This window comes from Luteolibacter sp. (assembly GCF_039920825.1).
GTDB lineage: Bacteria > Verrucomicrobiota > Verrucomicrobiia > Verrucomicrobiales > Akkermansiaceae > Luteolibacter.
This window is the reverse complement of sequence record NZ_JBDSCX010000084.1, coordinates 56,997-114,667: the sequence shown is the minus strand read 5'-3', so window position 1 is coordinate 114,667 and position 57,671 is coordinate 56,997. Positions and strand designations below refer to the sequence as shown.

Annotated in this window: 38 protein-coding genes and 1 tRNA gene (2 of these 39 cut by a window edge); 19 read left to right on the top strand and 20 right to left on the bottom strand. The window is 60.0% G+C overall.

From position 1 onward, the window contains the following. Nucleotides 1–1,698: the 5' portion of an immunoglobulin domain-containing protein gene (locus ABIQ96_RS24430; protein WP_348217276.1), read on the bottom strand. The gene continues 108 nt to the left of window position 1, outside the view; 1,698 of the gene's 1,806 nt are visible here — the first part of the coding sequence; the start codon lies at nucleotides 1,696–1,698; its stop codon lies beyond the left edge, outside the window. A 173-nt stretch (nucleotides 1,699–1,871) separates the two neighbouring features. On the opposite strand from ABIQ96_RS24430, the gene ABIQ96_RS24425 reads away from it, so the two are divergent. After that, nucleotides 1,872–3,134, top strand: coding sequence for an outer membrane protein transport protein (locus ABIQ96_RS24425; protein WP_348217275.1), 1,263 nt, complete (start codon nucleotides 1,872–1,874; stop codon nucleotides 3,132–3,134). On the opposite strand, the gene ABIQ96_RS24420 is transcribed toward ABIQ96_RS24425, so the two are convergent. Beyond that, nucleotides 3,135–5,900 (bottom strand): phosphoenolpyruvate carboxylase, encoded by a 2,766-nt coding sequence (locus tag ABIQ96_RS24420; protein WP_348217274.1) that lies wholly within the window; start codon nucleotides 5,898–5,900, stop codon nucleotides 3,135–3,137. Between the two features lie 1,155 nt (nucleotides 5,901–7,055). Between ABIQ96_RS24420 and ABIQ96_RS24415 the strand changes: the two genes are divergently transcribed. From ABIQ96_RS24415 to ABIQ96_RS24405, 3 genes are all read left to right on the top strand, one after another. Then, nucleotides 7,056–7,439, top strand: a complete 384-nt coding sequence (locus tag ABIQ96_RS24415) for a hypothetical protein (RefSeq protein WP_348217273.1) — start codon at nucleotides 7,056–7,058, stop codon at nucleotides 7,437–7,439. 123 nt (nucleotides 7,440–7,562) lie between these two features. Beyond that, nucleotides 7,563–9,128 carry a thiamine pyrophosphate-binding protein gene (locus ABIQ96_RS24410; protein ID WP_348217272.1) on the top strand — a complete coding sequence of 522 codons (1,566 nt, stop codon included), beginning with the start codon at nucleotides 7,563–7,565 and terminating at the stop codon, nucleotides 9,126–9,128. Between the two features lie 70 nt (nucleotides 9,129–9,198). Continuing rightward, nucleotides 9,199–9,273, top strand: a tRNA-Arg gene (locus ABIQ96_RS24405). A gap of 250 nt (nucleotides 9,274–9,523) precedes the next feature. On the opposite strand, the gene ABIQ96_RS24400 is transcribed toward ABIQ96_RS24405, so the two are convergent. Continuing rightward, nucleotides 9,524–12,454, bottom strand: coding sequence for a LamG domain-containing protein (locus tag ABIQ96_RS24400; RefSeq protein ID WP_348217271.1), 2,931 nt, complete (start codon nucleotides 12,452–12,454; stop codon nucleotides 9,524–9,526). A 313-nt stretch (nucleotides 12,455–12,767) separates the two neighbouring features. Here ABIQ96_RS24400 and ABIQ96_RS24395 point away from each other — a divergent pair, with 313 nt between their 5' ends. Both ABIQ96_RS24395 and ABIQ96_RS24390 read left to right on the top strand, forming a co-directional pair. Beyond that, complete coding sequence (locus tag ABIQ96_RS24395; protein WP_348217270.1) at nucleotides 12,768–15,389, top strand: histidine kinase; 2,622 nt, start codon at nucleotides 12,768–12,770, stop codon at nucleotides 15,387–15,389. Beyond that, nucleotides 15,386–16,045: a response regulator transcription factor gene (locus tag ABIQ96_RS24390; RefSeq protein ID WP_348217269.1), complete on the top strand. Its 660-nt coding sequence runs from the start codon at nucleotides 15,386–15,388 to the stop codon at nucleotides 16,043–16,045. The genes ABIQ96_RS24395 and ABIQ96_RS24390 overlap by 4 nt, the downstream gene beginning before the upstream one ends. A gap of 358 nt (nucleotides 16,046–16,403) precedes the next feature. Here the strand turns inward: ABIQ96_RS24390 and uxuA are convergent, their stop codons facing one another. The 4 genes from uxuA to ABIQ96_RS24370 form a co-directional block, all read right to left on the bottom strand. Next, complete coding sequence (gene uxuA, locus ABIQ96_RS24385) at nucleotides 16,404–17,618, bottom strand: mannonate dehydratase (RefSeq protein ID WP_348217268.1); 1,215 nt, start codon at nucleotides 17,616–17,618, stop codon at nucleotides 16,404–16,406. 2 nt (nucleotides 17,619–17,620) lie between these two features. Continuing rightward, complete coding sequence (locus ABIQ96_RS24380; RefSeq protein WP_348217267.1) at nucleotides 17,621–18,442, bottom strand: SDR family oxidoreductase; 822 nt, start codon at nucleotides 18,440–18,442, stop codon at nucleotides 17,621–17,623. A gap of 179 nt (nucleotides 18,443–18,621) precedes the next feature. Beyond that, nucleotides 18,622–20,274 (bottom strand): arylsulfatase, encoded by a 1,653-nt coding sequence (locus ABIQ96_RS24375; protein WP_348217266.1) that lies wholly within the window; start codon nucleotides 20,272–20,274, stop codon nucleotides 18,622–18,624. A gap of 97 nt (nucleotides 20,275–20,371) precedes the next feature. Further along, entirely contained in the window at nucleotides 20,372–21,538 is a 1,167-nt protein-coding gene (locus ABIQ96_RS24370) for a VCBS repeat-containing protein (protein ID WP_348217265.1), read from the bottom strand. A gap of 84 nt (nucleotides 21,539–21,622) precedes the next feature. Between ABIQ96_RS24370 and ABIQ96_RS24365 the strand changes: the two genes are divergently transcribed. From ABIQ96_RS24365 to ABIQ96_RS24350, 4 genes are all read left to right on the top strand, one after another. Beyond that, the gene (locus ABIQ96_RS24365; protein WP_348217264.1) at nucleotides 21,623–22,771 is read left to right on the top strand and encodes a redoxin family protein; all 1,149 of its coding nucleotides are present in this window, start codon (nucleotides 21,623–21,625) and stop codon (nucleotides 22,769–22,771) included. Nucleotides 22,772–23,217: 446 nt separating this feature from the next. Then, complete coding sequence (locus ABIQ96_RS24360; protein WP_348217263.1) at nucleotides 23,218–23,925, top strand: DNA-binding domain-containing protein; 708 nt, start codon at nucleotides 23,218–23,220, stop codon at nucleotides 23,923–23,925. A gap of 374 nt (nucleotides 23,926–24,299) precedes the next feature. Then, nucleotides 24,300–25,766: a metallophosphoesterase gene (locus ABIQ96_RS24355; RefSeq protein ID WP_348217262.1), complete on the top strand. Its 1,467-nt coding sequence runs from the start codon at nucleotides 24,300–24,302 to the stop codon at nucleotides 25,764–25,766. A gap of 21 nt (nucleotides 25,767–25,787) precedes the next feature. Continuing rightward, complete coding sequence (locus ABIQ96_RS24350; protein WP_348217261.1) at nucleotides 25,788–27,842, top strand: CHAT domain-containing protein; 2,055 nt, start codon at nucleotides 25,788–25,790, stop codon at nucleotides 27,840–27,842. Nucleotides 27,843–27,959: 117 nt separating this feature from the next. Here the strand turns inward: ABIQ96_RS24350 and ABIQ96_RS24345 are convergent, their stop codons facing one another. The 4 genes from ABIQ96_RS24345 to secG all read right to left on the bottom strand — a co-directional run bounded on the left by ABIQ96_RS24345 (nucleotide 27,960) and on the right by secG (nucleotide 34,982). Next, nucleotides 27,960–32,456, bottom strand: coding sequence for a c-type cytochrome (locus ABIQ96_RS24345; protein ID WP_348217260.1), 4,497 nt, complete (start codon nucleotides 32,454–32,456; stop codon nucleotides 27,960–27,962). 70 nt (nucleotides 32,457–32,526) lie between these two features. Continuing rightward, nucleotides 32,527–33,057: a hypothetical protein gene (locus tag ABIQ96_RS24340; protein ID WP_348217259.1), complete on the bottom strand. Its 531-nt coding sequence runs from the start codon at nucleotides 33,055–33,057 to the stop codon at nucleotides 32,527–32,529. Between the two features lie 38 nt (nucleotides 33,058–33,095). Then, nucleotides 33,096–34,391 (bottom strand): rhomboid family intramembrane serine protease, encoded by a 1,296-nt coding sequence (locus ABIQ96_RS24335; protein ID WP_348217258.1) that lies wholly within the window; start codon nucleotides 34,389–34,391, stop codon nucleotides 33,096–33,098. Between the two features lie 12 nt (nucleotides 34,392–34,403). Then, nucleotides 34,404–34,982, bottom strand: coding sequence for a preprotein translocase subunit SecG (gene secG, locus ABIQ96_RS24330; RefSeq protein WP_348217257.1), 579 nt, complete (start codon nucleotides 34,980–34,982; stop codon nucleotides 34,404–34,406). Nucleotides 34,983–35,135: 153 nt separating this feature from the next. Between secG and ABIQ96_RS24325 the strand changes: the two genes are divergently transcribed. The 3 genes from ABIQ96_RS24325 (at nucleotide 35,136) to ABIQ96_RS24315 (ending at nucleotide 37,580) form a co-directional block, all read left to right on the top strand. After that, complete coding sequence (locus ABIQ96_RS24325; RefSeq protein WP_348217256.1) at nucleotides 35,136–36,269, top strand: HupE/UreJ family protein; 1,134 nt, start codon at nucleotides 35,136–35,138, stop codon at nucleotides 36,267–36,269. 94 nt (nucleotides 36,270–36,363) lie between these two features. After that, nucleotides 36,364–36,969 carry a HupE/UreJ family protein gene (locus tag ABIQ96_RS24320; protein ID WP_348217255.1) on the top strand — a complete coding sequence of 202 codons (606 nt, stop codon included), beginning with the start codon at nucleotides 36,364–36,366 and terminating at the stop codon, nucleotides 36,967–36,969. 2 nt (nucleotides 36,970–36,971) lie between these two features. After that, nucleotides 36,972–37,580, top strand: coding sequence for a HupE/UreJ family protein (locus ABIQ96_RS24315; RefSeq protein WP_348217254.1), 609 nt, complete (start codon nucleotides 36,972–36,974; stop codon nucleotides 37,578–37,580). A gap of 158 nt (nucleotides 37,581–37,738) precedes the next feature. Here ABIQ96_RS24315 and ABIQ96_RS24310 read toward each other — a convergent pair whose 3' ends face one another. From ABIQ96_RS24310 to rpsU, 6 genes are all read right to left on the bottom strand, one after another. Then, the gene (locus ABIQ96_RS24310) at nucleotides 37,739–43,348 is read right to left on the bottom strand and encodes a lamin tail domain-containing protein (RefSeq protein ID WP_348217253.1); all 5,610 of its coding nucleotides are present in this window, start codon (nucleotides 43,346–43,348) and stop codon (nucleotides 37,739–37,741) included. Between the two features lie 78 nt (nucleotides 43,349–43,426). Next, on the bottom strand, nucleotides 43,427–46,162 hold the full coding sequence (locus tag ABIQ96_RS24305; RefSeq protein WP_348217344.1) for a PD-(D/E)XK nuclease family protein: 2,736 nt from the start codon (nucleotides 46,160–46,162) through the stop codon (nucleotides 43,427–43,429). Nucleotides 46,163–46,199: 37 nt separating this feature from the next. Beyond that, nucleotides 46,200–46,958, bottom strand: coding sequence for an exodeoxyribonuclease III (locus ABIQ96_RS24300; protein WP_348217252.1), 759 nt, complete (start codon nucleotides 46,956–46,958; stop codon nucleotides 46,200–46,202). 18 nt (nucleotides 46,959–46,976) lie between these two features. Beyond that, nucleotides 46,977–47,942: a tRNA preQ1(34) S-adenosylmethionine ribosyltransferase-isomerase QueA gene (queA, locus tag ABIQ96_RS24295; protein ID WP_348217343.1), complete on the bottom strand. Its 966-nt coding sequence runs from the start codon at nucleotides 47,940–47,942 to the stop codon at nucleotides 46,977–46,979. Nucleotides 47,943–48,000: 58 nt separating this feature from the next. Continuing rightward, nucleotides 48,001–49,416: a hypothetical protein gene (locus ABIQ96_RS24290; protein ID WP_348217251.1), complete on the bottom strand. Its 1,416-nt coding sequence runs from the start codon at nucleotides 49,414–49,416 to the stop codon at nucleotides 48,001–48,003. 231 nt (nucleotides 49,417–49,647) lie between these two features. Then, nucleotides 49,648–49,872 carry a 30S ribosomal protein S21 gene (rpsU, locus tag ABIQ96_RS24285; protein ID WP_348217250.1) on the bottom strand — a complete coding sequence of 75 codons (225 nt, stop codon included), beginning with the start codon at nucleotides 49,870–49,872 and terminating at the stop codon, nucleotides 49,648–49,650. Between the two features lie 228 nt (nucleotides 49,873–50,100). Here rpsU and ABIQ96_RS24280 point away from each other — a divergent pair, with 228 nt between their 5' ends. The 4 genes from ABIQ96_RS24280 to ABIQ96_RS24265 all read left to right on the top strand — a co-directional run bounded on the left by ABIQ96_RS24280 (nucleotide 50,101) and on the right by ABIQ96_RS24265 (nucleotide 54,843). After that, on the top strand, nucleotides 50,101–51,219 hold the full coding sequence (locus ABIQ96_RS24280; protein WP_348217249.1) for a fatty acid desaturase: 1,119 nt from the start codon (nucleotides 50,101–50,103) through the stop codon (nucleotides 51,217–51,219). A 137-nt stretch (nucleotides 51,220–51,356) separates the two neighbouring features. Next, the gene (locus ABIQ96_RS24275; protein ID WP_348217248.1) at nucleotides 51,357–52,460 is read left to right on the top strand and encodes an LptF/LptG family permease; all 1,104 of its coding nucleotides are present in this window, start codon (nucleotides 51,357–51,359) and stop codon (nucleotides 52,458–52,460) included. A 14-nt stretch (nucleotides 52,461–52,474) separates the two neighbouring features. Next, the gene (locus tag ABIQ96_RS24270) at nucleotides 52,475–54,361 is read left to right on the top strand and encodes a SulP family inorganic anion transporter (RefSeq protein WP_348217247.1); all 1,887 of its coding nucleotides are present in this window, start codon (nucleotides 52,475–52,477) and stop codon (nucleotides 54,359–54,361) included. Then, nucleotides 54,358–54,843 carry a hypothetical protein gene (locus ABIQ96_RS24265; protein WP_348217246.1) on the top strand — a complete coding sequence of 162 codons (486 nt, stop codon included), beginning with the start codon at nucleotides 54,358–54,360 and terminating at the stop codon, nucleotides 54,841–54,843. Before ABIQ96_RS24270 ends, ABIQ96_RS24265 begins: the two co-directional genes overlap by 4 nt. On the opposite strand, the gene ABIQ96_RS24260 is transcribed toward ABIQ96_RS24265, so the two are convergent. After that, nucleotides 54,844–55,518, bottom strand: coding sequence for a hypothetical protein (locus ABIQ96_RS24260; RefSeq protein WP_348217245.1), 675 nt, complete (start codon nucleotides 55,516–55,518; stop codon nucleotides 54,844–54,846). A gap of 181 nt (nucleotides 55,519–55,699) precedes the next feature. Here ABIQ96_RS24260 and ABIQ96_RS24255 point away from each other — a divergent pair, with 181 nt between their 5' ends. Next, nucleotides 55,700–56,149 (top strand): septal ring lytic transglycosylase RlpA family protein, encoded by a 450-nt coding sequence (locus tag ABIQ96_RS24255; protein ID WP_348217244.1) that lies wholly within the window; start codon nucleotides 55,700–55,702, stop codon nucleotides 56,147–56,149. 73 nt (nucleotides 56,150–56,222) lie between these two features. Here the strand turns inward: ABIQ96_RS24255 and ABIQ96_RS24250 are convergent, their stop codons facing one another. Together ABIQ96_RS24250 and ABIQ96_RS24245 are read right to left on the bottom strand one after the other, a co-directional pair. Continuing rightward, nucleotides 56,223–56,888: an alpha/beta fold hydrolase gene (locus ABIQ96_RS24250; protein ID WP_348217243.1), complete on the bottom strand. Its 666-nt coding sequence runs from the start codon at nucleotides 56,886–56,888 to the stop codon at nucleotides 56,223–56,225. A 6-nt stretch (nucleotides 56,889–56,894) separates the two neighbouring features. Beyond that, nucleotides 56,895–57,242: a histidine triad nucleotide-binding protein gene (locus ABIQ96_RS24245; RefSeq protein WP_348217342.1), complete on the bottom strand. Its 348-nt coding sequence runs from the start codon at nucleotides 57,240–57,242 to the stop codon at nucleotides 56,895–56,897. A 99-nt stretch (nucleotides 57,243–57,341) separates the two neighbouring features. On the opposite strand from ABIQ96_RS24245, the gene ABIQ96_RS24240 reads away from it, so the two are divergent. Continuing rightward, nucleotides 57,342–57,671, top strand: the 5' portion of a protein-coding gene (locus ABIQ96_RS24240) for a tyrosine-protein phosphatase (RefSeq protein WP_348217242.1). The gene runs 243 nt beyond the window's last position; 330 of the gene's 573 nt are visible here — the first part of the coding sequence; it begins with the start codon at nucleotides 57,342–57,344; its stop codon lies off the right edge, out of view.

Below are 57,671 nucleotides of genomic sequence, written 5' to 3'. Positions count from 1 at the left end.
TGGAGTCCAAGCTGTCGCGTCGAGGCTGTCGGCGGAGGTGAGGGTGTAGCGGCGGGTGAGGCCGGAATAGCCGGCTCCGGTGGCCAGCTTGGCGATGAAAGTCAGGGAAATCTGATTTCCTGATAGAGCGGCGGTGGGCGAAGGCGACGGGTTACCGGCCAACGGGAGGAGCCCGAAAGTATATTCCTGATCATTGGTCAGTCCGTCGCCATCGGGATCGGCATCGGGTCCCGAAACGAGAGGATCAGCTTGTTGCCCAGGAGTGAACTGGTTGTTCTGCCAGAGAGTGAACGGGCTGGATGTGGTTACGGTGGCTGTGGCGGCGTTCGAGTCGGCGGTGCCCGCCGCATTGGTCGCGCGGACCCAGTAGGTGGTGCTGGAAGTCAGCGCCGATGTGGTGAGGGTGGTCCCGGTGGCTCCGGATACGGGGTTGGTGGTGACTCCAGCGGTTCCGCGGTACCACTGGAAGGTGGGCGAGGTGCCGTTGGCCGCGACGTTGAACGTCGCGGTGGAGCCGCTGCCGACGGTGACGGGAGACGGCTGGGTGGTGATGGTGGGAGCAATCCGGATGGTGATGGTGGCGGTGTTGGAATCATCCGATCCCAGCTCGTTGGTGCCGCGGGCCCAGTAGTTGGCATTTGCCGTTAGAGCCGGAGTGGTGAATGTGGCCGAGGTCGCACCAGACACCGGGTTGGTGGTGACGCCCGCCGACCCGCGATACCACTGGATGGATGGCGACGTACCGGAGAACGCAACAGTTAGAGTGGTTGTCGCCCCGCTGTTGATGGTTTTTGAAACCGGTTGGGTGGTGACGACGGGCGGCGTGCTTTCGATCAGGGTCTGGATCATATTCGCCAGTTGCGTCTGGAACTTTGCCGACGGATGCATGTTGTCCCAGAAGACGTATTTCGGTCCCGGACCGGAATTCAGGCTCGGCGTTACGAGGTCGGTGAGGGCATCGATGTTGTATCCATTGACGAGATGTTGGACGAGACCGTAGTTGGTCGGATTTGCCAGAACGTCCTCGAAGAAGGTGAACGTATCCGGCAGAAAAAGTGTTAGCCCGGTCTTGGTGGCGGCGTAAGCCTTCATTTCGGTTTTGAACGCCGCGTTGAACTGGACGGCTCTGCTACGGATGAAATTGCTGTCGGATGCGGGGAGGTTGTAATAGGGGACGACTGAGATATCCACGGCATTGGGCATCACCAGGGTTCGGACTCCCTTGTTATAAAGTTTGTTGATGGCATCCTTGTGCCGTGCGATGGAAGCATCGATGAATGCGGTCCATGCGGGCTTGTCGCTGTTATCGTAGGGCGGAGAGTTCGTTTGGGAGAACTCCACGAAATCCGCGTTGGCACACCACACGATGAACAACGCCGTCGCGACATTGCTGGGAGCGGTGAACGCGTCGATGTTATCCTTAAGCTCCCCGCTGTCTTGGCCGAAGTAGGATTTGTTCCGGGACGCGACATAGGTTAGTCCCTGCGAATCGGCGAGGTCCTCGATGAAAACAGGACCGTTGCAGTAGCGGTTGCCGTAATAATAGGGGGCGAGGGCGGGCGGGGGATTGTTGTCCGTCGTCGTGCAGACGCCATCGCCGAAGGCGTAAAGCGAGCTGTAAGCGACGGCTCGCGGAGCTGTTAAATTTAATAAAATAGCGGCCGCCAGCAGGGATATGCCTGATTGAATCGCGCTCATGGTCCAATTTTTTAAATTAAAGCCCTGCTTGACTATCGCGGGCCGCGGAATTATCAATTTTTATTTAGAATCCGCAACGGTTTATTGTCAGCGGGCCTCCCCAGGTTAGAAAAATCTCCGGCACAGCGGGGAGTTTTGTGTCCTTCCGGCAGAAAAATGTGTAGTTGAAGCCAATGACTTTCCTTAAGAAAACTTTAATTGTTCTGCTAACAGGGACGCCGTCAGTCCTGATGGCCAATGGTTTTCGGTTGGTGAGCCAGGACGCATTCGCCGCAGCACGCGGCGAGGCCTTCGTTGCCACGGCGGACAATGCGTCCGCCGTTCATTACAACCCCGCCGGCCTGACCCAGCTTGAGGGGGACAACGTCCGCTCGGGAATCTACGCGCTGCATTTCGAACCCACCTATCAGGCGCCCGCCGGATCGGTGAATGCCGGCAAGGAGTATGAAATTGAGAACCCGAATGCGTTCGCTCCCCAACTTTATTACGCTTATGGACTCGAGAATTCCCCCGTTACCCTGGGCCTCGGCGTCTATGCTCCTAACGGGGCCAGCGTTGCCTGGCCGCAGGGCACCGGTTTCCGGGCGGTGGCGATCGAGGGGGATCTGACCTATCTCCGCGTGAATCCGGTGGTCGCCGTGGAAATTCTTCCCGGGCTTTCGTTAGCAGGTGGGGTCATGATCGATTATGGAGACATCGCCTTGGAGCAAGGGTTGCTTCGCACGGAATCCCCGTTTGCGAATTCGTTCCGTTTCGAAGGCGATGACTATGCAGTGGGATACAATTTGGGACTGCTTTGGAAAATCAACGAGCAGTGGGCGTTCGGCGCCACCTACCGGAGTGCCGTCACCATGGGATTCAAGGGTGAAACGCAGATCGAACAGCAACCGGTCATCTCGCCCACCACAGTGCCGGCGGAGGTGGAATTCGAGTTTCCCTACACGGCGGTGTTCGGAGTTTCCTATCGGCCGACGAAGAAGTGGAACATCGAGGCGAATGCCGATTACTCAAACTGGAGTTGCATGGACACGGTGACGATCCGTCAGGCGCAGGTTCCGCCGTTTCCGGTTCAGCAGGACATCCCCGTGAACCTCGATTTCGAGGACAGCTGGATTTATAAATTCGGAGTCACCCGTTATTTTGATAATGGCTGGTACGGCAGCGCGGGCTATCTCTATAACGAAAATTCGGTGTCTTCGAAATACTACAGTCCGACCGTGGCGGATCTGGACCGTCAGTTTGTCACTCTCGGCATCGGCCGTGAGTGGGGGCGCTACAAGATGGATGCCGCCTTTCAGTTGGGATTCGCGGAGGACCGGAAAATTTCCGGCAGCACTCCCGGCTCGACTCCGGGCAAGTTCGTGGGGCAAACTGCCGACGGCACCTATGGTTTCAGCAGCCATGCCCTGCTGTTGTCATTGAGTGTGAAATTCTGATCAGCCCGTTGTCCGCAGGCCGGAGGCGATGGCGTTGATGGAGAGCAGGAGTTTCGGCAGCAACGCGTCGGCTTTTTCGGTTTGTTCGCTGGCGACGTGGCCGCGCCATTCGCGGAGTAGGGCGATTTGTTGCTGATGCAGCACGCGCAGAGGAGCCTCGCGGATCTCCAAGGTCTTGGCCATGCGCGGGCGGCGGGCTTTCATTTCGCCGTCGAAGAGTTCTGCTAACAGCAACCGGGTACGTTCGAATTCCGCAACGATCTGGCCGAGGAATTTGTCCCTCAGTTCCACATCTTCCACCAGCCCGGCATAGGCTTGCATTAGTTCCAGATTGGCCGAAGCCAGATTGGTTTCCACGTTGGTGAGGACATAGCTCATGAACGTCGATTTCGGCAGTGCCTCCTTGAATCTTGCGAAGCCCGCCGGATCTGCCTTCTTGAGTGCTTCGAGTCCGGATCCGACGCCGAACCAACCGGGCAGATAGAAACGGGCCTGGGTCCAGGAAAATACCCACGGGATGGCGCGGAGGTCGCTGATGGAGAATCCCTTCTTGCCGGTGCGGCGGGCGGGACGCGAGCCGATGCGCGAGTTTTCCAAGGCGTCGATGACGGTGGCCTGGCGGTAGAACTCGATGAATCCATCGGCCTTGAGAAATTTCTGGTAGGCCGTCTGACTGGATTCTCCGAGCCGCGCCATGAATTCCTGACACGGATCTTCCGCCGGTGGCAGATGGCGATGGTGTGCTGTAGTAACCGCCGCACCGGCTAACAGCAATTCGAGGTTATAAGTGGCGTTGGCGAGATTGGCGTATTTCTGGGCGATCGTTTCGCCCTGCTCGGTCATGCGGAAGCCGCCGCTCATCGCGCCGTTGGGGAGCGCGGCCATGAACCAATGTGTCGGACCCGCGCCACGGGAAATCGTGCCGCCGCGGCCGTGGAAAAAGCACAGGCTCACCTTGTTGTCCTTGCCGACCTTGGTGAGAGCGATTTGCGCCCGCTGCAGGGCGAACTGCGCGGCGAGGATGCCGCAGTCCTTGTTCGAATCCGAGTAACCCAGCATCACCTGCTGGCCGGCGGTTTTTCCTTCCGGTGTCCGCGCCGCGTGCGAGCGGCGGGTGAGGGGGTGTTCCAGATACGCTTGCAGGATTCCCGGCGAGCGGTCGAGGTCGTCCATCGTTTCGAACAACGGCACGACTTCAAGCGGGCAGACCAGTCCATCCGGCGTCAGGTCCATCAGCCCGGCCTCGCGGGCGAGCAGGAAGACTCCTAACAAATCCGAGAGCTGGCGGGTCATGGAGACGATCAGCGCTCCGAGTCCCTCGGTGCCCCAGTGACGGCGGTGACGGACCAGCACGCGATAGGTATCGAGCACGTCGTCCGCCTCGGTGCCGACGCGAACGTCGTCATGGAGAAACGGGCGGGTCGATTTCAATTCGGCGTTGAGCAAGGCGAGGCGTTTTTCCTCCGGCCAGTCTATGTAGTTCGCTCCATCCTCGATTCCCGCGGCGGCTAACAACTGACTGATCGCCTTGTCATGGAATTCCGAATTCTGGCGGACATCGAGCGTTGCAAGGTGGAATCCGAAAATCTCCAGCTTGTGGCGCAGCGGACGTATCGCATCCTCTTCGATCATGTGGCAACCGGCGGCGGCGAGCGTGCGGGAAAGCAGGTTCAGGTCGTCTGCGAGGCAGGCGGTGTTCCGATAGCCCGGCTTGCCCTTGATTTGTTCGCGAAGACGCAGCGCCATGAGCGCGGCCATTTGGCGCCACGGCTCTTCCTCGTGTCGGTCGAGAATCTTGAGAACACTATCAGGCGCATCCACGATTTTCGCCAAGTGGTCGATCCGGGCCTGGAGCTCGTCCGGCACTGGTGTTAGATAGCGGGAAAGCGTGAGCTGCGAGGAAAGATCCAGCAATTCCCGCTCCAGCAGCTTGAAAGCCGATTGGCGCAGTTCCTCCAGCGTCTTTTCTGTCACGTCCGGGGTGACCAACGGATGTCCGTCGCGGTCGCCGCCGATCCATGTGCCGAAAAGCAGACGCGGGATGTTTCCCGCCGAGCGGAGCAAATCCAACGGCAGCCCGGCATCGCGCCAGGCTTCGGTGAAATGCAGATCCAGCCGGTTGATGGCTGTTGGGAAAAGATCACGCAGATAGTGAGTGGCGTTGCGCAGCTCGCTGGAAATATCCGGCCGGACCAGATGAATCTCCGCCGTGCGCCAGAGCGTTTCCAAAGTCGTGACCACCCGCTCGCGGATGCGCCGGCGTTCGCGATCCGTGTATTTCGGATACTCGTTGCGGACCATTTCCGCGTAGAGTGCGCGGTGTCGCTCGCGGATGCTGGAGCGCTTCGCCTCCGTCGGGTGGGCGGTCAAGACCGGCTCGACCTTCACATCCTGCAGCACTTCCAAAATCTGTTCCGGCGTCAGCCCGATCGCCCGCAGATCGCGCAGCGCTTGCGGCCACAGCCCGCGGATCGACTCCGCGCCCAGCGCTTTTTCCCGCTCCCGCCGGATTTCCGCGGCCACGCGCTCCTCCACCATGTTCAGAAGCTGGAACCCGATCGAGTAAAGCTGCGGCAGCCCTTCCGGCGCGGCCCCGGCTTTCGGCTCGCGCCCGGACCATGGCAGATACGGCAGCAATTCCGTCGCGCCGGTGCTCACCAAAGCCTCTTCCAAACAACTCAGCAAATACTTGAGTTGCTCATCGATGAGATCAAATCCTTCCAGCCGAAGCTGCTCGCGGGTGGGGTGGGTGGCCGATTCTGTCATGCGTGCGTCTTTTTAAGCACGATCCAAGCCGAAACCGGAAGGGCAAATCACTTTCCCGCCGTCGTCCGCCGGATGCCGCATCTATAAGGTTTGCCGGAATCGTTTGCCGAAACTTGTTCCCGGTGATGAGCCTCGTTTCGCTGTCCGGAGTTCAATCTTTAGATTGCCTCTTCAAGAGCACGGTAAACCGTGAACTCCGGACCGCTGTCGGGTGGCCCACGTCCAAGTGGGTTCCGGCAATGACTTTTGGCAAAAGTCCTAGGGGAGATGCGGCCGGGAAAAACGCAATTTCGCGTGGAAATCCCGCCAAGCCGGTCGCGCGAGGCGGCCTACCGCGCCCCGATGGGTGAAATTGATCTCCGCGGCAAAATGGGAAGGGTAACTCCATTTCCGGATCATCCAGCCGGAGAAATCGTCACGCTCTCCATAACCCTTTCCAAATCAATCCTGTCCATCCTAGGACCGGTTTACCCGAAGTGCCGACCGGATGACCCGAAACCCCGACCGGACGGCTGCGCGGCCCGTCCGTTTCATCCGCCCGGCGCGCGCGGCGGAAACCGCGTGCCTGGCAGAAGTTGGGAAATAGCCCACCGCGCTGCCACCCTCTTCAAGTTCGACGATCTGGCGGCAGGCGGCCACGCGGATTTCCCAACCCGCCCGCCAAACACTCCGCCAAACACTCCGCCAACCGGCGTGATATCTGATATTACTCCGTCTCCCGACCTCTCGCGTATCCGATTCATCCAAGAAACCGGACGATTCTTGCAATCCACTCACCCGGAGATCCTCCGAGGTGCATTTTCCCCAAGCTTGCCTCATCCAACCTGACTCGATATCGTCCGCGACAGACAGAACTCACTGTTCGCTGAAGAAAATGAAGACTCGGGAGCCGCTGCTAGTGACGCTGAAGCGGGGTTCACGCGTGATTCCGGTTGGCATGATCCACCTACCACGGGCGGCAGCGTCGGCGGCGTTCGGGCACCCGCTGGGTTTAAGCCGTGATCGCTCCTCCGACCGGTTTGCGCCTTGCCCCGCGACGGATTCCCCGCTAATTCTCCGGTCCCCCGGTTCTGGAATCCCTAACGCGAACAAGTCGTGCGTGGCAATGGCGGATGACGTCCCTCGTTCGCTTCGCTCTGTGAGTCCTGCGCCGCCGTGCCACCACATCTAACGTTGCAGAAAAATCAGATGCTGAAGCTAGGAGAGATTGTTGAATTGCTCGTCACAACCGCAATGATCGTCGTACTCGGCGTCATCGTGTTTTTTTCCAGCGCCCACGGTGCCAGAGGGCTTGCTGAGATTTATGGAGATACCGCCCAGTTTCGCTTGGCTACCTTGCTTGCGATTACGGCGTTTCGTTGGACTCCATTCCTTTTCGGCGGGTTGCTGCTGGGCTACCTCTGGCTGCGCTTTCAGGCCTCGGAATGTCGTTGGGCGGCGTGTTGCGCCTTGAGCATCGCCGCACTTACCACGGCCTTGGTTCTCTACGGACTCGTGGTGCCATTTGCGAACACGACATTCAGAATGGGTAATCACTGAAACAAGACAGGAGACAGGGCTTTCGTCACGGGAGCATGTTTGCCGGCAAGGTTCCGCCCGGCCGGACTGGCGGGAGAAACTACAGGCTTGGACATTCCCGCCGGGGTGGGCTAGCACAGCCGCGTGAATGCATGGCAACCGGCGGTCGATGTGGTGAAAAGCTGTCTCAAGGCGGGTGTGGGCGAGTTCGTCGTCTGCGCCGGGGCCAGAAATGCGGCGCTTTTGGAAGCGCTTGCCCGTGCCGAAGCCGCCGGGCTCGTCCGGGTGTGGCGGCATTTTGAGGAGCGCAGCGCCGGATTTTTCGCCCTCGGCCGCACGATGGAAACCAACAGGCCCTGCGCGGTCATCACCACCAGCGGCACGGCGGCGGCGGAACTGTTGCCGGCAGTCATCGAGGCCTTTTACCAAGCCCGCCCGCTGGTCGCGATCACTGCGGACCGCCCCGCGGAATATCGCGGAACGGGAGCGCCGCAATCCATCGAGCAGCCGGGGATTTTCGGAAATCACGCGTGGCAGGGGACTTTCGCGGATTGGGATGGGAAACAACCGCTCCATCTGAATGTCGAGTTCGAGGAAGCGTTCGAGCCGGGCGATGAGAATTTTTCCCGCGAAAAACTCGGCGATTTCACCCCTGTGAAGGATCGTCTCGATGTCGCCGCGCTCGCCCGCTGGCTGCGTGAGGAGCACTACAAGGGCATCGTCGTCCTCGTCGGCGGACTGGAGCCGGACGAACGCGAGGACGTGTTCCACTTTTGCAGCGATCTCGGTGTGCCGCTTGTGGCCGAAGCGACCAGCGGCCTGCGCGAGGCACTTGAAGGTCTGGCGATTCACGATGCGGACCGGGTGTTGAAATCCCGCCCACCGGGAAAAATCCTCCGTCTCGGCGAAGTCCCGAGCGGTCGCTTCTGGCGGGATCTCGAAGACCTGCCGGAAATCTCCATCTGGTCGGTCTGCCGTAACGGCCTCCCGGGCCTCGCCCGCGAATCCAATGTCCTACCGGGCCGGCTGGATCGCGTGCTGCCGGCGCTCGGTGAAATCGCCCTCGCCGAGGATGCGCTCGATTACCTTCCCGGAGCCGCCAGTCGCGCAACCCGCATCGACGAACTGTTGGAAATTTACCCCGATAGCGAACCCGCCCTGCTCCGTACGCTTTCCCATTACGCCTCCATCGGCGGCGGGCTTTTTCTCGGCAACAGCATGCCCATCCGCGAGTGGAATCTCTTTGCTCAATGGAACCGCCCGGTCCCGTCCGTTCGCGCCAACCGCGGCGCCAACGGCATCGACGGCCAGGTCAGCACTTGGCTCGGCTGGTCCGCCGATGTCAGCGAAACCTGGGCCGTCCTCGGCGATCTCACCGCGCTCTACGACCTCGCCGCCCCATTTGTCCTCGAACAAATCACCTGCCAGGGCCGGGTCCTCGCCGTCATCAACAACGGTGGCGGAAAAATCTTCGAACGCCTTCCGCGCCTGCAAACCATGAGCCCGCGCGCCGCCGAGTGGATGACCAACCCGCAAACCGCGGACCTCTCCGGCCTAGCCACCCTCTGGAACATGAACCACCTCCGCATCCGCACCGTTGATGATTTCGACAAGTTCGAATCCGGCGAAAAAACCCAGCTGCTGGAAATCGTCCCCGACGCCGCCCAAACCACCGCCTTCTGGGCCGCTTGGGACCGCATCGCCCATTGAGAAAACGAAATCCTTCCCTTGCCAAGTCCGGCAAGGCCCGTTACGCATTCCGCCTCAGCGCAAGCGCACTGGTCCCGTGGTCCAATGGATAGGACGATGGCCTCCGAAGCCGTAGGTAGTGGTTCGATTCCACTCGGGACCACCAATTGTAACTAATTTGGAGCGCGGAATCCAGAGCCTGCGCTAGCAGGCATTTTAAAAATGGCGAAGCCCTGACCGGATGGCCCCTAGGCAATTTATTCCGCACGGTCAGGCATCGAGATTTCGCGCTCCAATTACAGAGTCACGTTGTTTCCGAGATCCGGGATGAGACGCTTTTTTGAAAATAGAAGGGGCCGGAGGAAACCCATTACCTCCGGCCCCAGCGAATTCTGCCGAATTCACCCAAGAAACTATCAAGGAGAGATCAATTCCACGCGGTAGAACGCCTTCTTGTCCGGAGGAACCGGTGTGCCATCGGTGTAGCTTGTCGAGGTGGCCGCCCCCGGCGACGCAGTCAGGGAATTGGCGATTTTGGTCCAACCCGCGAGGTCGTAGCTCCGCCACACGTTGAAACTCGTGCCTGCCAAGCTGGGCCAGGTGATCGTGAAGCCATCTCCCGGATTCGCATCGGTTGTCAGCGCGACGAAGCGCGAGCTTCCGCTGTTAGGAATCAGGCCGAGGCGGTATTCGGTCAGGTTGTTAGTGCCGTCATGATCGTAGTCATCGGTCGCGGTCTGGCTCAGATTGCCGAAGTAAGTAGTTTCCCAAATGTCAGGAAGACCGTCGCTATCGGTATCTCCGGAACCGCCGCTAAACAGAAACTGCCCCGGTGTGCGGGCGATGTCGCTGATGCGGATTTCATCGACCACTCCCGCGAAGCCGTCGGTGCTGCCATCTTTTCCTTCATTCCCGATGGTGAAGTCCGGGCTGCCAACGAGGAGGTCGTTGGTCAGCTGCCCGGAGAAGACCTCGTTGGCCTCGGTGCGCGACGAATCTAGCAGGGTCCAATACAATTTCAGGTTGTTCGCCGTGGCTTCGCTGCCGTTATAAGTTGCCGCCACATGATACCATCCGCCTTGGGCGATTGCATCGGGATCGCCGCTTGTTGGCAAAGCGACGGAAAGCGACTGGATGCCAGCTCCTCCGCCGTGGAGGTTGATGAACTCGAGCCTTGGCGTGGTGGCGCCGACATTGCCGGGGCCTCCGATCGGAACGAGCCGGAATTGCCAGACTCGTGTCGGCTCCGCATCAGATTCGCCGGTCACAATTTGCATCGCGTTCGCGGGTACCGCGGCAACAGTGGGATCGAAATCGATCCTCACGATCCCTTCGAACGTGAACGCACCGTCTCCCCCCGCATAGGTGATGGTGGTGTCATCTCCGGTACCGCTCACCAGGGTTTTTGCGGAGAGCGCGCCGCCCGTGTTCGTGTTGCGGCCCAAGGACGTGTTCAGTCCGGTGCCGAAGCCCGCGAGCGATGGCTGCCACAGCCTGCCGTTCGCATTGAGCACTGCCATGGGAACCGGTGCGGTCCCCACGTCACCGGCGGTCTGGTCCACTTCATTCAGGTGCCAGAGATGCAAGGTGTGGCTGTCTGGAGTGTAAGGCTTGAAGGCTTCGGAAATGTCGGGGATGCCGTCACCATCGATATCGGTCGGAGTCGATGCCGATAAGGTCGGATTCGAGCCGGCGTTCTGCTCCTGCAGGTTTGTGCTGCCGTCCAAGTCCGGGTTGCCCGAGGCCACTTCGTCGAGATCGTTGAAGTAAAACATTTCCCACGAATCGATCAGTCCGTCCGCATCCAGGTCCGTTGGTTTTTCCGCGGTAGCCGGATTCGTGCCTGCGGTTTCCTCCTGCTCGTTGGTGTAACCGTCGCCATCCGGGTCGCCCGTGCCGTCCTGTTTCGCGAGCACCGTGGCCCGGCTTTCTCCGCTCACGAAGAAGTAGTAGGCTTCCCAGCCGTCGATGAGGCCATCGGCGTCGCTATCGGGCGAGGAAAGGTATTGGCTTGGATTGGTCCCGAGGGCGTATTCCTCGGCGTTGGTATAGAGGTCGCCATCCGGATCGTCGCCGGCGGCGGAACTGAGGTCGCCCAGGAAGGTATATTCCCAGCCGTCACTCAGCGTGTCCGTATCGGTATCCGGGAAGCTCGTGTTGCTGTTAGGGTTGGTGCCCGCGGTTTCCTCTTCCTCGTTGGTATTGAAATCGGTGTCGGCATCTTCCGTGCCGGTATGGCTCAGGTTGCCGAAATTGGTCATTTCCCACGAGTCCGCCAACTGGTCACCATCGACGTCGCCGGGAACGGAGTCGATATTGTTAGGATTTGAACCGGCGTTGAATTCCGCCAGATTGGAGAACGTGTCCTGGTCGGGATCACCGGCAGCGGTCTCCGAAAGGTTGCCAAAATTCGCGTTTTCCCAATAGTCCGGCAGGCCGTCGGGTTCGGTGTCTAGCGACGGGTCGAAGAAGATGAATTGGCCGGCGGTGCGGGCGACCTTGCTGATGCGCACCTCGTCCAGCAGGCCTCCCAGCGGTTCTTGACCGAGGTTGCCGGTGGCGCGGCCCTCGTTGCCGAGCACCAGGACGGCGTCATCGTTGACGTCAACGGTTTCCACCGTGTTGGTGCCGATTTGATTCGCGGCCGTGACCGTTGGATCGACCTTGGTCCAATAGAAGCGGAGCGTGGTGCCGTCGTAGGTCAGTGCCGCATGGAACCATTGGTTGGCGACAAAGCCGTGGGTGCCGGTGGTGGGAATGGCGATGACCGCGCCGGCTGGGGTGGTGCCGATGGCATTGAACTCGAGCTGGCCAGCGGTATTGATGCGGAACTGGAATCCACGGTCGGCGGTGGCGCCGTTGTTGTCGGTGCAGATGATCTCACGGTTAGAGCCGGTGATGGCGGGCACGTTGACCATCGCTTCCAGAGTGAAGGCATTGCCAGTCCCATAGATGGTGGAGTGGTCGAGCATTTGGTCCGGCCCCACCGGAGCATAGTCGCCGGGACGGAAGGCACCGTTATTATCAGCGTCCACGCCGAGGCAGGAGTCGCTGGTGACGGAGGCCGCGTTGCCAAAGCCGCTGAAGCTGCCGCTGCCGAGCACGTTGGTGAGGACAGGTTGGTTGATGGTGTCACCCGCATAGGGATTACCCTTCACCGAGAGGGCGGCCCTGCCGGTCGAGCCTGCATTGGCGGCGGAGCTTCCGCCCGCGAGCTCGTTGAAATGGTAGAGGTAGCTGGTGTCGGCGTCGGCTGACACATAGGGAGCCACCCCCGCGTGGAGAGTGGGGACTAACAGGCCGGAGCTGAATGCCATGGCCAGGAAGGGGTTTTTTTGGATTTTCATTTCTTTAGGATTTTTGGGTCTTGGGTTTGAAGAGAAGCTGGTTCGTGGGAAAACCATCGGCTCGGGCGATTCCGGATTTTGTGTTAGATCCTGAATCGGAGCAAACTAGCGGTGTGGCTCCGGCACATTCAATGAAATGTGGCGTGCTCACACGAAACGGGGATGCGTGCCATTCCCCATTCGTGAGGTTAAACCGGAGGACGCGGCAGGCTTGAGGTCATCCCCCTTTCGTGTGATTCTTCGATTGCCGCCTTGCGTCGGTCTGCCGGTTGCACCCTAGAATCGGGACAAAGCTATCCCACGGCCACACGAGATGAGGAACTTCGATCAATCATTTCCCGGCCGCGATGAATCCATTCCCCCCGACGGGATCTGTCCGGCTTTCCGGATCCGTTCACTGATGTTATTGTTAGCGCTTACTATTTCGCCGCTCCTGAGTGGAATCCTCGTGGCGAATGCGGAACTCCGGCCCTACGAGGCTGACGAACACACCCTGCAACTCTGGCATCTCAATGAAGGCGCGCCGCCCTTCAAGAATGCCGTAAAAGACGGAATCTCACTCCGCAGCATGCACAACGGAGCGGTGGCCGGCGAACAGGGCTTTCCCGGACTTGGACGCGCGGTTTCCTTCAACCATCACACCGGGGGGATTCCGGGCACTCCATCCCTTGCGGGTGGGATTGTCACCTTGGCCTCTGGGCTAGCCAACGGGATCGAGGACAACGCGCCGAAAGGCTTCCGGTTCCAAGGAGAGGACGGCGCATTCACTTACGAAGCGATGCTGAAGTTCGACAAGCTCCCGTTGGAGGCGCCATCGATCGCGCTGGATATCGTGACTATGGACGGCGAGGCGAACGAGCGGGTTTTCAGTTTCCGTGTGGAGAGGGAGGGATTCCTGTCGTTTTCGCCTCTTCAGGACAGCGGTGCGGTGGGTGGTGCGATCGCCTCGATCCCCACGGACGGACCTAACGCCATCAACAAGAAAGATTGGTTCCATGTCGCCGTCTCCTACGACGGGCGCGCCGGAGTTCCCGGTGCCCTCCAGCTCTATTGGACCCGGCTCGATCGCGACAGGGAATCCGCCAATCGGATCGGTGTCGGCACGCTCTCGAAAAACCTCGGTCCGAAGACCGGTGATTTCGCGATCGGTAACGAGGCGCGAAATCATCTCCCTACCAATGCCGAGGCGGAGCCTTTTCCGGGATTGATCGACGAGATCCGCATCAGCTCGGTCGCCAGGCATCCTAACGACTTTCTCTTCGTGGCTCCAAGGGCGCGCGCCACGAACTATGCCAGTGAACGCCCGGCCCCTGGATCCGACGCCGGGTCTTTCCACCTGCGTCTAACCGGAATCGGAGTCGATGGGGAACCGGTTTCCGAAATACCTCCGGCCGGAACTCCACTGAGCCTCAGGCCGGGTCTGCACAGGTTGGATTTTGAAATCGGCGCCGGGTCTAACTTTTTCGAAAGGCCGGTCCAGTTGCGCTGCCAGTTGGCGGGATTCAACGAGCACTGGCAGGAGAGCGTCCTCGGCATGAGTTTGACATTCGAGTTCCTCGACGCGGAATCAAAGCCGATCTCCCAAGCCCAGTTCAACATGACCGGGAGCAGCCCCGGTTGGGGAACCGGCTTTACCGACTCCACCTTCACGCAGCGGCGCGAGGTTCTCTACTCGCCTGAAAAGGTGCGATATCTCCGCGTGACCTTGAGCTCCGGTGCCCCGGATACCAGCGGCTGCCTGGGGATTGACGATCTCAACCTGATCCGCCCGGACCAACCGGGAGTTTCGCTTTGGAAAAATGGCAACTTTGAAAAAGGCTCAAGCGGTATTTTCCCGATGCGGGCTCCGGAGGGATGGGTCCGGGGAGGTGCGGAGCCCGCCATCGCACTCACCGCCCGGCGCGAGGAATCATCGATCCTAAGCCTCATCGATGGAGATCAGTCAATGGGTGGCAAGTGGACCTGCGTCCAAGACCTCGACGCCGGAAAAGCCGGAGGACGGACCTTGATCGTGACATGGCGCGAGGCCTACAACGTGATCACGGGCAACCAGCAGCGCGCGACTTTCCTCAATGTTCCCCCGGGTCAATATACCTTCCGCGCCATCGGAATGACCGAGGATAAGAATCCGGAATCGTCGGACCTCTCGGCCAAGATCGTCGTGCGTCCCCACCTTTGGCAGATGGGGTGGTTCTGGCCCGCGGTCACGGGCTGCGTGATCTCGCTCATCGCCGTCGCCGTGGTTCGCGAACGCAACAGGCGCAACCGACGGCGTTTGCGCGAACTTGCATTTCAGACCGCTCTGGAACGCGACCGTACGCGCATCGCGCGCGACATGCACGACGATCTAGGCACCCGCATCACGGTCCTCAACGTCGCCGCATCGCTCGCCAGCGGCGCGATGGATCACGATCCCGACAAGGCCCGCAAGCAACTCGACAAGATGTCCGTCTCCGCCAGGGAGCTTGTGGTTGCGATGGACGAGCTGGTGTGGGCCGTGGATCCCTCACGGGACAATCTCGACGAACTTGCCCTGAGGCTCACCCGGCATGCCGAGGAATTTTTCGAAGAAAGCGACATCCGCTGCCGTTTCGACATCCCATCCTCGCTTCCGACCCGCCCTATCAGCTCGGATTTCCGGCACAATGTCTCGATGGCCGTGCGCGAGGCCATGCACAACATCCTGAAGCACGCCGGCCCGTGCGAGGTCACTTTGACGGTGCGCTTCGAGGGAGAAACACTAAGCATTGACGTCCGGGACAACGGCAGGGGGTTTGCCGGAGATTCCACTGGAGAAGGTCACGGGCTCGGAAACTTCAAAGGCCGGCTCGCCGACATTGGCGGAACCTGTGAAATCACATCCTCGTCCGGCGGCGGGACTCATGTTAGTTTTCGTTGTCCGGTGCCGAAAGACTCCAAACTCTATCTCTTATGATCGAAAATCCTATAACCATTGCCGTTGTGGAAGACGACGCCGCCCTCCGCGACAGTTTGGTCGATATCATCGAAACCTCTCAGCGTTGGAAATTCGTCGCCGCGTTTCCTGATGGAGAATCCGCATTTGAAGTGCTTGCCAAGTCGCCTACCCGCCTGGTCCTCATGGACATCCAGTTGCCGGGTATGTCAGGCATCGAGTGCGTCGAGAAACTAGCAGTCTGCCAACCCGACATGCAGATTTTAATGGTGACGGTCTATGACAACAACGACCGGATTTACGATGCCCTCGCTGCCGGTGCTTCCGGATATCTGCTCAAGCGCGACATCCCCACCAAGCTCCTTGCGGTACTCGAGGATCTCGTCGCAGGGGGATCCCCGATGTCCAGCGCCATCGCCCGCAAGGTGGTGCGGCACTTCAAGAAGGACTCGCAGCACAAGAACGAGGATCTGAATCTCACTGCCAGGGAAACACAGATCCTCGACCTGTTGGCGAAGGGTTCGCTTTACAAGGAGATCGCCTGGGACCTCGGAATCGGTGTCGAAACCGTGCGCACCCACCTCCACAAGATTTATGGCAAGCTTCACGTCCGCACCCGAACTGAAGCCGTCGTTAAATATCTCGGGCGTGGCCAAGGCGGAACTCACCAAAGCTGAGACTCGGATCCTCGTCGACGGTACCACGCTCTGCCTGAAAATGCGATTCGCGCCTCCCTGGAAGAACCTCCCCCCTTACTGGGCTTACTTCACAGGTGGCGCGAAAAGGATAGGGATCTATCGCAAATTACATCTGGGTTTACAGTCGGCAGCGACGGTTCCTACCACGGGCAAAGTCCAACGGATTTTATAAACTGCAAGTGATGTTTTTAGCCAAATCCCCGAAAATGGGGGTATTTCGGGCTATATTTCCAGTTCGGAGGTCGTGGCGAATGTCTTTTCGTTCGGATAGGTGATTAGGAAATCCGCAGGGGTGTAATGCAACCCTATGCAATAAGTATAACTGATCTCTTGCAGGTCAGTGCTTTCCAAGGCTCTCGGCATAACTCAGCCCGAGCATCAATCCGCGTAATTCCGCGAGCCCGCGCATCCGGCCGATGCAGGAGTAGCCGGGAGTGATACCGACGGGTTTCGGCAGGTCGTCCATCATCGTGTGACCGTGGTCGGGGCGCAGCGGGAGCTGCCAATCATTTCGTCCCGCGGCGTGGCGGCGATCCTGTTCATCGAGCAAATTTCTAACGACTGATGGCATGTCCACCGATCCGGCGAGGTGATCCGCTTCGTAAAACGATCCGTCGGGCAGCCGCTGCGTGCTGCGCAAGTGGACGGCGTGAATGCGCGGGGCGAAATTTGCAACCATCTCGGGCAGGTCGTTGTCCGCTCGCGCGCTGAACGAACCGGTGCAAAAGCAAAGCCCGTTTGCCGAGCTGTCCGCCATTTTGAAAATCGCCTCGACGTCATTCGCGGTTGAGACGATGCGCGGCAGACCGAGCACGGAGAAGGGCGGATCATCGGGATGAATCGCCATCCGCATTCCTAACTCATCCGCCACGGGAATGACGGCTTGGAGAAAACGCGCGAGGTTGGCTCTCAGTCCGTCGGTGTCCATGCCGTCGTAACGGGCCAGCATCGCCCGGATGTCATCGAGCGACAGCGCCCATTTCACGCCGGGAAACACATCGATGATCGATCTAACGAATGCATCCTGGGCAGCCTCATCCATGCTTTTCCACCAGACTGCGGCGCGTTCCAACTGCTCCGCCGTGTAATCCGCTTCGCCTCCGGCACGTTCCAGCGCGTGGATTTCAAACGCGGCAAAGCGCACCGGATCGTAGTGCATGCTCATCGAGCCGTCCGGCATCGGCCAGCGCATGTCGGTGCGCACCCAATCGAGCACCGGCATGAAATTGTAGATGACGGTGTGGATTCCCTCCGCCGCCAGATAGCGCAGCGTGTTGTTATAGTTTGCGAAAAGCCGCTGCAGATCGCCGCGCCCGGTCTTGATGTCCTCATGCACCGGCACCGATTCCACGGCGGTCCAGCGCAGTCCGGCGGCCTCGATCATTTCCTTCCGCTCGCGGATCGCCTCTCGCGGCCAGACCTCGCCGTAGGGAATCTGATGGAGAGCCGTAAAAACCGCAGTCGCTCCCGCCTGACGAATGAACGCCAGCGGCACCGGATCTTCCGGCCCGAACCAGCGGAAGCCTTCTTCTAGCAGGAGCGGATGATTCATATTCAGACTCCGGAAAACGCGACGAATCCGCCATCCACCGGGAGAATGGTGCCTGTCACGAACTGCGAGGCATCTGCGAGCAGATAGTGGAGCGCGCCGAACAGTTCATCCGCGTTCCCGAAGCGGCCGAATGGCGTGTTGGCGACGATGGTGTTGCCACGATCCGTTAGCGATCCGTCCTCGTTGGTGAGAAGGCGGCGGTTTTGCTCGCCAAGGAAAAACCCGGGCATGATCGCGTTCACCCGGACCTTGCCGCCGGTGCGGCGGGCCATGTCCACGGCGAGCCAGCGGGTGAAATTCTCCACGCCCGCCTTTGCCGCCGAGTAGCCGACGACGCGCGTCACCGCATTCGGCGCGGAGACCGAGGAGTAGTTGATGATGGAGCCACGGCCGCCTTCGATCATCGCGGGAGTGAAGACCAGCGAAGGCAGGACAGTGCCGTGCAGATTAAGATCCACGACCTGTTGGAAGGATTCGAAATCGAGATCGGAAAAACTCTTGTCCGGCGGGATCGTCGCGCCCGGCATGTTGCCGCCCGCACCATTGAGCAGGCCGTCGATGCGGCCCCACTTTTTCAACACGATGTCTCGCGCGCGCTCCAGTGCCGTGCGGTCGAGCACGTCGGCGACGAGGCCGATGCACTCGGCGTCCGGAGTGATGGCGTGGCATTTGGCCAGCGCGGTATCCAGTTTGTCCTGGCTGCGGCCGAGGTAAACGATCCGCGCGCCTTGGGCTGCGAGATAATCGGCGGCAGAGCCTGCGAGTGCTCCGGTCGCTCCGGTGATGAGATAAACTCGTTCGGTGATGTCGAATAGTGGGGTCATGAGGTAAAATTGTTATGATGCCGGCGGGCCAAGATGGGAGGGTTTTAAACCGCTGAGGTCGATCACGATCTTGTCGAAAACCTCGATGCTGCCTCCCGGCGGAATGGTTTTTGAAGGAATGCCATGGACTGCCCGGGACCATCACGTCCCTGGGTGTTCGTGGCAATAACCCGGCTGCATTAGTCCTTTAAATCCACGCCGACGTGCTTCGCCCATTTCATCCACTCGTCGGTGAGCTCCTTGACGAGTTCGGGCTTTTCCTTGGCGAGGTTGTTCTGCTCGGCGCGGTCGGTTTTCAGGTCGTAGAGTTCCCATGTCGGCGGGGTCGGCATGCGTTTGCCCCAAGTGAGTTTCCAATCGCCCTTGCGCAGGCCGCGGGCTTCCTGATGTTCGAAGCCAAGGACGCGTTCCGGCAGGTGGCCGCCGGTGAAAGTCGGGTTCAGCGGGATGCCTTCCAACGGGATCACCGCCTGTCCGCCGCGTTCCTTGGGAGGCGTGATTTCAGCGGCTGATAGAACGGTGGGCATGATGTCCATGATGTCGGTGGTATCCGTCACCCATTGGTTCTTGCCGGTTTTCCCGGCGGGCCAGCGGACGATCAACGGGCTGGAAATGCCGCCTTCGTGACAGAAATGTTTGTAGAGGGTGAGCGGAGTGTTGCCGAGGTTTGCCCAGCCGGAACCGTAGGACGAATGCGTGCCGGCTTGGCCGATTTTCTCCAGCTCGTCGCCGGTGTGCAGGATGGTGGTGCCCTTGCGCGACTCGCCGTCGAAACCGAACGGACCCCATTCATAACAAGCGCCGTTGTCTGATAGGAAAAACACCAGCGTGTTTTCCGTCTCGCCGTTCTTGTCCAAATCCGCGAGCACCTTGCCCACGCCGTCATCGACATGTTCCACCATCGCCGAGAAGGTGGCCATGCGGCGGGCGAGATCCTCGCGGCGGTCTTCCGGCAGCGAATCCCACGCCGGGTTCTGCTTGCCGGAGAAGCCGTTGGCGATTTCCTCCCCGTCCACCGGCACCATCGAGCGCGGCGGCAGTTTCATGTCGGCGGGAAACATCCCGAGCTTTTTCATCCGTTCCAACCGCTCGGCGCGCAAAACGTCCCAACCTTTTCGATAGGTGGCCATGTTTTTGTCGATGTCCGCCTTCGGGGCATGCAGCGGGAAATGCGGCGAGGTGTAGGAGAGATAACAGAACCAAGGCTTGTCCTTTTGCTCGCGCGCCTGTTTGAGGAACTCCAGCGCGTAGTCGGTGAAAACATCTGTCACGTAGAATTTGCCATTCGCGGCGGTGATCTCCGGCTTTTTCCCTTCCGGCAGTCGGGCGTAAACCTTGGGATCCCATTGGCCCTCGGAGTGGGAAAGCATGTCCTTGATGCCGTAGAAATTCTCGAACCCGCGATCGATCGGCCCGGGATAGCCCATGTGCCACTTGCCGACCATCCAGGTCGAGTAGCCGTTGTCCTTGAGGACTTCTGCTAGAGTGACCGCGTTCGGCAGGAGGTGGCCGGTGTAGGCCGGGCCTTTTCCTGCTTCCGGTTTCGCCGTGGCGAAGGAACCGATGCCCGCCTGGTGCGGGTTCAGCCCGGTGACGAGCGCGGCTCGCGACGGACAACAGCGGGCCGAGTTGTAGCACGTCGTGTAGCGCAGTCCTTGGCTGGCGAGCTTGTCGATGTTAGGCGTCGGGATTTCCCCGCCGTAGCAGCCGAGGTCGGAGAATCCGAGATCGTCGGCGAGGATGAGCAGGACGTTCGGAGCCTTGGCTTGGCTGGTGGAAATAGCGGCCAGCGAAATGGCGGACAATAACAGCGGACGAAAAAAAAGGATCATGGAAGTCGGAGTGGTGCCGGAAATCAGGATGAGTGGCGACCGATTGCTACCCTGTCGGATGTTCGGCGGAAAGCACCCCGTCTGAGGGGGAGACGCTTCATGGCTTCCCTGTTTCGTTCCAGTAAATCACGAGGTTCTTGGTGGCGCGGCCGGAAGCAATGATGTCGAGCTTGCCGTCACCGTCCAGATCGGCGGTCTTCATGTCTTCACAGGCCATCGTGTTGTCGGCGATGGTCGCGTGCAGCTTCCAATTTCCACCGTCGTCTGACGTGGGAACGTAAAGCCGGATGCCGACTTTTTTTCCGTCCTTGGTCGGTTCGCGCCAACCGACGGCAATCTGATCCGACCCCGTGCCAAGAAAATCTCCAGTCGCCACCGCATGGCCTTGGTTCAGCGTATCATCGGCGACGACGCGCGTGGCGAACGCCTTCTCCCGCTCCGGATAGATCGCGAGTTGGTTTCCGTGCATCGGCTCGACGGTCGCGATGAACCGCTTGCCATCCGGGAGTTTTCCAAGCTTCACCTCGCCTGCACCTTGGTTAGTTAAACGGGTGGCGCTCCAAGTTTCCCCGCTCTGAGCGAGCAAATGCACGCCTTCCTTTTCCGCGACTAACAAACTCTCGCCCTTGTCGCCGGGGTTCCATGTCACCGCTTGGAAATTGTGCGCCATGTGGAATCCCTGATGAATGAGGAACGTCTTCCATTCCGCAGCCGGATCCTTCGACGGCCAATAGCCGAGAAACTTGATGCCCTCTCCCTCGCCGTTCTTATTACCAAGTCCGTGCAGCGGCAGGATCGCGAGAAACGAACGGCCATCCGCGCCGCGGACCCAGTTCATCCGATGCGCCGTCGGCTCGCGATGTTGCTCTTTGGATTGCCAGAGCTGCGTCGGATCGGTCGGCGGATGGAGTGAAAAAACCGCGCCGCTGTTCACCGTGTCGCTCGGCTCCCAATTTCCTCCCGCCGCGACCTCCGCCTTGCCATCGCCATCGATGTCGCCCGCGACGATGCACACATGATCCTTCTCCGTGAGATTGCCGGTCATCTTGTGCTTTTCCCAACCCGGATTCCGATACCAATCCGTCTCCTTGGCATCGGCGAGCACGATGTCCGGCTTGCCATCGCCATCCACATCGGAAATCGACACGCCGTAGCCGATCCCGAGTTTGTCATCGATCGTCACCGCCCGGAATTTCGCAGGCGGGGCTTCCGGGAGTGCCGCAGCGGGCAGGACGAGAACGAAAAGAAGTGCTGGGGTTTTCACGCCGATGACTACGCGCCCAGCACCCGGGAGCCATCAAATGAATTTTTTTGCAGGAAATTGTCCGACCCGTGGGTATTCCTCGGCATGACGAAATTGAAGACGCTCATCGCACTCGCGGCCGCGCTGGTTTTGCCGGTCGTGGGTCAGGAAATCCCGAAGGTGTTGGCCATTGGTGCCGACCTGCCGAATTTCTCGCTGCCGGGCACCGACGGGAAAACCTACACCCCGGCTGATTTCAGGGACTCCAAGGTCCTCTGCATCATTTTCACCAGCAACCATTGCCCGGACGCCGTGGCCGCCGCCGCCCGCACCGAGCAGATTTACCAGGACTATAAAGACAAGGGCGTCGCGCTCGTCGCCGTGAACGGCAACAACCCCGGCAGCCTCACTCCTGACGAGCTCGGCTACTCGCCGTTCAGCGACTCGTTCGAGGAAATGACTCCCTTCGCCAAGGATTTCGGCTGGACCTTTCCCTACCTCTACGACGGCGAAAAACAGGAATTCGTCACCGTCTGCGGAGGCCAATCCACCCCTCACGTCTTCCTCTTCGATGCCGATCGCAAGCTCCGCTACACCGGCCGCATGGACGACGCCGGCCGCAATTCCGGCAATGTCGACAAGAGCTACCTCCGCGACGCCCTCGACGCCGTCATCGCCGGCACCGCCGTGAAAGAACCCGTCACCCGCTCCTTCGGCTGCTCGACCAAGTGGCTCTTCAAGAAAGCCAACGTCGCGGCCGACCAAGGCTCATGGGAAAAGCGTCCCGTCACGGTCTCCGACCTCAACGAGGAAATTTCCAAGAAGATCCGCGCCAACGACTCGAAGAACCTCCGCCTCGTCAATTTCTGGTCCACCACCTGCGGCCCCTGCGTGAAGGAATTCCCCGCCCTCATCGACGCCGGCCGTCGTTTCCAAACCCGCCCGCTGGAATTCATTTCCATCAGCCTCGATCCCGCCGAACAACGCCCCGCCGTTTCCAAGTTCCTGGAATCCCGCCACGCCGCCATTCCCGATTCCGTCGCCAAGTCCCTCGCGGAAACCGGCCTCCCCTCCAACAACTATCAGTGGACCGGCGGCAACCCCGACACCATGGCCCAGGCCATCGACTCGGAATGGTCCGGCGCCCTCCCTCACACCGTCCTCATCGCCCCCGGCGGCAAGATCCTCTGGCGCCACACCGGCGACATCGACATCGTCGAAGTGAGACGGCAGATCCTCAAAGGCTTCCAATAAAGAGCCCCGACACTTTCCCCCCCCGAAAACCACCCACGCCCCGCGACCGCAAGGTCCCGGGGCGTTTTCTTGTCCAAATGGAGCGGCGTCCCTGTGAGTAACGGGGGGCTAAACCATTTGCCAAAATAGAATGCCGAAACTTGTTCGCGTTGAGGGGTTCCTTTCCGCTGCCCGGAGTTCAAGGTTCACCTTGTCTTCGAGAAGAGCACGCTAAAGACGTGAACTCCGGACAGCCTCTCGTTGGCGCAGGCCTGAGGGAGCTTCGGCGATGACTTCTGGCAACCGGGCTAACGGCGAATCGGCCCGGCTTCTCCCGTTTCGGAGCCTCTCTCCAACAGAATGCCGAAATGATCACTCGACACAACGCTCCCGAATACCTCTAACATGCATGGTGGATTTTCGGAAACCTCCGCGACCACATCCTAACACTGATAAACCAATACCACATGGCCATCAAATACAGCCTCATCGAGAACCTGCTCACCCCAGACCCGAATGACTACTACGCCCAGATCCAGCTCACCGGCCGCGCCGGGAAAGAAGAACTCGCCAACCGCATGCTCTCGCTCGGCTCCACCGTCACCAAGGCCGACCTCCTCGCCGTCATCACCCTGATGGACGAAGCCGTCGAGGCCCTCGTCCTGGAAGGCTACCGCGTCGACCTCGCCGGCATCGTCGATATCTATCCGCGTTTGCAGGGCGTCTTCAACGGCCCCGGCGACGGCTTCGAGAGATCCCGCCACACCCTCGGCGTCACCGCCAATCCGTCCCCCGGGTTCATCTCCCGCATCCGTAAGGACGCCCGCGTGAGCAAGGAGGAAACCGTCAAGCCCATGCCCAACCCGCTCGATTTCCGCGATGCCGCCACCGGTAACAGCAACGGCACCATCACCCTCGGAAACATCGGCACCCTCAGCGGTTCCCGCCTCAAGTTCGATCCCTCCGCGCACGATGAAGGCGTGTTCTTCATCTCCAGCACCGGCGGCGCATCCACCAAGGTCGTCACCGTTTCCGCCAACAAGCCCGGCCAGCTCGTCTTTCTCAACCCCGCCGGCCTGGCCTCCGGCGAATACAGCCTGCAAGTCCGCTCGCGCCTCCGTGATTCCGCCGAAATTCGCTTCGGCACCTTGGATTCGGTGCTCAGCGTTCCCTAAACCCTAACCCGGAACCGTAGGGCTCGTGACCCGTGAGCCCATCGGCTCACGACCCGCGAGTCATGCGGCTCCCTCCCCATGAGTCGGATGGCTCCTAATTGCTGCCGAGTCTCTGCGCACTCGGACTCCATGGATGCACGCCCTCCACACGCGAGTCCGGTATGGCTTGAATTCTCCTGTTTTCTTTCCTCTTCCCACAGTCCCGTATTTTGTTAGTCTCCAGGTGACTCATGCCAGCCGCACGAAAAGACGCAGTCAAATACTCCGGCCCATACGGTCTGAATTTGGCTTGGCGCGCGGCGCAGAGTGCCTATCGGTTGTGCCTAAAGGTGCAGCCAAGCGCGTAGCTATCTCCTCATATTACTCACCTCGATATGAAACTGCCGAACTTCGACGAACTCTACGTGATCTCGGATCTCCACCTTGGAGGATCTTCAGGTTTTCAGATCTTTACCTCGACGAACGAAGCGAAGGCTCTACTCGACTTTCTCAGCGGTCTGAAACCGCAAAGAGTCTGTCTCGTGATCAACGGCGATCTCGTGGATTTCCTCGCCGAGGACGGTGCGCAATCCTTCAACCCCGAAGATGCCGACGTCATGCTCCGGCGGATCGCGGACGATGCGGCGTTCAAACCGGTTTTTGACGGACTGAGGGAATTTTTGTCGAAGGCGAACCACCACTTGGCCATCAACCTTGGCAACCACGACATCGAGCTCTCGCTGCCGTGGGTGCGCGCCGTGTTGCTCGACATTCTCGCCGGCACCGATGATGCCGCGCGCGGCCGGGTCGAGTTGGTTTTTGAGGGTACCGGTTATGTGGCTTGCGTAGGAACGGCGCGGGTGATGTGTCTCCACGGCAACGAGGTGGATTCGTGGAACGTCACTGCCTTTGAAACCCTGCGGCTCCAAGGTCGAGATCGACTTCAGGGCAACTCGAGTGAAACTTGGAAGCCCAATGCCGGCAGCCGGATGGTCGTCGAGGTGATGAATGACATCAAAAGGAAGTGGCCATTTGTGGACCTCCTGAAGCCAGAGATGGGCGCTGTACCCTCTGTCTTGATCGCGCTCGATCCATCCGTCGCCGTCAAACTCACGGCGATCGCGGGCCTCGCCGCAGCGTCGGGAATCGACTCGTTGAAGATGAGAATGGGATTTCTTGGTGAGCCTGAGAACACGCCCTCCGGGGTTCCCGTTAATCCACTCGCGGCTTCCGAAGCGCGGATGCGTGCGAAACTCCAAGCGCCCGAGGAAAAGTCCGTCTCCGACCTTCTGGCGAGAGCCGAGAAAGAACTCACCCGGGGAACTCGTCCGGTCGATCTGATCGGAAGAGACCGTGATCAGGAATACCTCGGTGCGGTGAGCGCCGCGTGGAATTGGGTGCGTGGGAAGCCGAAGCACGAGGTGGTTTGCGCTGCCTTGGACGGGCTCGCGAAAGACACGAGTTTCGATCTATTTAATGAAGATGCCACCTTCAAGGGCGTGGACGAACGAGTCGGGGCGGGCTTTGACTTCGTTATCACCGGCCATACGCATCTTGAGCGTGCCCTCCACCGCCACCACGGCACCGGCTTTTATTACAATGGGGGGACATGGGTCGGACTCATGAGCTTCGACCCGACGACTCTTGCGGATCCGAATCAATTCAAGCCGGTATTCGATCGCCTCAGCCTCGGCACACTCGCCGCATTGGAAGAGATGCCGAGCCTCGTGGAACGACGTAACTCGTTCGTAAAGATCAGCGCTGGTCCGAGTGGCACCCGTGGAGAGCTGCGACGGGCACAGATCGCCCGTGGCAAGTTTACGATGGAGCTGGTCGAAGGCAGCGAACACTACGTTTCCTAACACTTCAAACCCACTCCGGCCATGCGCACCATCACCCTCGAAATCCTGCGGCACGGTCCGCCCCACAACCAGCTCCTCTCCCCGCTCACCCCCTATCTCGCCTTGTGCGAAAACCATGCGGCCGTGACTGTTACCGTGCCGTTCGAGCACGCGCAATTCCTTCAACGGCTCCGGGCGCTAAGCTACGAATTGATGGACTCTACTCGTGCCTTTCAACTGGAGGACACAGGTCGGGAACTCGGCAAACTCCTCGCGGGAATCCCGAGCCTGATCGCCGAACTCTCGCAGCGTTGTTCCGCTGACAATGGGCAACTACTGCATCTGCGAATGATCGTATCTGCGGCAGAACTCGCACTCCTGCCTTTCGAACTCGTAATCTCGCCCAATGGCTTCCCGGGCGAGGGGCGCTCGCTCGCACTGCAGACCGATCTGCCCGTGTGCCTCACTCGCGAAGTGCGGCAAGCCAGCGGAGTCAGCCCCGAATGGAACCGCCGGGGTTCACGTCCCCGGATTCTTTTCGCTGCCGCTTCGCCCCCAGGTTTCGATCCCGTCCCACTCGAATCACACCTCCTCGCGCTGCGCAGGGCCATCGATCCCTGGGTGTTTCCACCAGATGATGGCGAAGACCCCACTCAGAAGATTCCGGAACATCTCGTTGTCCTCCCTCAGGCGACGGTCGAGCAAATTCGTGAACAGTGCGCGACCGGCAATTTCTCCCACGTGCATATTCTTGCTCACGGAGTTGCGATGAGTGACGACAATTCCAGCGAACGCCGCTATGGGCTTGCTTTGCATGATGTGCGCGATCCCGCGAACCGGAGCATCGTGGACGGCAAGACACTCGCCCGCACCCTGCGGACGGATTGCGAAGGAAGTTTTTCACCCGCCGATCCACTCGTAGTCACCCTCGCCAGTTGCAACGGTGGCCAGGTCGGCTCGGTCGTGAACTTCGCCGGAGCAGGCGCAAGCGTCGCGCATGCGCTGCACTCGGAAGGTATTCCGGTTGTAATTGCCAGCCAGTTTCCGCTCTCGTTTCGAGGTTCGGTGCTGATGGTAGAGACGCTATATTCAGGACTGCTTCGGGGCGATGATCCGCGTTCTCTCGTTCACGATCTTCGCGGCAAGCTTCAAGGCTCTATTCCCGACGCCCACGACTGGGCCAGCCTCGTTGCCTACGCCGCGCTCCCGCCAGGGTTCGAGCGGCAGTTGGAACGCTTTCAGGTGGACCAAGCCCACCGGCAGGTCAGCGCGGCTCTCGACCACGTTGATAAGCTCGTCGGCGACTCGGATAACCAGGCACAAGTCCATTTGGACGGCCGAGCTGACCAGAGAGTGGAAGTCGCAAAGGAACGGCTGCAGGATTTGCGCCGACGCGCCCAATCTGAGATCGCAAATGCATCCAGTCTCTCCAGTTCGCAGGGAAGTATCGACGCACGCGACCGTGCTGAGCGTCACTACGCGAGGATTTCCGGCCTCATTGCTGCCGCTGAAAAACGGCACGCAGAACTCCTGCTCAAGCAGGTGGACGGGGAAACGAATGGGGGGAACCGAGTTATACGCATGCTTGAGCGTGCGATGGACGCCTACTGGGACACGTATTTTTATGACCGGTCGAGTGCTTGGGCTCTCGTTCAGCATATCTATATGCAGTGCATTCTTCCCCCTGATAGAAGCGATCGGGAAAAAACATTGCCGACAGAGCGGCACCGGCACCTGCTTTGGGAGTCCGCCCTCAATGCTTCCCTGGCCGATCTCCGATCGGCGGATATTGAGCGACATCTTTGGGCTCGGGACAACCTGCTTGAACTTCGCCTTCTCCAGATTCATTTGCTTGATCAAAAGCCCTTCCCCAAACGAGCCTCGCCTCGGCTTAGAGACACCCGTATAACTGGCGACCCGAACGACCATATCACCGAGATCCTCGCCATCACCGGTGGGCGGGGCGCGGCACTTTATTCGATCCGAAGGCAAATTAAGCGATTCGCCCGCACGAGCGGTATCTTTTCATCCAAGGTTAGCAGTGAAGCAAGATCATTCGCGTACAAGCTCCAACCAGTCCTATCGTTAGGTGACTGAGTTCCGCAAATTCTCAACACCAAATACCAAACAGTTACCATGGCTCGCAAAGAGAAACCATGGTTTCAACTCCTCAAGTTGAAGAAGAACAGGCCGAAACGTCCATAACACGGATTCTTATTTTATTCTCCACTTCAACGCCTGGGCCATCGCTCCGATGATGAAGATGATGGTGCCGATGACGATCCACTTGTTATAAGGGTTCTCGGTCGTGAGGTGGTCGTATTTCCCGGCGGTGGGAGTAGGGGATGAGGTGTCGGAAGCTTGAGGGGCTTCGGCCTTCAGCGGCGTGGGCGCGACCAGATCGGCGGCGGCGAGCTGGGGTTTGCCGACTTCCGTGCGGAGGGTTGTGACGGCGGCGGGGCTGACGGCGGGAGCTGAGTTGCCGAAGGAATTTCTCACGTAGGTGAGGACGGCGGCGATTTGGTCGTCGCTCTGATAGGCGAGGGGAGCCATGCCGCCCGGCATGCTGTATTCCTGGCCTTTGACCTTGATAGGACCGAGGAGGCCGCGGAGCTGGATGCGGATCAGGTTTTCCTCGGGACCGTTGACCCACTCGGAGCCGGCGAGCGGCGGTGCGGCGGCGGTGCCTTCGCCATTCTGGCCGTGGCAGGCTCCGCAGATGAGGAACTGCTGCTGGCCGGTTTTCATGATCGCGGGATCGATGCCCGCGGGTGGTGCCGGGGCTTTTTCCGCAGTGGAAATCAGGGTGGCGGGATCGAGCGGGGCGGGTTGCGCGTTCGATTTTACGGGTTCGCCACCTTTGTTGAGACTGCCGAGCCAAGCGACGAGGTCGCGGATTTCATCGGGCGTGAGGAGGGTTCCCATCGGCGGCATCGGCGAGATGGGAGCGGTGACGTTGGCGATGTCGGCGCGTGAGACGCGGAGGAGTTTTCCGGCGGCATCGATGTCGATGTGCTCGGGAGTTTCCGCGATGACATTACCTGATAGAGAAGCGCCGTTTTTGAAGCCGACGAGCACGGTGCCGAAGCCGGGGGCGATGACGGCGCTCGGATTGATCATGGATTCGAGGAAATAGCGCGGGTCCTTGTGGCGTTTCGCGATTCCTGCCAGATTCGGCGCGGTCTCGCCACCGGCGGCGTGGCCGTCCTCGGCGCGGTGACAGCGCATGCACTCGCTGGCGGGGTGGGACGCGAAGATGGCGGCTCCGGACGTGGCGTCGCCGCCTTGCAGCGACGGGTTCCATTTCGCGAGCGGATCGCTGTTTTCCGCCAGGGATTTTTCAAGGGAGGAAAGCTCATCCAACACGGTCGGCGAGGTGCGCAGTTTGGCGGCGGCGATGAGCTCGAGCGCGTCCGGGGCGATCCCGTTCGCCTCGTGCAATGCGCGGAGGGCTTTGGTGATGATAGAGTCCGCTTGTTCGCCAGGGAGCGACGCGAGAATGGCCCAACTTTTCGGTGCCAACGACGGTCTGGAGGTTCCGACGGCACTGCTCAGCGGGCCTATGGCTTCAGCGGGAAAGTTTTTCGCAAGCTGCGAGAGCGCCGCAAGGGCGACGTCATCGGACGGGTCGGCGGCCAGCGCCGTTAGGAATGGCGCGAGATCGGCCGGCTTGTGAGTGACATGGATGGCCAAGGCGGTCGCGCGGGCCTCGGCGGGCAGCTTGTCGTTTTTGACGATGGCGCGGAGAGCGGCGTCATCGAGTCCGGGGATGACGAGATGATAGCTGCTGACCAGTCCGAGCGAGGCGGTGAGGACCACGCCATCCTGTTTCAACAGCGTCGGCATGGCGGCGATCAGCGCGGGTCGGACGGTTTCAGGATCGCGCTTTGCCAACGGCCGCCACATGCCGGTCAGTTGATCCACGGGAAACGGCTCGGCCCAGGTTTCCAGCAGGCGCAGCGCCTCTTTTCTAACGATTTCAGGAATGGAAGGATCGGCGGCGACCTTGACCACGCGCGCGGCATTTTCCGCCGTGCCGATGCGGAAGGCGTTGTGAACGAGACGGCGCAGCATGAACGGGGTCCATGTCCGGGCGGATAGATTGTCCAACAGCGCGGCGACCATCGGCCGTTGCGAAACCATGTCCAGGTCGCAAACAGCGCGGATGGCTTCATCCGCGACTTTCGGATCCGTATCGGTAATGAAGCGGGAAACCGAAGGGTTCTTCATGCGGCGCAGCGCCACGGTGGCGGCGAGTCGCACGGCGGCGGAGTCGCTGGTCGCGAGCGAGGTGAGGATGTTGGGATTCGCGGCCATGTGCTGGAGCGCGTAGATGCCGGCGTGGCGCAGGTAGAGGTCGCGGTTGTCGTTCTCCTTGATCATGTCGCAAATGGGGCCGTAGTAGCCGATCATGTTGCGCTTGCCGGCGACGATGGCGGCGAAGAAACGGACGCGGGGCGATTCATCCGCCAGCAGCGGTCCTAACGGAATGAGGCTTCTATCCGCTTTCGAGTCGGCCAGCCCGCGAAGGGCTTGGGCGCGGATTTCGGCGTCCTTGTCCTTGGTCAGCAGGATGAGCTTGTCCTCCGCCTCGCGGCGGGTCTTGAGAGTCGGGATTTCACCGAATTCGGTGACGGGAAGGGGAGACGCGCCGCGACGGGCAAGGATGCCCAGTCCCCAGATGCCGTGGATGCGGACCATTTCGTTAGAGGAATCGGCGGCAGCGGAAAACCGCTCGAAGGCATCGGTCTTGCGGGTGAGGGCGAGCTGCGCGCGAAGACGGATCCGCGCGTCGGGGTGCTTGAGCATGTTGAGAAGCACGGCGGAGCTGCGTTGTTCGAAACCCTCCTTCATGATCTTCGCCGCACCCGCGGCTTCCATCGCCTGCCAGGTCTTGGCTCCGGCATCCAGCGACAGCAACCGGCCGTCCTCGTGGGTGACCCAGCCGGTGATGAAATCGGTGATGTAAATTTTTCCGTCCCACGAATACTCGACGTCGGTGGCGGCAACACCCCAGAGGAATTGCCGCGAGTCGGTCATCTCCATGCCGGCGCCCTTGGGCTTCATCTCGAACGACCAGATGCCGGAGTTCGCGCTGCCGCCGCGGTAGTCGCACACCAGGAAATGGTTGGCCTCGCTTTCGAGGAATCCCACGCCGGGGTTGTAAGTAAGTCCGGACGGACCGGAAGTCAGCAGCGCGTTGGGCGGCAGCATGAAGGCGGGTTGCGCCGGATTCTCCATTTCCCACATCCGTTCATCCATCCATCTGCTAGGTGGATGGTCCTTCAGCCCGATCTGGCGGTGGAACGTGTGCATGGCCTGATGCTCCATCTGCCAGCCGGAGTCGCCGCCCTCCACCAGATAGACGACGCGCGCGGCGTCTCCCTGGTCCGAATTGTTGTCAACGGTGAAGGGATTTCCCAGCGCGTCGAAGGAGATTTCCTTCGGGTTGCGCAGGCCCGTGTGGAAGATTTCAAAACCCGTTCCGTCCGGTTCGAAACGGAACGCCGCGCCTTCGTTAGGATAGTCGTAAGACACGCCCTCTTTTGTGATGAAGCTCAATCCCCGGTCGCCGACAGTGCCGTAAATCCGCCCGTCCGGACCCAGAGTGAAACCGTTCAAATCATGACCTGATAGGGAAACCCGCACGCCGAATCCCTCCTCGACGACTTTCTTGTCGTCCGCCGTGCCGTCGCCATTCGTGTCGCGCAGCATGTAGATCTTCGGAATACAGGCGAAATAGAGACTGCCCTCGTAGTAGAAAACGCCAGCAGCAGTTCCATCCAGCACATCGTTGAAGCCGTCGGCGAAGACCTTGGACTCGTCGATTTTGCCGTCGCCATTCGTATCGGCGAACCGGCGGATGACTTCGGTCTTGGACGTCATGGCCTCTAACGAGAGCTTGTCCTTCCACTTCTCGTGAAGCGCGCGGCGGTCGCTGGTTTTTTTCGAGGCGAGGTCGTCGAGATACCAATAGAGGCGGTCACGGTCGTCCTCAATGCCCTCGCGGAACCGATGCGTTTCGGAAACATAGATCCGGCCCTGCTCATCGAAGGTTAGGGCGGTGGGCGAGGTGATGTGCTGGTCCTTGTAGGTCGCCTCGATTTTCAAGAGGCTGTCGACGGGAATGTTCACTCCGGGGATCACGTCGGAGGTGACCAATCCTTCGACGTAGGGCTTGCCCTCGCGCGTCGAGGTGGGGAACTTGAAGTTAGGCGACTCCGAAAAAAGAATGTGGTCCACGCCGATGAATCCCCAAGGTCCTTCCTCATCATCGACCAGGCGGATCGTCGCCTTGCGGCCTTTGAATTCGATGACATCCCAGAAGGCCCGTTCGCAGCGGAGGGTACGCTTGCCAACCGCCTCACGCACCACCTTGCCGTCGATAATCAACTGCGCCGCGGTCTTCCCCGCGTAGTCTCCGCCGGCGATGAGGAAGAGGATGTAGTTTTCCGAGATGGTGAATTCCGGCGAGGTGAGCGTGCCCTTGGCCGCCTCGCCGCCGTGGGTCGAGCTGGCCAGGCTTTCGGCGGAGTAGGAAATGAACGGCGACGGCATGTCGTCGGTTTTTCCGGTCACGGGAGCCATGCCGAATGCCGGTCCCTCGACTTTCCAATCCCCGAATCCATCGCCCTCGAACGTTTGAAAGACCTGCGTGGCGGCAGGCAGCGAGGTGGTCAGGGCAAGCGAGGCGAAGATCGTGCGGAACATGGATTTGCGGGGACTACGGACAACCCGAATCATGGCGCGGGAAACCGGATTGCCAACCGCAAAGCGGGCGTCATTCCGCCTCGTTTGTGAGTCCGGTGATTTCACGGATCCTCGCAGCAATGAAGTCGGCCTGCTCCCGGTTGGGGAGCGACGACAGGAACTTTTTCTCCTTCCGGTCATGACCGGCGTACATCACGGAATAAGTGATTTTCCGGTTTTGGTTTCCGCAGCGCTCCCGGACAATGATCCCCGCGATGTCGGACACCATCACCCGCTTGTTTCCAATCCATGGGAACGGTCCGGTGGTCACCTCAATGAACGAAGTGTTGAGAATAACATCTGTTTTGTTAGCGAGCGAGGCGATGACGAAATAGGTGATGCCAATCCCCACCGCCACATGCCCCGCTGGAAAAAGGATCATCATCCAGGGAGTTCCCGGTTTCGAAAGCGCGGTCGTGTACCAGAAAAAGAGGAAGCTGTCCCAAACGACTGCGAACAACGCCAGCGGCGCGATCATCCAGGTAAGCCACTTCCTGCGGATCGTGGTTCCGGCCATGTCGGGGATTTCATCGAGTCCCTCGGGAATTGTTTTGAATGGCATCGCGGGTGATTTTGGTCGGTCTGTTCGCAATAGGTCTATCAGCCATTGACGATTTTCACCACTGCGAATCCAGCGGCCGCGATCAGGACCAGCATCGCCGCAACCCCTGCGGCACGGTCCGTAATGGTCGTCCGCGGACGGTGGGGCGAGGAGGATGCCGGGAAAACGATGGCGGCGTAGATCATACCGGCTAACAAACCGCCGGCGTGAGCGGCGTTGTCAATGTAGCGGTAGCCGATGAGGCCGATCAGTGCAGTTAGAAATACACCCGCCGCGAGCCTGCGCCTCGCGCGGCGGGGGACGAGTGGTTTGTGGAGCGTTTCAAAGACCAACAGGAACCCGAGCCAGCCCATCAATCCGCCCGATGCTCCGACCGACGGAGCGTCGATAAAACGGGCCGAAGCCACTCCACCAATGGAGGCGGCGAAAAGGAATACCATTGGCAGGTGCGGCCAGCGGGCGAAGATCTCGACGCGTTTTCCGAGATAGGCCAGCGCCGCGGCGTTCATCAGGAGATGCACGATGTTGCCATGGAGGAACGGTGCGGTGAAAAGCCGCCACCACTGGCCTTGGTGATACTCGGGCTTCAGCAGTCCCGCCGCTTTGGTGCCGTCCCAGTTATGAAACACCGACATCAGCGAAGCCATGCCCTCGGTCCCCACCTTGCAGCCGATCTGGGCCAAGGCGACCAGCGCGATGAGGACGAGAAATAATCTTGTTAGCGGAGCATGCTGCCGCTCCAGCCACGTTTCGAAACGGATCGTCGGGGCAAAATCCGCGATGCCGGCTTCCGTCCAATTTCCCAGTTCCTTCCGCCGTTTGCGCGCTTGATACCATGGGATGAACGCGAAAATGACGAACATCAGCAACGCCAGGCCGGATTGCGTGGATTCGAACATCGTCTTGGTGGCGAATTTCAAATGCTCTAACGAACTGATAGGAGTTCCCGATTGCGCCGCGAGCCTGCCGGCGAAAATCCAGCCGCCGACGAAGGCATAGCCGCTGAATCCCACGAGAATCGTCCCGAACCAGCGTAACTTGCCCCCGGTTTCCTCCAAATCGTCGCGGGTCCAGCGCTCGCGTGCGAATCGCAACGCGTCACCCATGCCTTCAAGTTCTTCCGGCAGGACCATCCGCGGCTGTGCGGGAGTCCAAACGAGATTCACCGATCCATCCCTGTCCTCGCGGATCGCGGTGGCGATTTTTTCAAGGGAATCGCACGGATGAGGATTTCCCTTGATATCGACCCAGCCCCAACCACTAGGAGCGGTGGGAAATGAATCCTCACGTGCCCAAACCGGCGAATCGGGATTTTCCTGGATCGGTTCGTTCACGCCGGGAGAGCGTCAAGGCTCCTTTGGCTTGTCTGCCGGGGCACCATCCGCAGGAGCGGGAGGAGCAGGCGTCTCGATCGGAGCGGGTTCAACCGCTGGAGGTGCGGTGTTCGCAGGAGGAGTGGTTTCGACAGGAGCGGCTGGCTTGGTCGCATCAGGCGCGTCAGCAGGAACATCGGCTGGAGTGGGAGTTTCCTCCGGGGTGGCGTCTTCCACAGGAAGTTCCTCTTTGAGTGACTTCGGCGTGACTTCCACAGCTGGAGTGGCGGGCTTCGCAGCTTCCACCTTGGCGGCGGTGTCCGAATTGCGGACGGTGCTGATGGTTTTGTTTTTCTGACCGATCAATACGGAGAGGATCAAGCTGAGGATGAAAAAGAGCGAGCCGAGATAAACAGTGCCGCGCTGGAGGACGTTCGTGGTGCGGGCACCGAAGACCTGATCGGTCACGCCGCCGCCGAATGCCGCGCCAAGACCTTCTTGTTTCGGCCGTTGCATCAGGATCACCAAGGTCATCAGGAAACAGATGAACACGAAGATCAAAAGCAGCACGTTGATGCTGATGTTAAGGAATGAGGCGGCAACAAAAGTCATGGGCGCGGGACTATGGGTGTCACTTCCGACCTTGTAAAGCGGCGAGTTTCCGGTTTTTTCCGGGGAAAATGGCCTGCTGAAACCGACGAATCAAGGTTCGTAGTGGCCAAAGCCGCGGACCCGGCATAAGCGTTTCCGCACGTCTCCCGCCGCATGAAATTCGCCCGACTTTTCGCCTGTTTGCTCCTTCTCACGGGATTTTTACCGAAGGCGGACGCCCATCAGGTGCCCTCGGTGGAGCTGGAGTTTCTCAAGATGGACGACCAATGGCGGTTGGAAGGCGAAATGGACATTGCCTACATGCTGCCGGAGACACGGAACATTCCGGGTGGTCCGCCATTGAGCCGCGAGGCGGTGATGAAATCCCCGCCGGAGGAGATGGCGAGAATCCGCAAGGAAACGGAAAACACCCTGCGCAAGCTCATCCGGATCACCTTTGCCGACAAAGACGTGCCGTGGCGGGTTGAATTTCCCGATTTCAAAAAGGACCCGTTCCAATTGCCCCCCGAAATAGGTGACGTCGCTCTTCTCACCACCCGCCTGATCGTCGATCCGATTGTCAGAGCTGGCGAACTGCGGATTCACTGGGCGGGCGAACAGGAAACCGAACTCATTATTTCGACTGAAGAAGAGAGCGAGGATGGAGGGATCTTCAGCACTCTACCCGGAGGGAGCCTGATGCTTTTGAAACAGGCCGATACAGGGAAGCCGATGGAGGTGGAGAAACCTATCACTGGTGGTTGGGTGCAGTTGGGATTTCACCACGTGATGGGTTGGGATCATATCCTGTTCATCCTGGGGCTGTTTCTGTTATCTCCGAAATGGAAGTCGTTGGTGCGCCAGTCCCTGTTGTTCACGCTCGCCCATTCCATCACTCTGGCTCTAGCAGTTTTGGGTCTGGTGACGGCGCCTGAAATGTGGGTGGAGCATCTCATTGCGCTGAGCATTGCCTGGGTCGGGATCGAAAACCTGTTGATCCGCAAACTTAACATGCAGCGGATGATTTTCGTCTTCTGCTTTGGCCTGCTCCACGGGCTGGGATACGCCAGCATTCTTACCGCCAAACTCTCCGGCATTCCCCGCAATCAACTCGTGGGGCCGTTGTTAGGATTCAATGTCGGTGTTGAACTTGCCCAGATTATGATCCTCGTTTTGGCGTTCGCTCTTCTTTGGCCGATCAGGAAATGGACGCTCCAGGTGCAGATCATCGGCTCGGTGATTGTCGCGGTCGCCGGGATCGCGTGGGCGATTCAGCGGATCTTCTTTCCGGGTTCGGCCCTGTTTTGAAAACCACCTGGTTCATCGCGGGCAAACGCATTTTACATCCATCGCAAACTCGCCACATTTCGAAAAACCACCTCAAGCCACCTTTGAAATGACCATGAATCCAAATCGCCTCCCGTGGCTGGTTCCCATGCTCGGCCTGTTGCTGTTCCTCGTGGTCCTGCCCTCCACGGCGAGCGCCCATTCCGAGGCGGGCAATGTCGGCGGCTTCCTCAGCGGGTTCAAACATCCTCTAACCGGACTGGATCACATCGTCGCGATGGTAGCCGTCGGACTTTGGGGCGCGTTTCTCGGTGGACGCGCCATGTGGACCCTGCCGGTGGTATTTCCCGTGGTGATGGCTTTGGGCGGAGCGCTGGGAGTTCTGGGCGTGCCCCTTCCCGGCGTCGAATACGGGATCGCGCTTTCCGGAATCATTCTCGGGCTGATGGTGTCGTTCGCAGCCAAACCGGCGTTGTGGGTGGCGGCGGTGATCGTCGGAGTTTTTGCGATTTTCCACGGTCATGCCCATGGCGCGGAAATGCCGAAGTCATCCAATGCCATGACCTTCGCAATCGGCTTCGTGATCTCGACCGGACTGCTCCACCTCTGCGGAATCGCCTTCGGTCTGTTGGTCCGCTGGCCATGGGGACGGATCGCCATTCGCGCCGCCGGTGGAGTTATTGCAGCGGTTGGATTCGGGTTCCTCTTCAAATGGCTTTGAACATGTTTCCCAAACCACGCCGGATCGCGGTTCGATGGATCGTCCCGCTGTTCCTTGTTCTAACATCAACGGCTCACGCCCACATGACGGTGGAGGGGGCGGGGGAACTTGGTAACGGCGCGCTGCATCCGTGGATGACTCCGTCCCACGTGCTGGTATTTCTGGCACTCGCTCTTTTGTTAGGGCAGCGGGAGCCGCTGGATCTGAAAATACCGGTGAGAGTCTTTACCCCGGTTTCCGCGATCGCGCTGGGGCTGACCGCCACCGGCAGGATCGGCGGAGTCTATCAGCCGGTCCTGATCGGCCTCGCGATGTGCCTCGGTATCCTGATCGGGCTGGCCGCCAAGCTCCCACGGGTGGTCCTCGTGCTGCTTTGCGCCGCCGCCGCGATGGGGATCGGGTTGGATTCCGGGGTGGAGAACGTTCCGGGATTCGCCATGGCCAAGATTTTGTTGGGAACCTGGCTGAGCCTGAATGCCGCGGTCCTCTACATCGCGATTTGTGCCTCAAACGGCGCGGGCAAGCCATGGGCCAAGACCGGAATCCGGATCATCGGCTCGTGGATCATCGCCATTTCGCTGATGGTCCTGGCATTTTCCCTGCGGAAATGACGTTGGAGGCGGTCTGAAAAATCAAAAGGAGCGCGTTCATTCTGAACGCTATTTGCGGCGGACATCCTGTCCCTCGGCGCACCCCTGGATCGCCCGACATGATGTCGGGCCCAAACAGTCGATGAAATATCGACGCTCCTCATTTTTCAGACGGCCTGCTAGGGAACCGCCGCCACCCGCAGGCGGAGGAAGCGTTTGGGATTCGCATCGGTCTCGGCATCCCGGAAGACGACCTCCTCGGTGGTGGTGTTCAGCACGGTTGTTTCGACGGCGCTGTTGGCGACCGCCGTCCATGGATCGGTTACCCCGAGATCGTCGCTGGCGAGCAGTTCATACAGAACGCCGGTGATGCCGATGGGGCGGTGGAACATGATGGCGGGACGCCGGTTTGCTCCGCTGCCATTCCACGTGAAATGCAGTGCCGCCAGATCGTTTTCCTTGGGTGAGGTGGCCAGCGCAAACTCGAGGAAGTTCGAGCGGCCGTCGCCATCCGGATCGGCATTGGGTCCTGAAATGGCGGGATCGACCTGTTCGGCGGGAGTGAACTTTGTTTGAACCCACGCGGTCATGCTGCCTGCCGGACCGGGCTCGTCCGCGCCGGGAGTGCCACCGTTGGCGGCGCTGGAAGTCCAGTTGGAGGCCAGCGCGTGATCGGGATTCGAGTTAGGATTGATTAATGTTAGAGATGGGCCGTTTCCGTCGGGCTGTGTCGGCCAAGGGGCTTCATCATCATAGGTGAAATCCCGCAGCGGGGTCGTGTTGTAGGAGAGAACGAATTGTTCGCCCCCGTTAGCCAGATTTCCCGAGTAAACCCCTGCCACCGGTTTGCCGGTGCCATGGCGCGACTGGAACGAGGCGAGGCTTTTCACGACGAGGGTGAACGCGCCGGGAGCCAGGGTGGTGCCCGCGGTGAAGTTGAAGGTGACGGCGGTGTTGAGATTGACGTTCGTCAGGTCCAGCGGAGTGGTGCCGATGTTTTTCAATTCCACGAAATCGAAATTGTCGCTGTTCACCGGATCGTTGTAGTGCAGTTCGCTCACGACGAGATTGTTGCTGAGCCCGGCCGGAATCTGCGGGGCGCTGGTGGTGAATTGAACGGGTGCCGACCAACTGCTCCAGCGCCCCGTATTGTCCTGATGGCGGACGCGGGCGCGGTAGGTTTTTCCAGCGATGGCGACCGTCGGTGGAATGTTAGCGGTGGTTGAAGTGCCGGTGGTGGTCCACAACGTTTCCATTTCATATTTACGCGCGGTTCCGGTTAGGTAGCCCGCGATCCCCGGTGCCGAGATCTCCGCCAGCCGCCATTGAACGGGAGATGCGGCGGCGGTGTTGGAACCTTGCGGATCGGAAAAGGCGGATGAGGTGAACTGGAGCTGGTCGATCGGGAAGCCCGCGCCGCCCGTGTAGGTCAGGGTGGGTTTCACGGGGATCAGGACATCGGCGGCTTCCGAGGAGAGGAATTGATAGCCGTATCCGAGTTGGTTGCCGTTGTTCACGGTCCATGTGCCGCCGGGCCAGGCGTTGGTGGAGTAGTCCCGCAGAAAGACCATGGAGTCTTCGTGTTCCGCGGTGCCGTTGAAGGCGCTGGTCCGCAGCCAACGGGTCCAGCTTCCGCCGATCCAACTGGAGGCGAACGGAGTCACGAACATCTTGCCCGAATGGCTGCTGGTGGTCCGCGGGTGGACATTCCACATCGCCGCATCGGCATCGGCCCAGGTGAGCGCCTGGCCGGTGGGGTTCACGATCTGTGCGAACTCATCGACGAGCTGGCCGAACTGCCCGCCGTTGGGAGTCGCGTCCGAGGCCATGAGGCTGAGTATTTCACGGGCGCGGTTGCGGTATTCGAGGGCCAGCGCGGGTTGCTCCAGCAGCGATTTATAATGCTGGATCACGCCCGGATAGAAAACGCTGTTGATGGTGGATCCCTGGTGGGTTTTCGCGATGAACATCATGTCCAGGTCCCACGGCACCGGGATCCAGCGGTTGTCGCTGGAGCGGTGATAGAAATAGTGGTTGTTGCCGGCGCGCAGGTCGACATTCCCGATCAGCCGGTTGAGCGCGTGATAGGTATAGAACGCGTCCATGTCCATGTTCGCCCGCCACCACGCTTCGGTGGGGGAGGTGTTGATCACGGTGTCGCGGAAGGTATTCCAGTCGGAGGAATCCACCGACTGGGTGACGCCCTGGTTTTTCTTGTCACCCGCATTGTTCTCGATCTTGTAAACATTGCCATCCGGCAGGCCGCGTTCGTCGAGGAACGATCCACCGGGCTGTTCGATCGCCATGTAGAGCCCCCAGAAATCGCCGGCATACTGGCCGTCCGCATTGCCGATGGGATCGTTGATGGTGGTCCCGGCGGCGGGTGTCTCGGTGGCGCCCCGGACGACGCGGAAATGATAGTAATGGCTGTTCGGCGAGGCCATGCCGGCCAGTTGATAGATCTTGAGGGCGGTGGCCTCCTCGACGCCAGCCATGCCGCGGTTGAGCGGAGCCCACGGGCAGGCGCAGGCATTTCCCGAGAAGGATCCCCAGGTCTCCTTGTAGTCGATGCCGAGGTTGTTTTTCGCAGGCAGGTCGCGGGCGCGGTTGAAGAAGAAGCGCCACTTGTTTTTCCCCGAGACATAGGTCGAGACCTCGCCTCGGTTCTTGAAGGTGATGTGGTCACGGACGATGCCGTTGTAAACGAAAGTGGCGTAAAATCGGGTGGCATCCGACCCCGAGACATACTGGGAGTTGATGACATCGGTGCCGTCGGCGATGAGCGAGTAAACCGGCAGGTCGTCTAGCAGAGTGGGAGGAAAGGTCTGGATCGCGGTTGTTCCCGGCTTGAACGCTCCCTGCCAGGCAGGCAAGCCGCTGTAAACGTAGTAGGCGAAGTTCGGCTGTTCGTCATCCGCGTAAGGAACAGTTAGAGAATTTCCAAGCGTGTCGGCACAGGTGATCCGGTAGCGGACGAGGCGGCGGTTCGTTTGCAGAGCGCCAGGCAGGATCGCGGTGAAAACGGAGTCCCCGGCGAGCGCGTCGCCATTGGTGCCGTTGTCGACCATGGCTACGCTGGTCCACGATGTGGCGTAAGCGGCATCGGTAAGCCGGATGTAGGAGCCGGGATCGACGGTCTGATAGGAAACCGAGACCGCGCCCGTGCCGTCCGGATCGGTGATGCGGGCGGTGACGGTGACCGCCTGGCCGGGAAGCGGTTGGACCGGCGAGTGATCCACCTGGCGAATTTGCGGCGGGACGAGGTTGATGGATTTTTTCACCGAGTTCGCCGCACCTGGAGTGGGATTGGGGTTCGGAGTCGTGACCGCCGATGAGAGTTCCGCATCGATGCTGAAGTCCGAGCTGCCGCCGATGGTGATGTTGGCGCCGTGGATGGCGAGCACGTTGGTGCCGCCTAGCAGATAAGCGGAGGTTCCCGTCAGGTTGACGGTTGTCCATCCCGCGGTTCCCACGGTCTGGGTGGCCAGTCCGTTGTAAGCGACCTGCCCGGCTGCCATGCCGCCCCGGTAAACTTCGGTGCCGTTGATCCAGACGACGCAGCCGTCGTCGAAACGCATCTTGAGTGTCATGCTGTCCGGGATTTGTCCTGCGGCGACGGTGAAGGATTTCCGGGCGTAAACCGTCGAGTAGGAGTTTCTCATGTCTGACAGCACTGTGTTGCAAGTGACCGTTGTGCCATAGCCGATGGGAGTTTGCGCAGTGGTCCACGAGGTGTCGCTGAAGCCCGCCGAGCGCCATGCATCAACGGGTGAAGTGGCTTCGGCCGTTCCCTTCTTGTATTTCCAACCGGTGGCGGAAGGACTGACGTACACCGTGGCGGGCAAGCTGGCGGTCGAGCCGGAAGATCTCCACGAGCCGCCGAGATCGTTGTCGAGCGCGGCGTTGATGAGTTCGCTGGAATTTCCACCGCCAGCGGCTGCGGTGGGCCATGGAAAACCCGCGGAATAAGTGACGCTGTCCCTGATGGTTCCGCTAACATCCCTGAGTTCGATTTTCTCGCCGGCCGAGGAGAGTTTGCCAGTCCAAGGTCCGAGCGCGGTCACTCCGAACTTCGCTAACAGGACGGCGGGATTCTCGGCGATCACCCGGTACCCGCCCGCTGCCAGAGTGGTGCCCGACGGGAAAGTGTAGGTCACGGCGCTGGCCAGCGACCAACCTGATAGATCGATGGCGGTGTCGCCCGGGTTGTGGAGTTCGATGAATTCCTCAAGGCTCGTCTTGTCCGCGGGTTTGTAGTGGAACTCGTTGATGACGGCCGCTTGCGGCACCAATGCGGTGGTGGTGAAGGAGCCGGCATCCGTGGTCCATCCGGAGCCTGCGGCATTGGTGGCCCGGCTGCGGAAATAATAGGTCGTTTGGGGCGTGAGGGTGTTGACGAAATGAGAGAAATCGCCGGAGTCGGTTCCGATATTGGAGGAAAATGTCCATCCGGCGGGATTGGTTCCTCCGTCGGCGGTGCCATAGAAAATCGTCACGGTAGGAGGGCTGCTGCCGTCATCGGTGACTTCACCGTTGATCACTGCTGTGGTGCCGGTGATGCCGTCCGCATTGCGGTTTTCGACGGTAGGAACGCCCGGAAGCGGGGTGGCGAATGACAGCGATGCCGGAGCCCATGACGACCCGCCGGAGTTTTGCGCGAATGCGCGGAAATGGTAGGTGGCTCCCGGAGTCAGTCCGCTCACAAACGCACCGCCGATGCCTGTTAGAGTGCCCGGTGAGATGGAGGCCGTCCACGCGCCGGGAGTTGTCCCGCCATCGGTAGTGCCGTAGAAAATCGTCACCACCGGAGATTCTCCGCCGGTGGATGTCACGTTGGCGGCGAGTGTGGCGGAGACGGCGGTGATGCCGGAGGCCGCCACCGTAGTGATGGCGGGAGGCAGCGGTATGGTTGAAAATGTTCCGTTCGCCAGTGCCCATGAGGTCCCGGCGCTGTTGGTCGAGCGGACCGTGAAGAAGTAGTCGCCGCCAGGTGACAGGCCGCTGATAGGTGTCGAGAAATTTCCGCTCTGCGTGCCGGGCAGGGTCAGTGAGTTCTGCCAGTCCTGCGCCACCAGCCCGCCGTCCGTGGTGCCCCATAAAAAGGTGACCGCCGGAGCGGCGTTGCCGACATCACTGATCCGGCCGTTGAGCGTGGCTGTTGTGCTTGCGACCGCGCTGGCAGATAGATCCACCGCCGTTGCGCCGCCTGGCGGGATCAACGCGGTGGCATCGAGACGGATGTTGTCGAAATACGACCATCCGGTGCCGCGAGATTGGAGCAGAATCCGGATGGTTTTGCCGACGGCGGTTGGAAAGTCCGAGGTGTTGAAAACCAGTGGCGGCGCATTCCCGAAACCCTGCGTCGCCAAAGTGGAGGCGTTGAAAAGTCCTGTCGCGTAGATCGTGCCGGTGGAGTCCGCGAGAAGATACTGCGACTGGTTCCCCGGCTGGGTGAAGCCGTCGCGGAAGCCAACGGACACCGCCAGCGTGTAGCGGGTGTTCGCCTGATAGGTGGTGCCCAAGTCCTGCCAGACGTCATGGGCGACGTTCATTCCGAGGTGGTCGGTCCCATCGGCGGCGAAACCGGTGATGAACTCTTCGTAAGCATTTCCGCTGGATGGACCGCCGGTTTCCAACCACTCCGGGCCGACGTTGGGGGTGGAGTTCCCGGCGGTCAGGGTGTTTCCCTCGAACGAGAAATCACCCACTGTTAACGGCGCTGCATGCAGGGCCCGGATGGTGAGCACGGCAAAGCAAGCCAAGAGGAAATGGCGTGAACGGGAGAACATGGGTTTAGGAAAGAATGGGGAAACCTGCCTTTCTGTCCAAGATTTTCTCTACCTCAAATGGGTAGCAATTCGTCCCCCCTAACGAGTGGCGAACATTTCCCCGAACGCCCTGCCCGCCGCCAGAACGGCAAAATCGTCGTAGGTGACTTTCTCGGCGGGCGGCCAAAAAACTCCGGCGGCGATCCGGCCGGCCACCCACCCGGCGCAGGCTTGGGCAGCTTCGAGATCATCGGGTCCGAAATCCGTCCACTCGTGGATGGCCACGTCAGCCTCGGTGGACCTGAGCATGAAATAGCAGGGAGCCGGCATCGCTTCGCCACGTTGCACGAGGGCGGACGCGTAGATGGGCAGTTGCAAATTGTGCCATAGGAAATTCGCCGATTTGCCCTTCTCCTCGCCTTCATAGACCGCCGGGCAATCGAGGCTGAGATGAGCCGGAAGCACGCTGGACGGCCCGAGTTTTTTGCGGTGTGATTTGTCCACGCCGTCCATCTTGCCGGTTTTGTAATCCAGCACCCGCAGCCGTCCGGTTTCGCGGTGCCGGTCGATGCGGTCGATTTTCGCGACAATCAATGCATTCCCGACCGGCAGTTCGACCTTCTGTTCGACATCGACGATCTCCCAGCCGTCCGCCCGCTCCGCGGCCTGAATGCGGGCGAGCCAGAGAAGCCGTTGCCTGAGCGATTCCGTCTGGATGCGGATCGCGAGCGGCACGCGTTTGCCGAACCACTCCGCCACCACGCGATCCAACTCGGCGGAAAGCCAGGCGTGGAGGAGTTCGGGCTTCTCGAAATCCCTGGCCTCGGTGTCGCGACCCCAACGCTCCAACACGTCGTGGGCGACGTTGCCGAAATCCCGCTGGTTCCATTCGGCGCGGCCGGTCTCCGGCGACTGCATCTTCAAACCGTGTTTCAAATAATAACGGAACGGGCAGGCGAGGTAACTTCCGAGCGACGTCACGTTAAGACGCAACGGTGGCTCCGCGATTCTGGGCGTCCACTGCCAATCCGCATGCCAGCGCAAACCGGCCTCGGGCGGCTCGACCTCTTTGAAAAGCAATTTCACCCGGTCCGGCAGCTCGTCTCTCTCAGCCGCTAACAAAAGTCGGGATGGCAGCAGCGTTTCACCGCCCGCACCGGATTTGCCGCAGATCACATCCACCCTGCCGTCTTCGCGGCGTGCTTCCAACATCGCCATGAAATAGTAGGCGTCGCGTGCGGCTCGGTCGGCATCCTTGATCAGCCCGAGTCGTTCCCGACCCGCTTCGCTCAGCCACGGTTCGCCACCGCTTCTAGCAGGGACCTTGCCGTCGTTCATCCCGCACAAAACGAGGTGGCTTCCGGGTTCGTGGAAAAGTTCCAGCCAGCCCTGCACGTCGAGCACCCGGCCTTCGGGCGGCAGCGGCGCGGGGGAAGGATGTTCCGACACCATCAGGTCGATCCAGAATCCGGCACCACGCTTCACCCTTCCCATCAGCGGGGCCGCGCTTTGGATCCACTCGGCCATCGCGTCGGCGGATTCGAGCGTCGCCGGTCCGGTGCGGCCAAGGATTTCCAGCAATGTTCCGATGGTGGAGGTGAAATTTCCCGTTAGGAAACTGTTCCGCCATTTTTCCAGCGACCTGGCGGCTGTGAGGAGTTCGGCGGCGGAATCCTTATCAAAATCGTTACGGAAATTCTCGGCATCGATCCGGCGCTGCAGGTCTTCGGTCCGGATGACCATCCAACGGTCGCGCAGTTCGGCGAGTCGTCTGGCTTTCTGCGCGCGCTTGCCTGCGACCAGCACTCCCGTTTCCGGCAGTGCCAGCAAATCGGCCATGCGGGCGAGTGTCGGATCGGTGAGCCACGAGCGCCAGACCTTGAACCACCGCGCGAGTCCGCCGGTGACGACTTCCGCCGCCGGGTGGAAGGCCGGCCATCCGGCGCGGGTGAATGCGCGGGCCAGTTCGTCGCCAACCTCGGTATCCGCCGATCCAAGAGCAACTTCGTTGGAGGGTGTTTTCGTTTCCCCGATGATGCGCAGCGCCTCGACAGCCTGTTGTCGCGGGTCGGCCACGACTTGCAGCGAGCCGCCCGGCAACGGCAGCGGGCGCTGTGACCAGTTAGGCAGAGGTTTGCCGATGGGTGAAAATTCGGCAGCTTCGGTTTCCGGCGCTCCTATCAAGGCAGTCACGGGACCCTGCCATGCGAGCAGCGCCCGCTCGACCAGCGGCGGCATTTCCGCGACTCCGGCCAGAACGATTTTTGAAACGCCGTTAGGGATGGCCAGCCCTTCCCCGAGAATCCGGCTGCGGCTTTTGAATCCCCACGAATGGATCTTCCGCTCGACGAGATCTTCCAATCTGCCGAGCGCCTCCCAGCGTTCCGCTTCCGTGGTTTCCCTGAGTTTCCGCGCGGCGGTGGAAAGGAGCAGCCCGTTTTCCTGCAACGCATGCCGCAGTCTAACGATTTCCTGCGCGAGCCCGACCGCCCAATCGCCATCATCGGACGGAGCCTCGGGAAACAGTGCCTCGTAGTCCGACCATTTGGTGACGCCTTCCAACACTTCAGTCCACGCGACGTGTTCGATCCAATCCGCAGCCGCCTCGTCATCGCGGGATTTTAAAAACGATCCCGGTGTCACGACTTTGGGCGAGAGAACGGCACCCGCCGCTTCGGCCAGAGCTTCACGCAATCGCCGGCCGCTTTGGGCCGTGGGGACTACCAGCAGCATGCCCGGCAGTTCGCCGCGCCGCTCCAGCAACCACGACACCGCCAGCGTCGAAAACGGCCGGTCCCATCCGAGAAATACGCGTTCCACCATCGCCGCGAGCATCACGGGGATGCCGGATGGAGGAAATGAAAATCTTCCGTCACTTCAGCACGATGCCGACCGGACAATGGTCCGAACCGGTGATGTGCGGCATGATTTCCGCCGAGGCGACGCGATCCATGAAGGGGGATGAAACTCCGAAGTAATCGATTCTCCAGCCGACGTTCCGTTCCCTCGCACCGCCGCGGAACGACCACCAGGAATAGGCTTCCTTTTTGTCCGGATAGAAATGGCGGAAGGTGTCGGTGAAGCCTGCGTTGAGAAGCTCGCCGAAGCTGGCGCGTTCCTCATCGGAGAACCCGGCGGAGAAGCGATTTTCCTTGGGACGTGCGATGTCGATTTCCTGATGAGCCACGTTGAGATCGCCGCAGAAAATGACGGGTTTGGTTTTCGCCAATCCCGCGCAGTGAAGGCGGAACGCGAGATCCCACGTCAGCCGATAGGGCAGGCGGCGGAGGCCGTCCTGGGAGTTCGGCGTGTAAACATTCACCAGGAAAAAATCCGGATATTCGAGTGTGAGAACGCGGCCTTCCTTGTCGTGCTCGTCGATGCCGAGGCCCATTCGGACGTCCAGCGGTTGCTCGCGGGTGAACACCGCCGTTCCCGAGTAACCGGGTTTTTGCGCGGAATCCCAGTAGCCGTGGTAGCCGCCGAGTTCCAGCGGCAGTGGCACTTGCTCCGAACGCGCCTTCGTTTCCTGAAGGCAGAGAATGTCGGGTTTTTCGGCGGTCACGAAATCTCCGAAGCCTTTGCCAATGGTGGCGCGGATGCCGTTCACGTTCCAGGAAATGAGTTTCATCGCCGCCCAGTTTTCACATCAGACCAGCAACATGCAATCGCCATAGCTGAAAAATCGATAGCGCTCTGCAACGGCCTGGCGGTAGGCCTCCATCACCAATTCCTTCCCGGCGAACGCGCTCACCAACATGATCAGCGTGCTCTGCGGCAGGTGGAAATTCGTCAGCAGAGCTCCGATCACGCCGAACTGATAGGGCGGATGGATGAAAATATCGGTTTCGCCGCGATGCTCTTTCATCGGCATCCCGATGGATTCCAGCACGCGGGTCACGGTCGTGCCCACGGCGACGACGCGGCCGGCGGAATTTACTTTTTGCGCGGTGTCGGCACCTACGACATAGCGCTCGGAATGCATGACGTGATCGGCGACGTCCTCCACGCTCACCGGACGGAAGGTGCCGACGCCGACGTGGAGTGTTAGGAAGGCGTGCGGGATTTTTTCCAAGAGTTCGGGCGTGAAGTGCAGCCCTGCGGTGGGCGCGGCGATGGCTCCTTCCTCGCGGGCGAAAACGGTTTGATAGCGGTCTCTATCGGAAAGTTCGTCGTCACGTCCCATGTAGTGCGGCAGCGCGAGGTGGCCGTGCTTTTCGAGATCGACCAGCGCGTCCCAGCGGATCAAACGGTCGCCGTTTTCGAAAGCTTCGGTCACCGTGCCGTTGATCCCGCCGACGCTGATGGAGCGGCCGGGCTTCATCTTCTTTCCGGGTCTGACCAGGCAGCGCCATTCGAGTGGAGAAAGCCGGTCGAGGCAGAGCAGTTCGATTTTCCCGTCGTCCGAAAATACCCGCGCCGGGATGACTTTCGTGTCGTTGAGCACCAGCAGATCGTCCGGCCGCAGGTATTCGGGAAAATCGCGGAACATCCGGTGTTCGATCACGCCGCTGTCCCGATGGACTACCAGCATCCGCGAGGCGGATCGCTCGGCCAACGGGCGCGCGGCGATCAATTCCTCGGGCAAATGGTAATCAAAATCCTTGGTCAGCAGCGGCATCGCCAGATCCGTAGCGGTCGCGCCACGGCTCCGCAAGGGGAGATCGGCGGGATCATTTCTTCCGCGAGCCCTGCCATTCCCAAAGTTCGTTCAGGAGCAGTCGTTCGATTTGGTTCATCGCCCCGGCGACCGCGCTGGCGCAGTTGGCGGTGGCGATCTTGGGCCGCAAGCGCTTCAATTCATCGACTAACTGGCGGTAAAGTGATGCGCGGCGTTTGAACTCGAACACCGAAATCATCGCCAGACACCACGCTGCGATTCCGGGAAGAGCACCGGTGGCCAGTCCCAACGGCGTGTTCCACGGCGGTCCCGGAGCCCGGTCAAGCCAGGCACTGATCACCACGTAGCCGCCGAGGATCAACGCACTCCATGATGCGAACCAGAACAGCCTGCCGTAGATCGCCATTTTCCTGGCGGCCAGTTCGCCCTTCGATTTCAAATAGCCGATTTGCCCGTCGATCCGCTCGTTCATGTAGGCGTCGCGGGCGGCTTCCCAACCTTGCCGATTTTTTACCAGATGGAGTGCGGCGGTGCGGAGAAATGCCGCCTCCCGACCGAAGAGTTCCACGGCCGGCGGACGCAGCGGGCTGCCGGGTTCGTGGGACGAGAGGAGAGAGCGTAGCAGTTCTGCCCGGACCCTATCGCGGATCCAGCGTTCCTGCCATCGCAGGCGGCCACCCACCCATGGCAGCAGTGCGGCGAAGGTGGCGATGAGAAGTTTTACCATGGCTCCTGATTCCGTTGTTAGGAACCAAGTGACAAGCACCACTTGGAGAATCGTTGCGACGTGATTCAGCGACATCGATCCGGCGGCGAAATAGCGTGAACGTGGCGCTCCTTTCGTCGCCTGGTCGTCGAGTTTTTGAAATAGATCTTCGATGCTCGCTGCCGAAGGGAGATCCTCGAAATCCGGATCCCGTGAATTTCGATCAGGCTCATCGCCGTTCCACGATGCCTGCAAAGTATTCGCATCGATGATCCGCGACGGAATTTCCCGCTCCTTCGCCTCGCGGACGGTTTCGCCGGTTCCGCCGATCCCGCGGGCAGGCTGGCCATCCCACAAAAAGAGCATCCGGTCCGCCACTTCCAGACTCTCGCGGGCCACCACATGATAAGCAGCGGGAGCTCCTTCGCCTCCTGGGGAAACCTCGCACCACCACGCGTCGTCCATGCAGCGGCAGGCGTGTTCCCAATCCGCCGGATCGCCGAAATCTTCTTGAAAACGTTCCTTGGGAAAAGGCAGCAGCACCACGGTTTTCAATCCAGCTTCCCGACAGGCATCGAGAAATAACAGATCCGCTCCCGCCGCGGCACTGGAAATTCCGACCAATTCTCCCGAAACCGTGCCGCAGATCGTTTTCAATTCGCGGGAAATCACCGCCTTCGCCGCCGCTCGATCCGGCACCCCACGGTGACCGGCAAAACCAACGAACCAGACGCGTTGGAGAACTTGAGGCGGTGGGGGCATTGTAGCTGATTCAAAAAGAGTTTACCGCAAAGGCGCAAAGGTCGCGGAGGAACGCAAAGGAGGATGAGCCAGGTGCGACAAGAAAGTGAACCTCCATTTCTCATAAAAATTTGTCGTTCGCGCCTCTTTTCGGCCTTTGCGCCTTTGCGGGAAATTTCTTCATCAGGGGACAAAAAAACGGATGCCGTTGGGCATCCGTTTCTCACCTTGGTTTTTGCGGAACCGGGAAAATCAATCAGCGGACTCGGCGGGAGCGGCTGGTGCGTTGGAATAGCGCCAGCGGATCTTGTTGCGCTTGGAAGCGGAACGCAGCTTGCGTTGCTTGCGCTCGGTCGGGGTCTCAAATGCCCGGCGGCGGCGCATTTCTTCGAGGATACCCTCGGTATCAAGCTTGGTCTTGAGGCGTTTGAGAGCACGGTCAACGGGCTCGCCTTTCTTCATTGTCACTCCACGCATGCGATGATTGTTGGTTGGTTTGGTTTGGTTCCGCAGTTTCTTCGGGGCGCGGTAGATGCGGGATCGACCCGCCTTTGTCAACACAGAACCCGGCAGGATTTAAAAAAAGGACGGCTTGCTATGGGTAGGGTAATCGCTTATTGAGCCTCGTCCTTCCGCTATCGGTGCGCCCTTGCACCGACCGTTCGGTTAAACATCCGGCTGTGGAAGGTTTTCAAAACACCAATTATGCACCGTATTCCCTTCGACCGGGTGAACTGGGTCACCAGCTCATTCCTCATCGGCACCGCCCTCATGGCCCTCATCGGGGTCCCCATCTATCTGGTTAAAGTCGGCATCGACTGGTTCCAGTTCTCGCTGTTCTTCTTTTACGTCACCGCGACGATGATGAGCATCACCGTCGGCTATCACCGCTTGTTTTCCCACTTGTCCTTCAAGGCGAAAATGCCCGTCAAGCTTTTCACCCTCATCTTCGGTGCCTGTGCGTTTGAAAATTCCTGCCTCAACTGGGCATCCGATCACCGCCTCCACCACAAACACGTCGATCACGACGAAGACCCCTACGACATCTCCAAGGGCTTCTTCTGGGCCCACATCGGCTGGCTGCTTTTCAAACTCAATCCCGAGCCGCCGATGGATAACGTCGCCGACCTGCGGAAAGACAAACTCGTCATGTGGCAGGACAAATACGTCCACTGGATCGGCTTCGTCGTCGGCGTGGCCATTCCCATGGCGCTGGGTTATTGGTGGAATGCCTCGCACGGCATGAACCCGATGCTTGGAGCGCTCGGCGGCTTCCTCATTCCCGGCGTCCTGCGCATCGTCGTCGCCCAGCACTGCACGTTTTTCATCAACTCGTTCTGCCACATGATCGGCCGCCAGCCGTATTCCACCAGCCACAGCGCCCGCGACAGTGCGATCATGGCCTTTTTCACCTTCGGCGAGGGCTATCACAACTATCACCACGAGTTCCAACACGACTACCGCAACGGTGTGAAGGCTTGGCAGTGGGATCCCAGCAAATGGACCATCTGGACGCTTTCCAAACTCGGTCTCGTTGACGGACTTCGCCGCGTGCCTGATGGCCGCATCCTGCTTGCGGAAATGGGCGAAGCCCGCCGCAAGGCCCAGCAGCACCTCGCCGAAATGCGTGAGCAACCGCACACCGCGGCCCATCGTGCTGCCGACGCCCTGCACGAACTCGTCGAAAAACTCTCCGCCAACTACCACGAACTCGAAAAAGCCGTCGCCGACCGCGTCCAGCTTTCCCGCGAGGTCATGAACGCCTGGCAGGACGAGACCCGCAGCCTGATGCGCGAACTCCGCCGCACCTACTCCAACGCCTGATCTGTCAGGAATTTCACCACGCCCCGCGATCGTAAGGTCGCGGGGCGTTTTTGTTCGGTTCAGTCGGCTTGCTTGGTCCGGAGTGAAGTCTCTTGTCTGGACAGTGGAGATGGCGGGCTCCAGAGTGCCGCGACTTCATGCGAATTTCTGACCGCTACATCGGAAGACAGGTGCTGATCGGCACGCTGTATGCGGTTCTGGTGCTCGGCCTGGTGCTGGTGCTGGGAAATCTTTTCCGGCAGATCCAGCCGCTGTTGGTGGATCAGGGAGCCCCGCCCGCCTTGGTGCTCCGTTTTGTGATCAGCGTGCTGCCGTTGTCGCTGATGTACACCATCCCATGGGGGTTTCTCTCTGCGGTTTTGCTGGTGTTCCGGAAGCTTTCGTCAAATCAGGAAATCACCAGCTTCCGGGTGGCGGGGCTGAGCTTGGTCCGTTTGTCAGTGCCGGTGTTCGTGATCGGCGCGCTGCTTTCCGCCCTGAGCCTTTGGCTGAACCTGAAAGTGGTGCCGAACTCAAAGGCGGACATGTTCCAACTGGTTTATGAACAGGCGTCCCGCGATCCGGATTCCTTGCTGAAGCCGGGAGTGGTACAGGGAGATTTCGGTGGTGACGATTTGAAAAAACTTCTGATCGAAGGCAAAAGCGGCAACTGGGTGGAGGGCTTCAATTTATACCTGCTGCCGTCATCGAAAGACGGCTCTGGCGAGGTGACATTCGTCCATGCGAAACGTGCGGCGCTGTCCGTGCAGCAGGGGAAAAGCCAGCTCCGTGTGAAACTTGAAAACGCCTATTTCGAGACCACTAACGAAAAGGGCGAAGTGGAATCCGCATTTGCCGGATATGCGGAGCCCATCGTGATCGACTTGAAAAACCCCGGTGACAAGAAGCCCAAGGCGAACTCGATGTCCAACGAGGAAATCCGTCACGAGATCGCCACGAATCCGACGATGACCGCCTCCCGCAAGGTGAAGATGCAGACGGAAATCACCACCCGCTATTCGCTGTCGATGGCTTGTCTCGCATTTGCCTTTGTCGCGGTGCCGCTGGGCTTGCAGACCCGCCGGCGAGACACTTCCTTTGGATTGGTCATCAGCATGCTGATCGGCACGGCGTATTTCGTGTTCGTGATGCTGGCGGACAATTTCAAAACGAACAGCGCCGCGACGATGGTGCTGTGGGCTCCGAATGTGGTCTGTGTTTTGTTAGGTTTATTTCTTTTCCGCAAGGCCCGCTTCAAGTAGTCTGCAAGGGCTCGATGAAAATTCCGCGACCTCTCACCCAAGCCGCCCGCACCTTGCGCGGATTTCTCGCGGCGGAACGGGTGGCGCTGGCTCCGTTCAGAAAGGATCTGCGGCGCTATGACCTGTCCAAGTTCCGTCACGATGCGTGGGCGGCGGCGAATGTCACAGTCCTGGCCATCGCGCAGGGCATCGCGTTCGCGGCAATCGCGGGGCTGCCGGTTGTTTACGGAATCATCAGCACGGCGGTGGCGGCGTTCGTGGCACCGTTGTTTGCCGGTTCGCGGCACACCGTGCTCGGTCCGACGAATGCGACGGCGTTCATGCTTTTCAGCTTCTTCTCGGTGAATCCGGAGCTGGCCGGCCGTTTCAGCGAACTGCTCCCGCTGCTGGTGTTGATGGTAGGCCTCGCCGCGACGGCCGGAGCTTTGTTTCGGGTGGCGGACCTGTTGCAATACATCTCCCGCAGCGTGCTGGTGGGCTACATTTCCGGAGCGGCGGTGTTGATCGTAGCCAACCAACTGAAACCGTTTCTCGGGCTGGACGCGTATCTGAAGGGTAACTCGTCATCGACCTTCGTGGGACTGTTGGTCGGCCTGGTTAGAAATTTGTCACACACGCATTGGGTGTCGGTTCTGATAGGCAGCGTCACGCTGCTGATCTTCGTGGCGGTGCGCCGGTGGCGTCCGTCGTGGCCGGCCTTCGCGGTCGCGTTGTTGGTTTCATCGGCAGGCTTCGGATCGCTGATCCACACCGGTGTGGTGCCGTTCAAAGGTGAGGCGACATTCGCGACGTTCGGCATGAGCGAGCTGATGTTGAAAATGCCGCACCTGATGCGGGCGAATATTTTTGACGACATCTCGGCGCTGCTGAGTATCGCTTTCGCGCTCGCCTTCCTGGCGTCGTTGGAAAACACGCTGATGGCGAAGACGCTGGCCTCGCAAACCGGCGACCGGCCGGACGTGAACCAGGACATGCTTTCGGTGGGCATCGCCAACATCGCCGTGGCCTTCGCCGGCGGCATGCCCGCGTCGGGATCTCTAACACGCTCGATGCTGAATTACGAATCGGGCGCGCGAACCCGGTTTGCCTCGCTGATTTCCGGCATCTACACCATGGCCTTCGCGGTGCTGATCGCCGCTTCGGTCGGTTGGGGCGTGCCGTTGATCGACTACGTGCCGAAGGCCGCGCTGGCGGCGCTGGTGATCGCCTTGTCTCTATCACTTTTCAACATCCGCCACATCCGGATCTGTCTGCGCTCGACCACGGATGACGCGGTGGTGCTTCTGATCACCTTCATCGCCACGCTGGTCGCTCCGCTGCATGTGGCGATTTTCATCGGTGTGGCCATTTCAATCATGCTTTTCCTGCGCAAGGCGAGCCGGCCGCATCTGATCGAGTATGAATTCAGCGACGCCGGGGAGTTGCGGGAAATGGGGGAAAAGCGCCAGCGTCCGATCCCCGCGATTTCGATTGTCCACGTTGAGGGCGATTTGTTTTTCGGCGCGGCGGAGTTGTTCCGCACGCAGATCCAGCGTACCGTTTCCGACCCGGCGATCCAAGTGATCATCCTGCGTTTGAAAAACGCGCGCCATTTGGACGCCACCAGCGTGATGGCGCTCGAGGACCTGGTCCTCTTCATGCGGGGAAGGGGACTTCACCTCATCGTTTCCGGAGCGACCCGCGAGGTTTATCGGGTTCTGAAAAAATCCGGCATTCTCGTCACCCTTCAGGACGGCTGCGACCGCAGGGCAGGCGAAAGTAATATTTTCCTGACAAATCCGCGCAACCCGAACCTTTCTACTCGTGCCGCCCTCAAGCGCGCCCAGCAAGTGCTCGGCACGAAAGAGGCGGACATCCGGATTTTCTACGATCCTTCCCATCAGAAATCACCCTCATCATGAAACGCTACGCCATCCCCATCATTTTCGTCACCGTTGCTGCAGCCTTCTGCGTCTGGTGGTTTTCTCCGACCCAGGTAATCAAGCGTAGGACCGCTTCGCTGCTCACCACGCTGACGCTCGGTGCCGGTGACGGCAAAGCGAACCGCCACATGGGTGCCTTTTCGCTCAACGGACTGTTAGCTCCACAGGTGCAACTTGAAACGCCGACCATCGACGAAGCGAACGGCACCTTCGAGCGAGAGGAACTCGAATCGGCGTTCACCTGGTTGTGCGATCAGGCCAAGCAGACGAGTTTCAAAATGGAGGAACTGCGCGGCATCACGATTTCCGGTGACAAGGCGCAGGTGAAATTGACTCTAACCGGTCTGGTCGAACTGCCTACCTACAAACCGGCGGACGGCAGCTACGACGTCACCTTCGACTGGGTGAAGGAAAAAGACGGCTGGCGTCTGACCCATGCCGTTTGGGACAAGGTTCCCTGATCAATCGCCGAGGAAAACAAACTCCTCCGCCATCCGGTTCAGCGAGCGGCGGGCGACGGGCATCGCTTCGGAAAGCGCGCCCAGCAACTGCCGCGAAGCATTTCCAGCGATCTGCCGGTTGTCAGCCGCACCGCGGTAGGCGCGTTGTGCGAAGGATTCGTAAAAATCCAAATCCGGTGTGCCACGCTTTTCACAGCGGCTCTTGAGGAATTCCGGATAGAGCCCGGCCAGCACGAGAAACTGGTTTCCGGCGGCTACCTGCAGGTGGAAGCGCATCCGCCCTTTGGCGTTGGAAATGATGGCGATGAAGTCCGAAGCGTGGGTGAAACCGTGGGTGATGTCCTGTAGCGGATCTTCCGGGCACGGGCAGATCCGTTTCGTCATCACACCCGAAACATAGTCCGCGAGCTCGGCGTCGCTGAGTTCCGCCTGGAGAAACGCGTGGCGCACCAGCACATAGAAATAGAATCTCGGCGAGACTTGGATCGTGGCTGGCGAATCCAATAGGCCGCGGAAAACCTCTTTCAAATCGAGCATTTCCCGTAGCGCATCCGGGTCGCTCCAGAGCTTTTCGAGGTGCTGTCTCTGCTCCCCCGGCGCGAGCACGGAGGCGAGGAAATCGAAGTCCGCGCCGGTGAAGCGATTCCGGACAGGGGGTATCCAATGTTCAAGCATTACATCTCCGTTAACAAAAAACGTGCCATAATGGCCAGAAAAATAGTTAACCTATCCGTAAGACATTGGGTGAGACCCCTAAAAAACAAGGATTTAGGCCCATTTTGAGCTAGCCTGTTTTGTCTTGCTTCCTCATGGCGAGGCTCTTATGCCGCCGCCGCCCCAAAGGGGACTAAACACGATGAACATGACCCGGAACTTCAAATCCGTGGCCCTGGCAATCGCCGGCGTCATCCTTATTCCCAGTTGCGCGACAACTGGGAATGCAAACACCAAACATCGAAACAGCCTGACGGACCCGCAATACGCGGTCGAGTCAGTTCAGCACGGCAAAGCCTCATGGTATTCCGTCCGCACCAATTACGGCACGCGGACGGCCAGTGGCGAACGCCTCCAGAACGAAGCCGCTACCGCTGCTCACAAGACCTTGCCTCTCGGCACGAAGGTCCGCGTGATCAATGAAGGGAACGGCAAATCCGAAGTGGTGACCATCACCGACCGCGGACCCTATGTCAGGGGCCGCATCATTGATGTCACCATCGGAATCGCCGAGCGCCTTGGATTCGTCAGCAGCGGTGTCGCCACCGTGAAAGTCGAAGTGCTCGGAAAAATCAAAATCGACGGCGAGTAATTCCGCCATCCAACCGAATTCTCCCCGTTTGCCGGTTTTGCCGGCGGGCGGGGTTTTTTTGTTTCGGGATGTTTCATTTCAACAACCGCTGCTCCACGTCATCGAGCACCCGGCCCGAGTTGAGCATGAGCGGGTGGAGGATTACCGGATATTCCAAGTTTTCCGCACGGGCCCAGATCGAGCTGGAAGGAGGAACGATCACCAAATCCATCGGCGTTCGGTAGGAGGTGATCCGCATTTTTCCAAGGCTGTCCTCGGAGTGGGCGAGATTGGCGAGAAATGGACTGTCCGGACGCATTTCCTCGGCCCCCAATGTCGGATAGCACCAGGCGAGTTTTGTTCCGTGGTGGGGACTGGAAATGGTGATGAAGTTTTCGCAGCGTTTCGCACCGCCGAGGTGTTGCAGATATTCGCGGCTGACGATCCCGCCCATGCTGAAACCGACGACGCTGATAGGATCGTTCGGGCCGAATTGGTGATCGATATCCTGCTTCAGGCGGACCGCGAGATTCTCCAAACCGCCTCGGCCGTCGCTGGGATGCATTTGCGGCACGTAGCAGTCAAAGCCGCGTTTCTCGAGGCGCTTTTTGAACATGCTGAAGTTGTTCCCTTTTTCGAAAATACCATGGACGAGCACCACCCGCGGAACGCGTGGCGGCGGCAAGGCGGGCGCGGTCTGGGTGCAGGAATTGCCGGTGAACATGGCGCACGCGATGAGTAGGATTTTCCGTGAAGGCATGGATGTCTAACCGGGCGGCCATTGGAGTTGCCGTCCGCCTAGCAGATGGACGTGGAGATGGGGCACCGCCTCGCCGCCGTGCGGACCGTTGTTAATCACCAGCCGGTAGCCAGTTTCGGCAATTCCTTCGCTTCTCGCGACCTTCGCCGCGGTCAATAGCAGATGTCCCAGCAGCGGCTCGTCTCCCTCCTCCGCCAGTCCCACGCGGGGGATCGGCTTCCGCGGGATGATCAGGATGTGCACCGGAGCCTGCGGGGAAATATCGCGGAACGCCACGCAGCGGTCGTCCTCATGCACGATGGTCGCGGGGATTTCCTTGGCACAGATTTTTTCAAACAACGTCTTCTCGGCCATGCGGATGGACGATGGCAGGCGGGTGGACGGTTGCAAGTGGGATGTCGTGGCGGGAGAAATGGCTTCGCGCCGGCTGCGCATCGTCGCTATATTTTCGCCATGAGGAAATCCGCGCGTCGCCTGATTGCCGCCGTTTGCATGGTGGCGGTAACTCATCTCCACGCGGCGGATCGTCCGGCCGAGTGGGCCACTGCGGTTCAAGTCGAGGGCGTGCCGAATTTGTACAAAGTCAGCGACCAACTCTATCGTTGCGCCCAGCCGTCCGCCGTCGGAATGGGGAACGCGAAGGAAATGGGTGTCAAAACTATCGTGAGCCTGCGTGCGTTTCATTCAGACCGCGATGAAATCGGGAAGACCGGACTGGGCTACGAACACCTCTATTTCAAAACCTGGCATCCCGAGGAAGAGGACGTCGTTCAATTTCTCAAG

What these genes read in the sequence shown, in the direction of transcription:
- ABIQ96_RS24270 (WP_348217247.1), top strand. Translation starts at nt 52,475, where the DNA reads ATGAAAATTCCGCGACCTCTCACCCAAGCCGCCCGCACCTTGCGCGGA.
- ABIQ96_RS24325 (WP_348217256.1), top strand. Translation starts at nt 35,136, where the DNA reads ATGAAATTCGCCCGACTTTTCGCCTGTTTGCTCCTTCTCACGGGATTT.
- ABIQ96_RS24380 (WP_348217267.1), bottom strand. Translation starts at nt 18,442, where the DNA reads ATGACCCCACTATTCGACATCACCGAACGAGTTTATCTCATCACCGGA.
- ABIQ96_RS24300 (WP_348217252.1), bottom strand. Translation starts at nt 46,958, where the DNA reads ATGAAACTCATTTCCTGGAACGTGAACGGCATCCGCGCCACCATTGGC.
- ABIQ96_RS24375 (WP_348217266.1), bottom strand. Translation starts at nt 20,274, where the DNA reads ATGATCCTTTTTTTTCGTCCGCTGTTATTGTCCGCCATTTCGCTGGCC.
- ABIQ96_RS24365 (WP_348217264.1), top strand. Translation starts at nt 21,623, where the DNA reads ATGACGAAATTGAAGACGCTCATCGCACTCGCGGCCGCGCTGGTTTTG.
- ABIQ96_RS24360 (WP_348217263.1), top strand. Translation starts at nt 23,218, where the DNA reads ATGGCCATCAAATACAGCCTCATCGAGAACCTGCTCACCCCAGACCCG.
- ABIQ96_RS24275 (WP_348217248.1), top strand. Translation starts at nt 51,357, where the DNA reads ATGCGAATTTCTGACCGCTACATCGGAAGACAGGTGCTGATCGGCACG.
- uxuA (WP_348217268.1), bottom strand. Translation starts at nt 17,618, where the DNA reads ATGAATCATCCGCTCCTGCTAGAAGAAGGCTTCCGCTGGTTCGGGCCG.
- ABIQ96_RS24245 (WP_348217342.1), bottom strand. Translation starts at nt 57,242, where the DNA reads ATGGCCGAGAAGACGTTGTTTGAAAAAATCTGTGCCAAGGAAATCCCC.
- ABIQ96_RS24265 (WP_348217246.1), top strand. Translation starts at nt 54,358, where the DNA reads ATGAAACGCTACGCCATCCCCATCATTTTCGTCACCGTTGCTGCAGCC.
- ABIQ96_RS24340 (WP_348217259.1), bottom strand. Translation starts at nt 33,057, where the DNA reads ATGCCATTCAAAACAATTCCCGAGGGACTCGATGAAATCCCCGACATG.
- ABIQ96_RS24350 (WP_348217261.1), top strand. Translation starts at nt 25,788, where the DNA reads ATGCGCACCATCACCCTCGAAATCCTGCGGCACGGTCCGCCCCACAAC.
- ABIQ96_RS24390 (WP_348217269.1), top strand. Translation starts at nt 15,386, where the DNA reads ATGATCGAAAATCCTATAACCATTGCCGTTGTGGAAGACGACGCCGCC.
- ABIQ96_RS24345 (WP_348217260.1), bottom strand. Translation starts at nt 32,456, where the DNA reads ATGTTCCGCACGATCTTCGCCTCGCTTGCCCTGACCACCTCGCTGCCT.
- ABIQ96_RS24305 (WP_348217344.1), bottom strand. Translation starts at nt 46,162, where the DNA reads ATGCTCGCGGCGATGGTGGAACGCGTATTTCTCGGATGGGACCGGCCG.
- ABIQ96_RS24320 (WP_348217255.1), top strand. Translation starts at nt 36,364, where the DNA reads ATGAATCCAAATCGCCTCCCGTGGCTGGTTCCCATGCTCGGCCTGTTG.
- ABIQ96_RS24400 (WP_348217271.1), bottom strand. Translation starts at nt 12,454, where the DNA reads ATGAAAATCCAAAAAAACCCCTTCCTGGCCATGGCATTCAGCTCCGGC.
- ABIQ96_RS24355 (WP_348217262.1), top strand. Translation starts at nt 24,300, where the DNA reads ATGAAACTGCCGAACTTCGACGAACTCTACGTGATCTCGGATCTCCAC.
- ABIQ96_RS24425 (WP_348217275.1), top strand. Translation starts at nt 1,872, where the DNA reads ATGACTTTCCTTAAGAAAACTTTAATTGTTCTGCTAACAGGGACGCCG.
- ABIQ96_RS24315 (WP_348217254.1), top strand. Translation starts at nt 36,972, where the DNA reads ATGTTTCCCAAACCACGCCGGATCGCGGTTCGATGGATCGTCCCGCTG.
- ABIQ96_RS24280 (WP_348217249.1), top strand. Translation starts at nt 50,101, where the DNA reads ATGCACCGTATTCCCTTCGACCGGGTGAACTGGGTCACCAGCTCATTC.
- ABIQ96_RS24395 (WP_348217270.1), top strand. Translation starts at nt 12,768, where the DNA reads ATGAGGAACTTCGATCAATCATTTCCCGGCCGCGATGAATCCATTCCC.
- ABIQ96_RS24260 (WP_348217245.1), bottom strand. Translation starts at nt 55,518, where the DNA reads ATGCTTGAACATTGGATACCCCCTGTCCGGAATCGCTTCACCGGCGCG.
- ABIQ96_RS24420 (WP_348217274.1), bottom strand. Translation starts at nt 5,900, where the DNA reads ATGACAGAATCGGCCACCCACCCCACCCGCGAGCAGCTTCGGCTGGAA.
- ABIQ96_RS24290 (WP_348217251.1), bottom strand. Translation starts at nt 49,416, where the DNA reads ATGCCCCCACCGCCTCAAGTTCTCCAACGCGTCTGGTTCGTTGGTTTT.
- rpsU (WP_348217250.1), bottom strand. Translation starts at nt 49,872, where the DNA reads ATGCGTGGAGTGACAATGAAGAAAGGCGAGCCCGTTGACCGTGCTCTC.
- ABIQ96_RS24310 (WP_348217253.1), bottom strand. Translation starts at nt 43,348, where the DNA reads ATGTTCTCCCGTTCACGCCATTTCCTCTTGGCTTGCTTTGCCGTGCTC.
- ABIQ96_RS24255 (WP_348217244.1), top strand. Translation starts at nt 55,700, where the DNA reads ATGAACATGACCCGGAACTTCAAATCCGTGGCCCTGGCAATCGCCGGC.
- secG (WP_348217257.1), bottom strand. Translation starts at nt 34,982, where the DNA reads ATGACTTTTGTTGCCGCCTCATTCCTTAACATCAGCATCAACGTGCTG.
- ABIQ96_RS24250 (WP_348217243.1), bottom strand. Translation starts at nt 56,888, where the DNA reads ATGCCTTCACGGAAAATCCTACTCATCGCGTGCGCCATGTTCACCGGC.